Source organism: Marinobacterium rhizophilum DSM 18822, assembly GCF_000378045.1.
Lineage (GTDB): Bacteria > Pseudomonadota > Gammaproteobacteria > Pseudomonadales > Balneatricaceae > Marinobacterium_A > Marinobacterium_A rhizophilum.
Genome location: NZ_KB899108.1, coordinates 57,672 through 111,769 on the forward strand (window position 1 = coordinate 57,672; position 54,098 = coordinate 111,769).

Annotated in this window: 49 protein-coding genes and 1 pseudogene (1 of these 50 only partly in view); 24 read left to right on the plus strand and 26 right to left on the minus strand. The window is 58.0% G+C overall.

Features of this window, described 5'->3' with window-relative positions; all coding sequences use genetic code 11:
• A protein-coding gene (gene maiA, locus F451_RS0118985) for a maleylacetoacetate isomerase (RefSeq protein WP_020682996.1) crosses the window boundary here: on the minus strand, positions 1-37 show its beginning. Its footprint begins 605 nt before the window's first position; only the first 37 of its 642 coding nucleotides appear in the window; its start codon is at positions 35-37; its stop codon lies off the left edge, out of view.
• A gap of 183 nt (positions 38-220) precedes the next feature.
• Here maiA and F451_RS0118990 point away from each other — a divergent pair, with 183 nt between their 5' ends.
• Both F451_RS0118990 and F451_RS28225 read left to right on the plus strand, forming a co-directional pair.
• Complete coding sequence (locus tag F451_RS0118990) at positions 221-1,138, plus strand: LysR family transcriptional regulator (protein WP_020682997.1); 918 nt, start codon at positions 221-223, stop codon at positions 1,136-1,138.
• Positions 1,139-1,225: 87 nt separating this feature from the next.
• Positions 1,226-1,540, plus strand: coding sequence for a hypothetical protein (locus F451_RS28225; protein ID WP_020682998.1), 315 nt, complete (start codon positions 1,226-1,228; stop codon positions 1,538-1,540).
• On the opposite strand, the pseudogene F451_RS28495 reads toward F451_RS28225, so the two are convergent.
• From F451_RS28495 to F451_RS26070, 4 genes and pseudogenes are all read right to left on the minus strand, one after another.
• Positions 1,506-1,729 (minus strand): annotated as a pseudogene (locus tag F451_RS28495) (transposase); the annotation flags it as partial. The gene F451_RS28225 and the pseudogene F451_RS28495 sit on opposite strands and share 35 nt — an antisense overlap.
• A gap of 166 nt (positions 1,730-1,895) precedes the next feature.
• Positions 1,896-3,410 (minus strand): NCS1 family transporter, encoded by a 1,515-nt coding sequence (locus tag F451_RS0119000; RefSeq protein WP_020682999.1) that lies wholly within the window; start codon positions 3,408-3,410, stop codon positions 1,896-1,898.
• Positions 3,411-3,469: 59 nt separating this feature from the next.
• Positions 3,470-5,248 carry a hydantoinase B/oxoprolinase family protein gene (locus F451_RS0119005; protein WP_020683000.1) on the minus strand — a complete coding sequence of 593 codons (1,779 nt, stop codon included), beginning with the start codon at positions 5,246-5,248 and terminating at the stop codon, positions 3,470-3,472.
• Between the two features lie 17 nt (positions 5,249-5,265).
• The gene (locus F451_RS26070; protein WP_020683001.1) at positions 5,266-5,784 is read right to left on the minus strand and encodes a hydantoinase/oxoprolinase family protein; all 519 of its coding nucleotides are present in this window, start codon (positions 5,782-5,784) and stop codon (positions 5,266-5,268) included.
• Here F451_RS26070 and traD point away from each other — a divergent pair.
• The 3 genes from traD to F451_RS0119025 all read left to right on the plus strand — a co-directional run bounded on the left by traD (position 5,767) and on the right by F451_RS0119025 (position 8,314).
• Positions 5,767-6,924, plus strand: coding sequence for a conjugative transfer system coupling protein TraD (traD, locus tag F451_RS26075; protein ID WP_476738558.1), 1,158 nt, complete (start codon positions 5,767-5,769; stop codon positions 6,922-6,924). The two genes, F451_RS26070 and traD, sit on opposite strands and share 18 nt — an antisense overlap.
• Positions 6,921-7,670, plus strand: coding sequence for a TIGR03747 family integrating conjugative element membrane protein (locus F451_RS0119020; protein ID WP_020683003.1), 750 nt, complete (start codon positions 6,921-6,923; stop codon positions 7,668-7,670). The genes traD and F451_RS0119020 overlap by 4 nt, the downstream gene beginning before the upstream one ends.
• Positions 7,671-7,786: 116 nt before the next feature.
• Positions 7,787-8,314 carry an IS5 family transposase gene (locus F451_RS0119025; protein ID WP_338040035.1) on the plus strand — a complete coding sequence of 176 codons (528 nt, stop codon included), beginning with the start codon at positions 7,787-7,789 and terminating at the stop codon, positions 8,312-8,314.
• A 13-nt stretch (positions 8,315-8,327) separates the two neighbouring features.
• Here F451_RS0119025 and F451_RS0119030 read toward each other — a convergent pair whose 3' ends face one another.
• The 3 genes from F451_RS0119030 to F451_RS0119040 all read right to left on the minus strand — a co-directional run bounded on the left by F451_RS0119030 (position 8,328) and on the right by F451_RS0119040 (position 11,535).
• Entirely contained in the window at positions 8,328-9,260 is a 933-nt protein-coding gene (locus F451_RS0119030; protein ID WP_020683005.1) for a sugar ABC transporter substrate-binding protein, read from the minus strand.
• Positions 9,261-9,377: 117 nt separating this feature from the next.
• Positions 9,378-10,319 (minus strand): sugar phosphate isomerase/epimerase family protein, encoded by a 942-nt coding sequence (locus tag F451_RS0119035; RefSeq protein ID WP_020683006.1) that lies wholly within the window; start codon positions 10,317-10,319, stop codon positions 9,378-9,380.
• A gap of 43 nt (positions 10,320-10,362) precedes the next feature.
• Positions 10,363-11,535, minus strand: a complete 1,173-nt coding sequence (locus F451_RS0119040; protein ID WP_020683007.1) for a Gfo/Idh/MocA family protein — start codon at positions 11,533-11,535, stop codon at positions 10,363-10,365.
• Positions 11,536-11,840: 305 nt separating this feature from the next.
• On the opposite strand from F451_RS0119040, the gene F451_RS0119045 reads away from it, so the two are divergent.
• From F451_RS0119045 to F451_RS0119120, 16 genes are all read left to right on the plus strand, one after another.
• Positions 11,841-12,866, plus strand: coding sequence for a LacI family DNA-binding transcriptional regulator (locus tag F451_RS0119045; RefSeq protein ID WP_020683008.1), 1,026 nt, complete (start codon positions 11,841-11,843; stop codon positions 12,864-12,866).
• Between the two features lie 724 nt (positions 12,867-13,590).
• Complete coding sequence (locus F451_RS0119050; RefSeq protein ID WP_020683009.1) at positions 13,591-13,947, plus strand: integrative conjugative element protein, RAQPRD family; 357 nt, start codon at positions 13,591-13,593, stop codon at positions 13,945-13,947.
• Positions 13,944-14,177: a TIGR03758 family integrating conjugative element protein gene (locus F451_RS0119055; protein WP_020683010.1), complete on the plus strand. Its 234-nt coding sequence runs from the start codon at positions 13,944-13,946 to the stop codon at positions 14,175-14,177. Before F451_RS0119050 ends, F451_RS0119055 begins: the two co-directional genes overlap by 4 nt.
• Before the next feature lie 17 nt (positions 14,178-14,194).
• Positions 14,195-14,554, plus strand: coding sequence for a TIGR03745 family integrating conjugative element membrane protein (locus F451_RS0119060; protein WP_020683011.1), 360 nt, complete (start codon positions 14,195-14,197; stop codon positions 14,552-14,554).
• A 12-nt stretch (positions 14,555-14,566) separates the two neighbouring features.
• Positions 14,567-14,965: a TIGR03750 family conjugal transfer protein gene (locus F451_RS0119065; protein WP_020683012.1), complete on the plus strand. Its 399-nt coding sequence runs from the start codon at positions 14,567-14,569 to the stop codon at positions 14,963-14,965.
• Positions 14,962-15,642, plus strand: coding sequence for a PFL_4703 family integrating conjugative element protein (locus tag F451_RS0119070; RefSeq protein WP_020683013.1), 681 nt, complete (start codon positions 14,962-14,964; stop codon positions 15,640-15,642). Before F451_RS0119065 ends, F451_RS0119070 begins: the two co-directional genes overlap by 4 nt.
• Positions 15,639-16,532 carry a TIGR03749 family integrating conjugative element protein gene (locus tag F451_RS0119075; protein WP_026291891.1) on the plus strand — a complete coding sequence of 298 codons (894 nt, stop codon included), beginning with the start codon at positions 15,639-15,641 and terminating at the stop codon, positions 16,530-16,532. The genes F451_RS0119070 and F451_RS0119075 overlap by 4 nt, the downstream gene beginning before the upstream one ends.
• Positions 16,522-17,925, plus strand: a complete 1,404-nt coding sequence (locus F451_RS0119080) for a TIGR03752 family integrating conjugative element protein (RefSeq protein WP_020683015.1) — start codon at positions 16,522-16,524, stop codon at positions 17,923-17,925. Before F451_RS0119075 ends, F451_RS0119080 begins: the two co-directional genes overlap by 11 nt.
• Positions 17,906-18,340: a TIGR03751 family conjugal transfer lipoprotein gene (locus tag F451_RS0119085; protein ID WP_020683016.1), complete on the plus strand. Its 435-nt coding sequence runs from the start codon at positions 17,906-17,908 to the stop codon at positions 18,338-18,340. Before F451_RS0119080 ends, F451_RS0119085 begins: the two co-directional genes overlap by 20 nt.
• Positions 18,340-21,306, plus strand: a complete 2,967-nt coding sequence (locus F451_RS26080) for a conjugative transfer ATPase (protein ID WP_083928491.1) — start codon at positions 18,340-18,342, stop codon at positions 21,304-21,306. The genes F451_RS0119085 and F451_RS26080 overlap by 1 nt, the downstream gene beginning before the upstream one ends.
• A gap of 188 nt (positions 21,307-21,494) precedes the next feature.
• Positions 21,495-21,992 (plus strand): JAB domain-containing protein, encoded by a 498-nt coding sequence (locus F451_RS0119095; RefSeq protein ID WP_020683018.1) that lies wholly within the window; start codon positions 21,495-21,497, stop codon positions 21,990-21,992.
• A gap of 160 nt (positions 21,993-22,152) precedes the next feature.
• Positions 22,153-22,578 (plus strand): TIGR03757 family integrating conjugative element protein, encoded by a 426-nt coding sequence (locus F451_RS0119100; RefSeq protein ID WP_020683019.1) that lies wholly within the window; start codon positions 22,153-22,155, stop codon positions 22,576-22,578.
• The gene (locus tag F451_RS0119105; RefSeq protein ID WP_020683020.1) at positions 22,575-23,510 is read left to right on the plus strand and encodes a TIGR03756 family integrating conjugative element protein; all 936 of its coding nucleotides are present in this window, start codon (positions 22,575-22,577) and stop codon (positions 23,508-23,510) included. The genes F451_RS0119100 and F451_RS0119105 overlap by 4 nt, the downstream gene beginning before the upstream one ends.
• Positions 23,511-23,538: 28 nt before the next feature.
• A complete protein-coding gene (locus F451_RS0119110) occupies positions 23,539-24,933 on the plus strand; it encodes an integrating conjugative element protein (protein ID WP_020683021.1) in 1,395 nt (464 codons plus the stop codon).
• Between the two features lie 144 nt (positions 24,934-25,077).
• On the plus strand, positions 25,078-25,278 hold the full coding sequence (locus tag F451_RS28940) for a hypothetical protein (RefSeq protein ID WP_020683022.1): 201 nt from the start codon (positions 25,078-25,080) through the stop codon (positions 25,276-25,278).
• Between the two features lie 13 nt (positions 25,279-25,291).
• Positions 25,292-26,815, plus strand: a complete 1,524-nt coding sequence (locus tag F451_RS0119120) for a conjugal transfer protein TraG N-terminal domain-containing protein (protein WP_020683023.1) — start codon at positions 25,292-25,294, stop codon at positions 26,813-26,815.
• A 13-nt stretch (positions 26,816-26,828) separates the two neighbouring features.
• Here F451_RS0119120 and F451_RS0119125 read toward each other — a convergent pair whose 3' ends face one another.
• The 3 genes from F451_RS0119125 to F451_RS0119135 are packed head-to-tail and all read right to left on the minus strand — an operon-like array spanning position 26,829 to position 28,005.
• Complete coding sequence (locus tag F451_RS0119125) at positions 26,829-27,200, minus strand: DUF3742 family protein (protein WP_020683024.1); 372 nt, start codon at positions 27,198-27,200, stop codon at positions 26,829-26,831.
• A gap of 29 nt (positions 27,201-27,229) precedes the next feature.
• Complete coding sequence (locus tag F451_RS0119130; RefSeq protein WP_020683025.1) at positions 27,230-27,685, minus strand: type II toxin-antitoxin system YhaV family toxin; 456 nt, start codon at positions 27,683-27,685, stop codon at positions 27,230-27,232.
• The gene (locus F451_RS0119135; protein ID WP_020683026.1) at positions 27,685-28,005 is read right to left on the minus strand and encodes a type II toxin-antitoxin system PrlF family antitoxin; all 321 of its coding nucleotides are present in this window, start codon (positions 28,003-28,005) and stop codon (positions 27,685-27,687) included. Before F451_RS0119135 ends, F451_RS0119130 begins: the two co-directional genes overlap by 1 nt.
• A 343-nt stretch (positions 28,006-28,348) precedes the next feature.
• Here F451_RS0119135 and mobH point away from each other — a divergent pair, with 343 nt between their 5' ends.
• Positions 28,349-30,217, plus strand: a complete 1,869-nt coding sequence (gene mobH, locus F451_RS0119140; RefSeq protein ID WP_026291894.1) for a MobH family relaxase — start codon at positions 28,349-28,351, stop codon at positions 30,215-30,217.
• An 833-nt stretch (positions 30,218-31,050) separates the two neighbouring features.
• Positions 31,051-32,235 (plus strand): Gfo/Idh/MocA family protein, encoded by a 1,185-nt coding sequence (locus F451_RS0119145; RefSeq protein WP_026291895.1) that lies wholly within the window; start codon positions 31,051-31,053, stop codon positions 32,233-32,235.
• A 483-nt stretch (positions 32,236-32,718) separates the two neighbouring features.
• On the opposite strand, the gene F451_RS0119150 is transcribed toward F451_RS0119145, so the two are convergent.
• The 15 genes from F451_RS0119150 to F451_RS0119225 all read right to left on the minus strand — a co-directional run bounded on the left by F451_RS0119150 (position 32,719) and on the right by F451_RS0119225 (position 52,267).
• Positions 32,719-34,041, minus strand: a complete 1,323-nt coding sequence (locus F451_RS0119150; protein ID WP_020683029.1) for an NAD(P)/FAD-dependent oxidoreductase — start codon at positions 34,039-34,041, stop codon at positions 32,719-32,721.
• A 115-nt stretch (positions 34,042-34,156) separates the two neighbouring features.
• Positions 34,157-34,906, minus strand: a complete 750-nt coding sequence (locus tag F451_RS0119155; RefSeq protein WP_020683030.1) for a sulfite exporter TauE/SafE family protein — start codon at positions 34,904-34,906, stop codon at positions 34,157-34,159.
• A 699-nt stretch (positions 34,907-35,605) separates the two neighbouring features.
• Complete coding sequence (locus F451_RS0119165; protein WP_020683031.1) at positions 35,606-36,631, minus strand: substrate-binding domain-containing protein; 1,026 nt, start codon at positions 36,629-36,631, stop codon at positions 35,606-35,608.
• A 445-nt stretch (positions 36,632-37,076) separates the two neighbouring features.
• Complete coding sequence (locus F451_RS0119170; RefSeq protein ID WP_020683032.1) at positions 37,077-38,009, minus strand: substrate-binding domain-containing protein; 933 nt, start codon at positions 38,007-38,009, stop codon at positions 37,077-37,079.
• A gap of 495 nt (positions 38,010-38,504) precedes the next feature.
• Positions 38,505-39,668 (minus strand): Gfo/Idh/MocA family protein, encoded by a 1,164-nt coding sequence (locus tag F451_RS0119175; RefSeq protein ID WP_020683033.1) that lies wholly within the window; start codon positions 39,666-39,668, stop codon positions 38,505-38,507.
• Positions 39,665-40,726, minus strand: a complete 1,062-nt coding sequence (locus F451_RS0119180; RefSeq protein ID WP_020683034.1) for a sugar phosphate isomerase/epimerase family protein — start codon at positions 40,724-40,726, stop codon at positions 39,665-39,667. The genes F451_RS0119175 and F451_RS0119180 overlap by 4 nt, the downstream gene beginning before the upstream one ends.
• A gap of 1 nt (position 40,727) precedes the next feature.
• On the minus strand, positions 40,728-41,540 hold the full coding sequence (locus F451_RS0119185) for an SDR family oxidoreductase (protein ID WP_020683035.1): 813 nt from the start codon (positions 41,538-41,540) through the stop codon (positions 40,728-40,730).
• Positions 41,540-42,436 carry a myo-inosose-2 dehydratase gene (gene iolE, locus F451_RS0119190; protein WP_020683036.1) on the minus strand — a complete coding sequence of 299 codons (897 nt, stop codon included), beginning with the start codon at positions 42,434-42,436 and terminating at the stop codon, positions 41,540-41,542. The genes F451_RS0119185 and iolE overlap by 1 nt, the downstream gene beginning before the upstream one ends.
• 3 nt (positions 42,437-42,439) lie before the next feature.
• On the minus strand, positions 42,440-44,284 hold the full coding sequence (gene iolD, locus F451_RS0119195; RefSeq protein WP_020683037.1) for a 3D-(3,5/4)-trihydroxycyclohexane-1,2-dione acylhydrolase (decyclizing): 1,845 nt from the start codon (positions 44,282-44,284) through the stop codon (positions 42,440-42,442).
• A 687-nt stretch (positions 44,285-44,971) separates the two neighbouring features.
• Complete coding sequence (locus F451_RS0119200) at positions 44,972-45,904, minus strand: MurR/RpiR family transcriptional regulator (protein ID WP_020683038.1); 933 nt, start codon at positions 45,902-45,904, stop codon at positions 44,972-44,974.
• A gap of 611 nt (positions 45,905-46,515) precedes the next feature.
• A complete protein-coding gene (glxR, locus tag F451_RS0119205; RefSeq protein ID WP_020683039.1) occupies positions 46,516-47,400 on the minus strand; it encodes a 2-hydroxy-3-oxopropionate reductase in 885 nt (294 codons plus the stop codon).
• 336 nt (positions 47,401-47,736) lie between these two features.
• On the minus strand, positions 47,737-48,861 hold the full coding sequence (locus tag F451_RS0119210; protein WP_020683040.1) for a Gfo/Idh/MocA family protein: 1,125 nt from the start codon (positions 48,859-48,861) through the stop codon (positions 47,737-47,739).
• A gap of 156 nt (positions 48,862-49,017) precedes the next feature.
• The gene (locus F451_RS0119215) at positions 49,018-50,001 is read right to left on the minus strand and encodes a hydroxyacid dehydrogenase (protein ID WP_020683041.1); all 984 of its coding nucleotides are present in this window, start codon (positions 49,999-50,001) and stop codon (positions 49,018-49,020) included.
• Between the two features lies 1 nt (position 50,002).
• A complete protein-coding gene (locus tag F451_RS0119220; RefSeq protein ID WP_020683042.1) occupies positions 50,003-50,818 on the minus strand; it encodes an HpcH/HpaI aldolase family protein in 816 nt (271 codons plus the stop codon).
• A gap of 12 nt (positions 50,819-50,830) precedes the next feature.
• Positions 50,831-52,267 carry an NAD-dependent succinate-semialdehyde dehydrogenase gene (locus F451_RS0119225; protein WP_020683043.1) on the minus strand — a complete coding sequence of 479 codons (1,437 nt, stop codon included), beginning with the start codon at positions 52,265-52,267 and terminating at the stop codon, positions 50,831-50,833.
• 568 nt (positions 52,268-52,835) lie between these two features.
• Between F451_RS0119225 and F451_RS0119230 the strand changes: the two genes are divergently transcribed.
• Positions 52,836-54,098 (plus strand): CoA-acylating methylmalonate-semialdehyde dehydrogenase (locus F451_RS0119230; protein WP_020683044.1); only part of this gene is annotated, 1,263 nt, incomplete at its 3' end.

Sequence of the window (54,098 nt, forward strand, 5' to 3'; positions counted from 1 at the left end):
AGGACGTCGAGCTGTTAAAGAAACTGTATAGCTGCATCAAACCAACCTCTTGTTTTAGCGGTACCCGGCCTGTCGACGACAGAAGCCTCAGCCAGTCTGTCAACGACCGTTGGTGAGCGATGTCGTTGTGATGACCTTGTGTGGAGTGATTATTGACCAGACGCCCCATAGTGAATAATGATATGTTGCGATACATCCATACTATTTAGGGTATACCTCGATGAACTGGACCCGGCGTCTTCGGCTCAACCACCTGCACCTGCTGATTACCCTGCACGAAACCGGCAGCCTGAGTGACGCCGCCCGGGCGTCGCATAGCACCCAGCCGGGGCTGTCGAAATGGCTCAGGGAACTGGAAGAGGATGTCGGCGGGCCGCTGTTCGAGCGCCATGCGCGCGGGCTCACCGCCACGCCCATGGGCTTGCTGCTGATCGGCCATGCCAGGCGCATGGTGACCGAAATGTCCCGCGCCCAGCACAATCTGGAAGCCCTGCAGGAAGGCAGCTCGCGCACCTTTGCCGTGGGCACGTCGCCGGCCTCGGCCCCCAGCTTCGTACCGGCAGCCATCATGAAATTCCTTGAACGTCATCCCAAGGCACGCATGGAACTGCAGGAAAGCACCATGAACGATCTGCTGGAAAAGCTGCAGCTGGGCAAGCTGGATCTGGTGGTCGGACGGCTGGACAATTACCAGCCGCAGCCAAACCTGCGCAGCGAACGGCTTTATGACGAGCCACTGCGCATCATGGCCCGCCCCGACCATCCGCTGGCCAAGCGCCGCAACCTTGGCTGGGAGGATGTTTATGCCTACGACTGGATCGTATGGCCTCGCGGCACCCCCATTCGCAGCAAACTGGAGGTGGCACTGACCCGCGCAGGCCTCAAGCCGCCGCCCTACCGGGTGGAGTCTTCCTCGCAGGTGGGCAACCTCTGGCTGCTGCAGTACAGCGACATGCTGGCGGTGGGATCGGAACGGGTGGCGCGGCATTTCACCGGCCGCGGCCTGGTGGTGCCGCTGGATATCAAAATCGATACGGTGGAGGGTTTTGTCGGCATGTGCTGGCGCGACGAGGCCAGCGAGGACAGCGCGATCAACGACCTGCTGGAATGCTTTCGAAGCTCCAGGTCGATTGACTGACCCTGCCAGGTTTTTGCCGGAACCCCGGCAAACGGCTGGTCTCGGAACGTACCGATACCTAGGCCCTGCCCAGATGGACTGTTGAATATGCGCGGCTTTGAATTCGAGCAGTCGTTCCCGTTGACGCAAATAGGCACGCAATGCCGCAATGTCCTGATGGGGGCGGAAACTGGCGCGGAGCAAGCCAAAATGATGCAGCCACTGAGCGTCGTTGATATCCGTCTTGCGGCTCGGAGCATTATTCGCGTCGCGAGCGTTGACCAGATAGCCCTCAAAGCCATGGCGCTCCAGAATTTCAAAAGCGGGTATCCAGTATATGCGTTACAGCGCCATCAGTTCCGGATCCACAGCAGTCCCTGGGCCATGTTTTTAGTTCTTGGGTGCGTTGCTGTTCTGGTATAACCGCTTTGGCTTTGGACATAGTGCCGCCCCTCTCACCCTGAAGTTCCTGAACCCAAGAGCGTAGCGCTGTGCCACTCACCCGCAGTGGGCGGCAGGGCAGGCCTCGGCAATGGAATATCCCTGATCCAAAACGAGACAGGCAGCCTCGTGCTTGAACTCAGTTGAAAACAATCGACGTTGTCTTGTCATAGAACACCTCATCTGCGGTGGAGAATGTACCAACTAAATCAGTGTCCGAAATCAGTGTCCCACTACATATTGGTCCGTTTTTTTAAAGGAGCTAGGGAGGGCAACCTTGAATCGCTCCTCCCCTTATTTGCACCTTAAGCTCCAAAAAATTGAGAGTCACCGGACCCTATAGATCTTCCCTGCCCGCATCCTGCGCCAGATTCGACGTTGGAACGCGATGAAATTCATCTGTGGCCCCGTCATAGCTCCAGCTATAGCCCACACTGGTCGCCAGATAGTTGTCGCCATTGAGGGTAACGACCTCTTCCTGCCGATAACGCGGCAATACCCAGAGCTTCATCAGCACGTAATAGAGCACCATGCCAGCGACGAAACCGACCACAAATGCCCAACTGCCGGAGAAAAACGCCAGCCCGCCGGCGGCCAGCCAGGCAACAATGCCGGCCAGGTTAAATCCCTGGCTATAGCGGAACTGACCGTCTACACGGTAGAGGTCCGGTACATTGAGTCGACGACCACGGATCAGGTAATAATCGGCGATCATGATGCCGCCGATGGCCGACAGGAACGCACCGTACGAGAACAGGAAGGCAAACAGGTTATCCAGAATGGCCCACGGCATGGCCAGGGTGCCAACGATACCGGCGATCGCCACTGCCACCGAATACTTGATGTGCGGCGCACCGGCGTTGACGAAGGTCAGCGCCGCCGGAATCAGGTTGGCGGCGTTATTGGTGGACCACTGAGCCAGCAGCACCAACGCCAGCAGTACCACCAGGCTGAAGCCTTCGCTCTGTCCCTGGATAACCGTGACCGGGTTCCAGTCGCCAGCGGCGATAAAAGACGCCGCGCCGATGACGGCGATCCAGGTTTGGGTCAGCGGCAGCGCCAGTAGCTGGGCAGCGAAGATGTTCTTGTTACGGCGCACGAAACTTCGGGCCCCCGACTCGGTTTTGACGAAGCGGGTGATGTTGGGAATGTCGATGGCCAGTGTTGACCAGAAGGCGACGTTGGCCAGGAACAGCGTCAGCGGCTGGATATCTTCCTGACCGACAAAGGTCCAGATGTTGACGCCGTTGGTTTCGGCCAGCACGTCGAGGGTGAAGTACATCCAGGTCGAAATGGCGATGATCGCCGGTGCAGCAATAGACGCCAGTACCTCGACGGCCCGAATGCCGAGCGCAGTGTTGCCAATCTGTACCACGGCAAACACCGCGTACCAGACCGGCCAGCTATCAAAACCGGTGAGGTATTCGACGATACCGTTCAGCGCCAGAGCCCCAAGATAGGTCTGGATACCGAACCAGATCGCCGCGATCACCCCACGGAAAAGCGACGGCAGATGGGTGCCATAGATACCAAAAGGTGCACGCAGGTAGACGGCAAATGACAGGCCGTGCTCGGTGCCAATGTCTGCCGTCAGCGTCATCAACACTGCCAGTACCAGGTTAGCAGCCAGGATGATGGCCACCACCTGCGGCAACGGAAGACCGGCGACGCCACTAGCGCCAAGCTGGAAGGTCGCGATGATTACAGCAATACCGATCCAGATCCAGACAAATCCCAACGCGCTGATCGGGCGTTGTCTGATGTTGACCGGCAGGATGGATTCTTCGAGCAAATGGTTAACGGCGGCTTTCTCTAGACGAGTGTTTACCGCCGATGTCGTATCGGAACTCATGATGTTTATCCCCTGATTTATGTAAGGGAGCGCAGACCGCTCCCGAAGTCAGTACCTTGTCAGGATGCTGGAGTACGACGCCCACGCAGCTCTGCGCGCTGGACTGCCGTTGCATCCCGGTCAATCGTCAGAGCATCGTCGAGCACGACGCCATAGACGTCCCGCGCATGCTCAAGCGTGCAGAAGTCATCCAGCACATCCTCGCGTACTTGTTCGGCTGTGCGTTCCAGCGGATCACCATAGCCACCGCCGCAGGGCGAGTAGTAAGCCATCACGTCGCCGGCCTGAGTGGCATGGCCAGAGAATTTCGACGGCATCAGGGTAAGTTCTTCAGGCGTTGCCTGGTTGTAGATTTCTGTACGCCCGACCACGCCATCGGTCCCACCGAAAATCCCCCAGGGCACGTCGTAATGCCGTTCGCTCTCGTGGGTGATAAAGCCCGGTGTCAGCACCCGTTGCGCCTTAACCACACCAATGCCGCCACGGTGCTTGCCGGCGCCGGGCATGACATCGTCACGCAACTCGTAACGATCGCAGATCATCGGCAGATGCATACCGAGGTCCTCGATCGGGTTATTGCGGGTGTTAGCCATCAGGTTATCGATGCTGTCCGGGCCGTCGGATCGAGGCCGCCCACCGTACGCCCCTTCATTGACCTCGAGGAATACCCAGTAATCGCCGTTCTCCTTGAGGCCGGAATAGGAAGCAAAAGAGATCGACGCTGAGCTGCCTGCGATGATGCGATCCGGCAATACCGGTGCCAGGGCGCGGATAATCAGGTCAATCATGCGGTTGCACTGGGTAAACCGCGCTTCAGCCGCAGCCGGGAAGATAGGGTTGAAGATCGAGCCCTCGGGCGCAATTACCTTGATCGGCTTGAACGAGCCTTCGTTGGACGGTACGGGCGTCTCGGTCGTATAGCTGTCCAGCAGAATTTTGCGAAAGGCAGCATAGGCCGCGACCTTGCAGGAACCTTCAAACGGCACGTTGTAGGCCGTGGGCGTCTGATCAGCCGAACCGGTCAGATCCACCGTCACGGAGTCGCCTTCCACCTTCACGGTCACAACGATCGGTAAACGCGTCTCGCGATTGCGGCCATCGTCGTCGAGGAAGCCCTCTGCGCGGTATTCGCCATCGGGAATCTCGGCAATGCGCTGGCGCAGCATGGTTTCGGAGTAATCGATCAGCTGACCGATAGCAGCGAAGGTGATTTCCCGGCCGTAACGTTCAAGCAGCTCCTTGAAGCGCTTCACGCCGAGCTGGGCCGACGCCACCTGGGCTTCGATATCGCGCAGCAGCTGGTTCGAGGTCCGGCTGTTATGGACAAACATCTGCGCAAGACCTTCATTGCGCTTGCCCTTTTCATACAGCTTCAGGCCGGCCATCAGCATACCCTCGGCATAGACATCGCCAACATCGATGATCAGCCCCGGCGTTGCAGCACCGATATCAATATGATGCGCCGTGTTACCGGAGAAAGCGATCAGCTCCCCCTCGTGGAAGATCGGAATGATCACTGCCAAATCCGGGCTATGGCTGGAGCCGTAGTAGGGATGGTTGTGTACCACCACATCGCCTTCGTGCCACTCTCCCCCCTGCAGGGTCTTTTCGATGCCACGCAGGTACGCCGGAATCGAACCGATATGCATCGGCGTCGACTCGGATTCACAAATTGTCTGGTAATTCAGGTCGAACAGGCCAGCGCCCAAATCCTGCGATTCACGAATGATCGAGGAAAAGGACATTCGGTAAAGCACATGCCCCATCTCTTCGGCGATGGTGTCGAGTGCGCCACTGATTACCTGTAGCGTAATCGGATCCACTTTTTTGTTGCTCATGGCTTTTGCTCTCTCGCTTACTGTTTGGAGATGATGACATTGCCGTGGGGCGTCACTTTCGCGATCCACCCAGGCGGCACCATTGAGGTGGAGTCATGCTGCATCAGCATCGCCGGCCCTTCGATCACCGCGTTGGCACGCAGCTTGGTCCGGTCGTAACGCGGAGTTATAAGGGCCACGCCGTCGTCGAACACCGTTTCGCGCTCGTAGAGCCGCGCCTCGTCGATATCGTCTGACCGCCCAGCTTCCAGCGGCGCCCATACCAGCTTTTGCGACTGAGCGTTGCCAATTACCCGCAGCGTTACCAACTCGACCACAGCATCACGGAAGTCGTAGCCATAATCCTGCTTATGCTGACAATGGAAAGATTCGATGACCTGCTTCACCGCCGCATGATCGATGGGCCCTACCGGGAACTCGGCGCGCAGTTCAAAGCCCTGGCCGTAGTAACGGCATTCAGCAATCCGGGTAATGCACATCTGCTCCGGCGCCACGTCATCAACATCGACGCGCTGTTCATCAAGTATGCCCAGCATTACTTCGCCAGGACCGAGCCTAAGGCGTGGGAAGTCATCGTGCAGATAGAGGCGAGACTCAACGACCGGACGATTCCGCGCAACATGATAGGACGGGAGAAGCGCGTGATTGCACTCGAACAATACCTGGGTCAGGTGCGGAACTACGACCCGGTACTCGATGGCTTGCGCTCGGCGGTGCGTTACGACCGCACCTACTTCGACAAGATCGTCGCCTCCCTGCTGCCGCTACTGGAAAAGCTCACCAGCGGCAAGATCGCCCAGCTGCTGGCACCGAACTACGCGGATCTGACGGACCCAAGGCCGATCTTCGACTGGATGCAGATCATCCGTAAGCGCGCCGTGGTTTACGTTGGCCTGGATGCACTGTCTGATGCCGAAGTGGCCGCGGCTGTCGGTAACTCGATGTTCAGTGACCTGGTGTCGGTCGCCGGGCACATCTACAAGTTCGGTATCGATGATGGCTTGCCTGAAGCCAAGGCCGACGCCAAGGTACCGATCAACGTCCATGCCGACGAGTTCAACGAACTCATGGGGGACGAGTTCATCCCGATGATCAACAAAGGCGGCGGCGCCGGTATCCAGGTCACCGCCTACACCCAGACCCTCAGTGACATCGAGGCGCGCATCGGCAATCGGGCCAAGGCGGGTCAGGTGGTGGGCAACTTCAATAATCTCTTCATGCTGCGGGTACGCGAGACCGCCACCGCCGAATTGCTCACGCGGCAGTTACCCAAGGTCGAGGTTTACACCACAACGGTGGTCAGCGGCGCCACCGACAGTTCGGACATCCATGGTTCGACCGACTTCACCTCCAACACCCAGGACCGCATCAGCATGTCGAGCGTACCGATGATTGAGCCTTCGCATGTGGTCGGCCTTCCCAAGGGCCAGTGCTTCGCGCTGCTAGAGGGTGGCAATCTCTGGAAAATCCGCATGCCGTTGCCGGCCCCCGATCCGGACGAGGCCATGCCCGAGGATCTGCAGCAGCTCGCGGGCTACATGCGCCAGCGCTATACCGAAGCCGGACAGTGGTGGGAGAACCTGGGCGCGCCCGGCTTACAGGATCAACCCTTGCCGGACGACCTGCTCGACGACCCGACCCATGACGACACCGGGCAGGCTGAAGCACCGTCATGAGCGATCCCGCCGCCACCGCCCAGCGTCAGCAAGCCCGCCGTCAGGGCCTGCTTGGCGGTATTATCACCTTGCCATTTCGGATGATGGGCGTACTGGTCGGCTCCTTGCTGATCTCGATCCTGATCGAGTGCGTGGGTATGCACCTGGTCTGGCGCGACCAGGGCTGGCGGCATTCGCAGGCCATGCTGCAGGATGAGCTGGGGCATCTGTCGAGCCACTTCACGCGCAGCGCCCTGGTACAGGAGCCGGGACGCACGGCGCACCAGCTGGTGAAAACCGGCTTTGACTGGATCTTTATCAAGACAGGGCTGTTGCAGCGGATGGGCAACACCGCTGAGCGGGCCCGAACACCCAGCCAGGGAAGCACACGAAATGTCCGCTATTACATCAGCCAGGCCTATGTCTGGGCCGAGCGCTACCTGATCGCCGCCGCGTTCACGACCCTGACCTTTGGGGTGCGGCTGCTTGTGCTGACGCTAACCCTGCCGCTATTCCTGATGGCGGCCTTCGTCGGCTGCGTCGATGGCCTGGTACGGCGCGATGTGCGCAAGTTCGGCGCCGGCAGAGAGTCCGGCTTTGTCTATCACCGTGCCAAGGCGTCGCTGATACCGCTGGTCGTACTGCCCTGGGTGGTCTATTTGATGTTACCGGTGTCGCTGCATCCGCTGCTGATCCTGCTCCCCAGCGCGGCACTGCTGGGGCTGGCGGTGAATCTCACCGCTGGGAGCTTCAAGAAGTATTTGTAACGCCTTTGTTGGGGCGGTTCTGTGGATTGAACGGACGGGTTGGGCGGGATTTACCCGAGCTCTATGGGCATTGGCACCGTTTTTACGTCCGCTACAACCGCTAGTCGCAGCAGGGTATCTGGCTGAAGGTCATGGAGCCGTTGTCAGAGGACGCTGACTTTGAACAGCTGATGGCTGCATTGTGCGAGTCCATCAGCACCGAGCCGCAAAAAAGCGGAGCAAGACGCCGAAGCCATGGGGGGAAGACCCGAGGCGGACTGAGCACCAAAATCAATGCGGCTGTAGATGCCCTGGGCAACCCGGTACGACTGCTGCTAACACCTGGGCCGGCATCGGAATACGGGCAAGCGGAGGCGCTATTGGATGGGTTTACGCCCGACCGGGTACTGGCAGACAAAGGATATGATTCAGATGCCTTAATTGCGGCTTTCCAGCGCACTGGCGCGAACGCGGTAATCCCATCAAGACGGAACCGCCAACACCCGAGGCCGTTGGATCTACATAGCTACAAAGGTCGCAACTTGGTAGAACGTATTTTCCTGAAGTTAAAACAATTTCGCCGGATAGCGACGCGATACGAACGACTGGCGAGAAGCTACCTGTCGATGTTGAGTCTCGTATCGGCCGTTATCTGGCTGGCCTAGATTAGAACGGCCCCTAGTTCAGCTTGATGTAATCCTGCATATTTTGAGGTGTGACCAGCTTGAACGGTACCCAGACTTTCTGATCGACATCCTCGCCCTTGGCCAGCTTGATGGCTGCATCAATGGCGCCGCTGCCCTGACCGGCAGCATCCTGGAAGACGGTGACGTCCAGGTCGCCTTCCTTCATGGCCTGCAGGGCATCCTGGGTGGCATCAATGCCGGCGACCACGATTTTGTCCATGTCGGTGCCGATGGCTTTCATTGCCTGGATGGCGCCGATGGCCATCTCATCGTTGTTGGCGATCACCGCGTCGTATTCGATACCGGCGGACAGCCAGTTGGTCATGATGTTATTCGCCAGGTTACGCTGCCACTTGCCGGATTCCTCGGCGACAACTTCCATGCCCGAGCACTCTGGAGTGGCGATGACGTCATGGATGTCCTTGGTGCGCTGGATGCCGGCCTGATCGGTCAGCGCGCCCATCAGTACCAGCACCTTGCCCTTGCCGTTGAGCAGGCGGCAAACTTCCTTGGTTTGCAGCGTGCCGGAATCGACCTCGTTGGAGGCGATAAAGGCCTGGTTGTCCGGCAGCATGTCGACGTTGATCGGCTGACGGTTGACGTACACCAGCGGAATGCCGGCGGCCGCGGCATCATCGCTCATCGCCACGGTCGCATCGGTGTCCACCGGGTTGATGATGATGGCATCGACGCCGGAGGCAATGAAGTTTTGAATTTGGTTCAGCTGGGTGCCAACCTCGTTCTTGCCGTCTTCGATCTGCAGGGAAACGTCGGCGTCCTTGGCATGCTTTTCCATGCCGGTACGCAGCACCGTCAGGAAGTTGTCATCGAAGGTCGACATTGCGACGCCGATATTCAGGTTGGCGGCAGAAACAGAACCGGAAAGCATGCAGGCGGCCAGGGTTGTGAGCGTAAATTTTTTCATCTTATTGTTTTCCTTATATGAAATATTGTGCCAATGGCACAGGGTTGAATCGCCTTGCTACGTCATTGTAGATATGACCGGTCAGGCATCTGCGCCTGCCGGTCAATCATTCCTGTGTTACTTGCTGATAGTCTGCTTCAACGCATCGATCGAGGACTGGATGCCCGCTTCGGTCGACATGGTGAAGTCTTCCATCTCGAGGCTGACCCAGTCGTTATAGCCCTGCATGCGCACAACGGAGAAGAATTCCTTCCACCACTGCAGGTCGCGGCCGGCGCCGACCGCCACGTAGTTCCAGCTGCGGTTGGCGACGTCGGTAACGTCCTTCAGTTCCAGCAGACCGTTCACATCGGCCAGGCCGCGTTCGATACGGGTGTCCTTGCCGTGCACGTGGTGGATGGCATCGCCCAGTGCGCGCGCGGACGCGATCGGCTCGGCGCCCATCCACATCAGGTGCGACGGGTCGAGGTTCATGCCGACCGTCGGGCCGACCTCGTCACGCAGGCGGAACAGGGTCTCGGGGTTCCAGACGAGCATGGCCGAGAAGTTTTCCAGCGCGTATTTCTCAACGCCGACGTCTTTGGCAAGCTTCACCAGATCGTGCCACAGCGGGAAAGCACGGTCTTCCCACTGGTAGCGGTCACGCTCGGGCATCTCGTTCGGCCAGCTTTTGGTGTAGACCAGCCAGTTGGGCACTAAGTCGCCCGGTGCCGCTTCCGGCAGACCGGACATGGTGACGATCTTCTTGACGCCGATTTCACCGGCCAGGCGGATGGTGTCTTCCATCTCCTTGCGGTGGCGCTTGCCCATGCCGCTCGGGTCGAGCGGGTTGGCCGAGCAGTTCAGCGCGGCGATCTCGAGCCCGCGGGCTTCGATTTCATTCAGCTTTTTCTTCAGCAGAGCCTTGTCGGCCAGCAGTTCGTCGGCGCGAAAGTGTGGACCGCGAGACCAGCCACCGCCGGTCATCTCGATACCTTCGACCCCAAGGGCGACGCACTTGTCGAGCATCTCGGTGAACGCAAGATCAGCCATTACATCGGTGCAGATGGACAGTTTCATTATTATGGTTTCCTGATTCGTAAGGGTGTTAACGGCTGAAATCTTATTGGTAATCGACCCACGCAGAGCCTGCGTCCGCTGAGCGCACACAGTTCTCGAGCCAGCGCACGCCTTCGGTGCCGGCCTCGATGCCGGGGTAATGGTGGGTTTTTAGGAAGGCTTCGTCGCCGCGCAACTTCGCGTCGATAGCCTGGGCAATCCACAGATAGATGTTGGCCCAGCTGTCACCAAGGCCTTCGGTGTGCAGCGCGCCCATGCGGTCAACTGCGAGGCTTTCCTCCTCGAGGTAGGGCATGCCGTGGTGCAAGGTGCGGTTCGGCTCACCCTGTACTTCATAGATCAACTGGTCGGGATGGGCATCGGACCACTCGATGGAGGCTTTTGAACCGACGAAACGATAGCGCTGGGAACCCATGTTGCCGGCGTTCACCGACGATGCCCAGAGACGGCCGCGGGCGCCGTTATCGTAGTGCATGAGCACGGTCGCATGGTCTTCCAGCGGCGTACGGGTCGCAATGAAGGCCTTGCGGTCGCAGAGGAGTTTTTCGATCTTCATGTGCGGCAGCACCACCTCAGACAGGTAGTAGACGTGCGTGCCGATATCGCCCAGAACAAAGGTTGAACCCGCAGTTTTGGGGTTGGTGCGCCATTTCACGGCTTCACCTGCCCCCACATCGTCACCCGAGTTGAAGCCGTGGGTATATTGCATGTCGACGATGCGGATGTCGCCCAGCATGCCTTTCTTGACCATGGCGGCCATCTGGTGAACCAGCGGATGACCGGTGAAACCGTAGGTCACGCCCACGATCAGGCCCTTGTCCGCGGCCAGTGCCGCGACCTCATCGCACTCGGCGACAGTGAAGAACAGCGGCTTTTCGCAGATCACATGCAAACCCGCTTCCAGGCAGGCCTTGGTGATCTCAAAGTGGGTAAAGTTGGGCGTTGCAATCGACACAACATCGACGCCATCTTCGCGAGCGGTTTCGCCGGCAATGAAATCCTGATAAGTCGCGTAGCAGCGGTCCTCGGCTACACCGAGGTTGATGCCAAAATCGCGACCACGCGCTGCGTCAAGATCGAACGCGCCGGCGACCAGCTGGTAGGTGCCGTCGCGCAGGGCGCCGGTGCGGTGCTTGTAGCCCACCTGGCCGGTGCGGCCGCCTCCCACCATGCCCCAGCGCAGCGGGCGTGCAATTTTCTTTTCGCCGTTCAACATCTCTATACCCTCTTATCTTTATATCACTTCTGTTTTTATGTAAGAGCCTTGCTCTGTAAGGGGCAAGACCCTGAATTCATCCTTTGCACCCGGTTGCAACTGTGAGCCTAAAAAATCCGGGGGGCTTGCGCCGCCCCGGGCCGGAATTACACCCGGTTGCAAGTCAGGAGATTAAAAATGCTCGAGTGCAGAGTTCGAACATTTGCAACCGGGTGCAATCATTGGCGAAGAAAAAGGTGCGATTGCACCCGGTTGCAAGTAAACTACGACAGCTATCCAATGGTTGTCAACGGTGCATTTTGAAAATGACAAAAAATAATTCCACGTCGATCGAGCGCAAAGTGACCGCCAGCGATGTTGCGCAGCGGGCGGGCGTCTCCAAATGGACCGTATCCAGAGCTTTTACCGAAGGTGCGTCCATATCGCCGAACGCCCTGGCGCGCGTGCTCAAGGCCGCGGATGAACTGGGCTACAGGCCCAATCTGCTGGCGCGCAGCCTGTCAAAAAAGCGCACCAATATGGTTGGCCTTGTTGTGGACGAACTGGATAACCCGAACATCTTCCTGGTGCTGGACGAGATGACACGTCAGCTGCAGCGCCGGGGCTATATGTCGATGCTGTTGAATATTACCGCTGAGCACAGTTACGGGTCTGCACTGTCACTCGCTGATCAGTTTCAGGTCGACGGGCTGATATTTCTCGGCACCGTGCTGACCGATGAGCTGGTACGGCTGGCCCAGGAAATTCGTCATATTCCACTTATAGTCATGTACCGCAATAGCGATAATCCTGATATTCAGGTCGTGTCGACCGATGGCCATCGGGCAGGGCGGGAGATCGCCAATCTCTTTGTTGAACAGGGATTCCGGCGTATTGGATACATGCTCGGACCCTCCTCCGAGTCGACACAGCTGAAGCGCCTTGATGGATTTCGTGACGGCTTGGGTGAACACGGACTGAGCGTTTGCACGCTACTCCCAGCGGGGCACTACCGGCGTGACTGCGGATTTGCTGCACTGAACCATTACCTCGATTCGACGCCAGAGCAGGACCGGATCGAAGCACTGTTTTGCGAAAACGATATCCTGGCGATTGGTGCCCTTGATGCGCTACGAAAGCGTAGCGAGACCGTCCAGCTGGCCATAGTGGGTTTTGATGATATCGAACTGGCGGCATCGCCCAGTTATGAACTGACAACCTACCGTCAACCGCTTGAAACACTGGTAACAGAGGTGATTCGCAGGCTTACCGGCCAGAATGCTGGCGACATGCGACGCTTCCTGGTACCAGGAAAGCTGATCCTAAGATCCTCTCACCTGCGGCGCGAGTAGGCGTCCAAAGTGGCGCTGATCAAAATAACGCAGCAGCGCCTTCGAGGCTCAGTTTCAGGCCGGTAAGCAGCAAAAGACCATAACAAGCAGGTAAAACCCGGTGTCATGCATGCGCCGGTGCGGTGCAGATACAGACCCACACAGATGCAGATAGAGGCCAGGATCATAAAGCTGGGCGAGATCAAGGATTCGCGCTGTCGAGAAAACCAAGCCGGGCGTAAGGCTTGAGTTTGACGTGATTGACCACGCTGAAGAAGGTGACCGTGCTACCCACAAAGCGGGTTTTGTCCATGTGCTGTGGCAGCAGATACTGAGATTGAAGGTATCACCTCCAAAACGGAATCTTCGTTTTAACCAAATAGCTGGAAGCTGAGTCAACTAGTCTAGATATCCGTCTAGGCCTAGTTGCTCTCTCAAGAAACCTTAAGATTTGGCACCATGATCCCGAGTACCATTCATTTTGTGCTTCAGTGGGAAAAATCGATTATTTGGGCGTTCTGACGAAACAAACGAACACACTAATAATTAGACGTGCAGCCTAACGTTGCAGGGATCGCCACACAATTATTGGAGTGTCAGCGCTATGTTCACTGGTAAACTACATTCCGCCTAGAGCTTGCCTACTCCCACAAATCCGGAACTCCCCGGGTTCTTATTGTTTGCAGCCTAAACGCACTTCCGAGACCAGCATTACGCCATTGCTGATCTGACGAAGGAATGCGCGATGGTGCTTTCATCTCGATCGCGCGCCGTTCACGGCTGCGCACTGCTTTCCCTGGTCGCCCTGATGGGGGCCATGCCGAAGGCCTGCGCGGAAGATGTACCGCTGCAGCGCCAGGCACTGGCCGTCGCGTTGCGCCAGCTTGACGCCCTGGAGCGCCTTGTCGAACAGAGTGCAGCATCCACCCCCTTCACGGCCGGCAATCGTTACCACTTCGACTATCCGCGCCTGCGCGCAGATCTGACACGGGTGCGCGCCGGTATCCAGGACTACCTCGCCCCGTCCCGTGCCCAGCCCAGAGACCCCACCGAGCTGAGTGGTCAGTATCGCGCCGGGGCCTCTGCGGAGGATCCGCCATGACCGCCGCACAGCTCTCCGCCTTCCAGGCCAGCAGCGGCATCACGCCAGCACTGATGGCCACCGTCCTGGTGGGCACGGTATTCGCCGTGCTGCTGCTGTGGGGCGCTTGGGCCATCCGCACGGCCTATGTCGGCTGGGCTGAAAGCCGTATCAACCAGCGTCAGTTCCTCGGTGTCGTAGTGCGCTTTGGCGCCTTGTACCTGGTACTGACGTTTTTCCTGCTCTCGTGACCCGAAGGTGCTCGAACATGAAACCTCACTACATCCTTCCCCGTTTGGTTTATCGCTCAATCATTGCCTTGAACACCGTCGCGCTGTCTGTGCCGTCCTTCGCGCTGGGCCTGCCCACGCTGGAGAACCCGTCCCGGGGTACCGGCAGTGGCATCATGGAGACACTGCGTAATTACGGCTATGACATCGTGCTGCTGGTCGCGCTACTGGTCGTCGCGTCGATGTTCGTCGGGGTGTGCTACCACGCCTATACCAGCTATGCCGAGATACATACCGGCCGTAAAACCTGGGGCCAGTTCGGTTTGACCGTAGCAGTCGGCGCCCTGCTGCTGGTGATCGGTATCTGGCTGCTCACCGAAGCCACCGGCATCCTGTAGGAGACCCGCGCCATGTCCAGTGCGCAGCTTATCCAGGCAGACGGTACCGTGGCGTTTCTTCCGCATCGGCTCAACCGCCATCCGGTGGTGGTGCGAGGCCTGAGCGCGGATGAGCTGTGGATCTGCTGCGGCCTGTCTGCTGCCCTGGGGCTGACCGTCGGGGTGCCCCTGGCCTCGCTGTTGTCGACCGTCGCCTTGGTGCCGACCTGCATCGTCGCGGCAATCGCTCTCGGGGTATATGTCGGTGGCGGTGTCCTGCGCCGTCACAAGCGGGGCCGGCCGGACACCTGGCTGTACCGGTACCTGCAATGGTGGCTGGCGTCGCATTATCCCCTGCTGGCCGGGTGGGTTGGCGGGCACACACTGATCACGCGTTCGGGTGCCTGGTCAGTGCGACGGGAGGCCCGATGAGCCGGTTCAAGAACGAAGTCGCCCACCTGCAATCGCATATCCGTACCCTGCGCATTGGCGTAGCGGCCTTGTTGCTGCTGGCCCTTGTCATGGGGGGCGGTTGGTGGAGTACGCCGCGGGATCTCACCATCCATGTGCCGCCGGACCTGCGCTCAGGCAGCTCCAGGAAGTGGTGGGAGGTGCCCCCCGCGTCCGTCTACGCCTTCACCTTCTATGTGTTCCAGCAGCTCAACCGCTGGCCGTCGAATGGCGAAGCGGACTATGCGCGCAACCTTCATGCCCTGTCGCCCTACTTCACGCCCGCCTGCCGCGCCTTCCTCCAGGCCGACTACGACTACCGCCGCAGTACCGGCGAGCTGCGCCAACGCGTGCGCGGCATCTACGAGATTCCCGGCCGCGGCTACGGCGACAACCCCAGCGCACGCGTGCAGGTGGTGTCGGACCGAGACTGGGTGGTCAGGCTCGATATCAGCGCGGACGAGTATCACGGTTCAGAGCAGGTCAAGCGCGCCCTGGTGCGCTACCCGATCAAGGTCGTGCGTCTGGATGTCGACCCGACGCGCAACCCGTTCGGTTTGGCACTCGACTGCTACGACGGCGCGCCACAACGCATCAATGTGCCGACGGACGAACCACCCGGGAATGCTGGCCTGAACCTGCAAGGAGTAACGCCATGAATCGTCGAGCTTCCACCTGGTGGATGGTCATGCTAGCCCTGGTGGCCGTGCCGGCGCAGGCCGTGGAGATACTGCGCTGGGAGCGCCTGCCGCTCGCGGTGCCGTTGGTGGTGGGCCAGGAGCGCATCGTCTTCATCGACCGCAACGTCCGGGTTGGGTTTCCCGCCCGGGTGGGCGAGCGGCTGCGGGTCCAGAGTGCGGGCGGCGCGGTCTATCTGCGCGCCAGCGAGCCGATCGAGCCGACCCGGTTACAGCTGCAGGATGCCGATACCGGTGCCCTGATCCTGCTCGACATCGCCGCCACACCCGCTCAAGCGGGCGAGCCGCCACTGGAGCCAGTGCGCATCGTCGAGGGCACTACCCTACCCTCACGTTATGGTGAGCCCGTAACCGCGGCTGATAGCTCACCAGGTATCCCACCTGAAACGCCCCGACACGAGACCCCATTACCGGTGGTGCTGACGCGTTTCGCCGCGCAGAACCTCTATGCCCCACTGCGCACGGTGGAACCGCTGGCGGGAATTCAACGCGTCAACCTGCGCCACGACCTGTCGCTCGATACCCTGCTGCCCACCGAGCCGATCCATGCCAAGGCACTGGTTGCCTGGCGTCTGGCCGATCAGTGGGTCACCGCGGTGCGACTGACCAACACCAGCGAGCGCTGGATCGGGCTCGATCCCCGGGCACTGCAGGGTGACTTTATGACGGCCAGCTTCCAGCACCCTGACCTGGGCCCGCGCGGCATGGCGGAGGATACCACCGTGCTGTACCTGGTCACGCGCGGCCATGGCCTCGCGCAATCACTGCTGCCCGCCATCAACCGCATCGATCCGGCGCTTAACCTGCCACGCCCTGCAAATATCCCGGAAGGAGCCAAACATGCGCAGTAACGGCTTGCTCAAGTGGCTGATGATCCCGGTGGCGCTGTTACTACTGTTCATGGGTATCCGGCTGTTTTCCGGGGACGGAGCCCGGACGCCGCCTTCACCCGTTGCCGGCAGCGCACTGACCCCCGAGGAGATGCAGGCGCTCGGTATCGAGGGCGACACTCCGCGCGACACCGTGGCCACGCTGGTCGCACAGGTCAAGCAACTGCGCACCGAGCTGCAGACGGCCTTGAGCGACAACGACGCCCAGCGCGCCGAGAACGCACGTCTGCGCCAGCGCGAGAGCGCAATCGACCAACGCATCAGTACCGCCCTGGCATCCGAGCGCGCCAACCTGCAACAGGAGCAGAATCGTGTCGCCGGCGAGCGACAGCAGACCGAGGGACTACTGCAGGAGCTGCAGCGGCAGCTTGCAGACTTGAGCGACACCGGCGGCCATGCCGAACTGCCGGTGGGCCTGGGACTGCGCGAGGGCGATGGCGACGGCTTTAGCACCGGTCTGCAGTGGATCGAACCCGATGACGCCCTGCCTGCCGATAGCCGTAACAGCGCGAGCGACAGCTTCAGCTTCCCGAGCCGTTTTGGCCCGGCACTGCGCCCGGAAGAAACCACGAGCACCAGCCTCACCATTGGTGATGCCCAAGCGGCAGCTTCCAAGGCCGCAACGCCGGTCTATACGCTGCCGGCCAATGCCACCCTGATGGGCTCGGTGGCGATGACGGCGCTGATCGGTCGCGTCCCCATCGATGGTACCGTGAACGATCCGTACCCGTTCAAGGTCCTGGTCGGTCCAGACAACCTCACCGCCAACGGCATCGATCTTCCCGGTGTGGCCGGTGCCGTGTTCAGCGGTACGGCCTCCGGCGACTGGACCCTGTCGTGCGTGCGTGGCCAGGTGCGCAGTATCACCTTCGTGTTTCATGACGGCACCATCAGTACCCTGCCCGCAGACAGCGAGCGCGGGAACCCGGCCAGCAACCAGGACGGTCTTGGCTGGATCAGCGATCCCTATGGCATCCCCTGCGTCAGCGGTGAGCGCCGCAGCAATGCACAGCAGTACCTTGGTACTCAGTCACTGATCACCGCCGCCGGTGCCGGCGCGGCGTCGCTGATCGACGCCGAGAACGGTCAGCTGTCGTACGTCGGCGCCGACGGCTCGCTCGGTAGCGTCGGTATCAGCAGCAACGAGGCAATGGGCCGCATCCTCGCCGGCGGCGTGCAGGACATGTCGTCCTGGGTCAACAAGCTCTATGGCCAGGCCTTCGCCGCCGTGTACGTGCAGCCTGGCGCCCAGGTCGCCATCCACCTCGAGCAATCGCTCGCCATCGACTATGCCCCCGACGGGCGCAAGGTCGACCATCGCACAGGAGGTAGCTATGCACGGGATCTCGACTAAGCCCCTGGTACTGGCGCTGGTGGTGACGCTGCTCGCCGGCTGCGCCACCCACAAGGACAAGCTGCTACCCCATGGCGATCGCAGCATGCAGGAGCTCTGGCAGCAGCACGCCGGTGACGGCGGCTCGGGCCAGGCCGCCACGCGGCGGCTACTCGACGCCCGCCAGGGCCTGCGCCGGCCGCTGACCGAAACGAATATTAAGGCCGCGCCGGCCATCAATAGCCACTACACCCGCACGGCGCACAACGAGATCACCCGGCAGTTCCACCGCCTGCCAAACCCGGACCTGATCATGTATGTGTTCCCGCACCTGGCCGGAACTGACCCGGTACCGGTGCCGGGCTATAGCACGGTCTTTCCGCTGTATCAGCGCGTGCAGTATGCAATGCCCGGTGAACGTCTGGAGGACTATTGATGGCCTGGACATGGAACTGGAGATGGCCGTGGCTACACTGTGTTGAGGATAGAGACGACAGCGCCCAGGACCCGCCCGATGGCTGGCAGCGTCACGTTCAGGCATTGCAGGACGCGGGTCTTCCGGCGCCCGGCGCGGCGGTGCACGGCAGCCGGCCGGCGACGCTGGCCGACGAGCAGGCGCTGTACGACCGGGCTCCGTCCTTTGTCGAGCTGCTGCCCTGGGTCGAGTACCTGCCCGACACCCAGTGCATGCTGCTCGAGGACGGTCTATCCGTCGCTGCCTTTTTCGAGCTGCAGCCGCTGGGCACCGAAGGCCGGGAAGCCGCCTGGCTGGCACAGGCTCGGGATGCCCTGGAAAACGCTCTGCAGGACAGCTTCGACGAGTTGGACGACAACCCCTGGGTGCTGCAGCTCTACGCCCAGGACGAGGCCAACTTCGATGCGTACCTGGCTCGGTTGCAAAGGTACCTGCAGCCCCGCGCCCAGGGCACCGCCTTCAGCGAATGCTACTTGACGTCCATTGCCCACCACCTGAGGGCTGTGGCCAAGCCCGGCGGGTTGTTCGAGGATACCGCCATCAGCCGCCTGCGTTGGCGCGGCCAGTGCCGGCGGGTGCGCATGGTGGTCTACCGGCGCCTGAACGGCCAGGCCTCGCGGCGCGGGCAATCCCCGGAACAGGCATTGAATATCGTCTGCGACCGTCTGCTGGGCGGTTTGGCCAACGCCGGTATTGAGGCCCAGCGCCTGGACGCGGCACAGATCCATGACTGGCTGCTGCGCTGGTTCAATCCCAGGCCATCGCTGCTGGGGCCCGCCCCCGAGGACCGTGAACGCTTCTACCGCCAGGCGGCCTACCCGAAGGCTGTCGATGCCGACGAGACCGCCCCCGATGAGATCGAGCTGGCCAGCGGCCAGGATTTCAGTCAGCGATTGTTCTTCGGCCAGCCCCGTTCCGACGCCCGGCAAGGGCTGTGGTATTTCGACGGCATGCCCCACCGGGTGCTGGTGTCGGACCGCCTGCGCACGCCGCCCGCCACTGGCCACCTGACCGGTGAGACCCGCAAGGGCGACGCCATTAACACCCTGTTCGATCAGATGCCCGACGACACCCTGATGTGCCTGACCCTGGTGGTCACGCCGCAGGATGTGCTGGAAGCTCACCTGAATAAGCTGGCGAGAAAGGCGGTCGGCGACACCCTGGCGTCGGAGCAGACACTCAGCGACGTGCACGAGGCCCGGTCACTGATCGGCAGTGCGCACAAGCTGTACCGCGGCAGCCTCGCCTTTTACCTGCGTGGCCAGGACGAGGCCGAACTCGAAAGCCGAGGGCTGCAGCTGGCAAATGTCATGCTTAATGCCGGCCTGCAGCCGGTGCGGGAGAACGACGAGGTCGCGCCGCTCAACAGCTATCTGCGTTGGCTCCCCGGCCTCTACAACCCGGGGCAGGACCGCCGCCAGTGGTACACGCAGCTGATGTTCACCCAGCATGCGGCGAACCTCGCGCCAGTCTGGGGGCGCAGCCAGGGCACCGGCCACCCCGGCATCACTTTTTTCAACCGCGGCGGCGGCACTATCACCTTCGACCCGCTGAACCGTCTCGATCGGCAGATGAACGCGCATCTGTTCCTGTTCGGTCCCACCGGTTCTGGCAAGAGCGCCACGCTCAACAATATCCTCAACCAGGTCACGGCGATCTACCGGCCACGCCTGTTCATCGTCGAGGCCGGCAACAGCTTCGGGCTGTTCGGTGAGTTTGCCCAGCGACTGGGAATGACACTGAACCGGGTCAGGCTGGCGCCCGGTGCCGGTGTGAGCCTGGCACCCTTCGCAGACGCCCGCCGCCTGGTCGAGACACCTGGCCATGTACAGACGCTGGATGCCGACGCCCTCGACGACGCCTCTTGCGCAGCCCCTGCAGCGGCGGACATCGACGAGCAGCGCGACGTGCTTGGCGAGCTGGAGATCACCGCGCGACTGATGATCACCGGTGGCGAAGAGCGCGAAGAGGCGCGCATGACCCGCGCCGACCGCAGTCTGATCCGCCAGTGCATTCTCGATGCCGCGCGGCACTGCGTGGCGGCACAACGCACCGTGCTGACCCGCGACCTGCGCGATGCGCTACGCGGGCGCGCCGGTGACACAACCCTGCCGGAGACGCGCCGGGCACGCCTGCTGGAGATGGCCGATGCCATGGACATGTTCTGCCAGGGGGTTGATGGCGAGATGTTTGACCGCCCCGGCACCCCCTGGCCCGAAGCGGACATTACCGTCATTGACCTGGCGACCTTTGCGCGCGAGGGCTACAACGCCCAGCTTTCCATCGCCTATATCAGCCTGATCAATACCGTGAACAACCTGGCAGAACGCGACCAGTTCCTGGGCCGGCCCATCATCAATGTCACCGACGAAGGCCACATCATCACCAAGAACCCGCTGCTCGCCCCCTATGTGGTGAAGATCACCAAGATGTGGCGAAAACTCGGCGCCTGGTACTGGCTGGCGACGCAGAACATCGACGATCTGCCCAAGGCGGCGGAGCCAATGCTGAACATGATCGAATGGTGGATCTGCCTGTCCATGCCACCGGACGAGGTTGAGAAGATCGCCCGCTTTCGCGAGCTGTCACCGGCGCAAAAGGCACTGATGCTGTCCGCGCGCAAGGAGGCCGGCAAGTTCTCCGAAGGCGTGGTGCTGTCGAAGTCGATGGACCTGCTGTTCCGCGCGGTGCCACCGAGCCTTCACCTGGCGCTGGCGCAGACCGAGCCAGAGGAAAAAGCCGAGCGCTACCAGCTGATGCAGCAACAGGGCATCGATGAGCTGGAGGCCGCCTTCAAGGTGGCCGAAAACATCGACCGCGCACGCGGCATCGCCCCCCTGGCCTATGCCGACCTCTTGGCGGCTCCCGCCACTCGCTGCAACAGTTCCGAATTGTCCGCTGACGTTGTCAGCGACATGCCCAGGTAGCCGGCGATCCTCAAGGCTACGGGCGCGGTGTTGCCGCGCTGATCGCAAACACCGTCCGCTTCGCATCCCTTGCGCGGATGACCGCCGGTTGTATGACGGTGGATGCGACATTGATCACAGACCCTGGAGGGCTCGCCCTCCAGGGCCGGCGCCTCCTCATTTGTCCGCAAATCCCCAGGAGGCATCCCATGACAACATCCGTTGCCATCAACGACAGCGCACGCCTGTCCATCCCGCTGGATAGCCAGCATGAAGACTGGATCATCGCCCGCGCCATTGAGATCACCGAGCGACGCGTCTTCCAACGCAGCGACACCTTGCAGAACCCGACGGAGGTGCGGGACTACCTGCGCATGAAACTGGCGAGCGAGCGCAACGAAGTGTTCTCGGTGGTGTTCCTCGATAACCGCCATCGCGTCATCGCCTTCGACGTCCTGTTCAAGGGCACGATCGATGCGTCATCGGTGTATCCGAGGGTCGTGCTGTCCAGGGCGCTGGAGCATAACGCGGCGGCGGTCATCTTCGCTCACAATCATCCCTCAGGCGTAACCGAACCCAGCCTGGCCGACAAGGCCATCACTGAACGGTTGGCGTCACTCTTGACGGCGGTGGATATCCGCGTGCTGGATCACTTCATTATCGGCGAGGGGAAGCCCTTTTCCTTTGCGGAGATGGGGCTGTTATAACCTTGCTCTCTCCTCCCGCGGTAGCGACTGCGTCCCTTCGGGCGCGGCTCGCTGCCACTCCCCCCTCAAAATAGGGATGCACCGCGGTGCCCATTGTTGGTGGAGCAAAGCTCCGTTTTCGATTGCACTGGTAACCTCATCAACCCACCGGGGAACACGCATGCAACAGCTTCATGGCTCGTACAGGCCCAGCCTGGCCATCCTCGCTCTGCTGCTTCTCAGCGGCAGCGCCACTGCGACGGAGGTCTGGGTGATCAGCGATAGCCATAACCCCGTGACCGGTACACATGCCCCCGACCGCGTCATCGAACTGGACGCACCATCGCGTCTTGAGGCACAGCTGTCCGCCCGGCTACCCAAGGACCCACAGCAGGCCAGCCAGCGCATGCAGCAACGACTGGCACAGGGTGGCCAGCAGCTGCACCGGCGCCTGCAGAACGCCTACCAGGGCGTGACCGATGCCTGGAGTCTGGGTATCACCGCGATTCCAGCGGTCGTGGTGGACCGGCGCTATGTCGTCTATGGCGAGGCCGACCTCGACCAGGCACTGGATCGCGTGGCGCAGTATCGCCAGGAACAGCCATGAGGATCCGACAGCGTCTGCGACTCGGGTCCGCCATCGCGCTGCTCGGTACGGCAACACCGGGCGCCGCCCTCACGACCACCACCATTCTGCAATCGGCCTTGTCACCGAACTGCCTTGAATACCGGATCGTGGGCATCTGCTACTGGCTGCACTGCTCGTGGAGCGGCTGTACGGTACGCACCTCGGTCAAGGTGCGCCATTATGTGCCCGATGCCGTGGTATCGAGCTACAGCAACACCGGAGAAACCCCCTGGGTCGACGTGCGGGCGATGAGCCAGCCCAACCCGACGGCACAGGCGGGTGGCGATGGCACCACCCACGAGGACCATGAAAACAACCTCGCCAAATTCAAGAACGCCGACGTCATCGGCCACCCGGGTGCCAAACTGTTCAGCCAGTTCGCCGCCGGCTTCGGTTACCGTTGCGACGGCGCCGCTACGGCGTTCATGCCTTATCTGCTCAGCACCCTCGATACGGTCGCCTGGCGTTACAATCTGCCCGAGGCCGTCTATCCGGAAGCCCTGACACCCGGCATGCGCGAGATCGGCACCCGCAGCGCACTGAACCTCTGGGGCAACGTCTATCCCCGCGGCGGTTTCCTGCACCAGAGCGACGACCACAAGGCCGGTGCCGTCGTCGCCCAGCGCGCGGGCGATATCGTCACGCGGCGCGGCCAGCTGCATGTCTACCAGCCGCTGCTGGCGAATTCACGGGACGGCTACTGGCCGGCCGGGGCGCTGATGGAAAGCGACGCGTCGACTGGCAAATGGCAGGAACTGACACCGCGACTGTCCACCTCCTGCGCGGTGTTCCCCCACAGTGATCCGCGACTCCAGGCCCGGCAGGGCGACTATGCCTGGGCGCTGTGGCGGCCGTACAGCTGCTGCCAGCGCCGGGGCCAGCGCTTTCTCGGCAGCGTGGACTTCGACTGAGGACACAAGGATGTACCCTGCATGCGACATGAACACATCAAGCCGCTTACTGCGCCGCTGCTGGTGTCCGGCATTACTGGCAGGCACCTTTGTGCTGGCTGGCAGCTTGGCAGCGGCGCAGACCACGATCAGCAGCAACGGCTTTCAGACCAGCGGCAGCGTCATCGGCGACGAGGTGATGTACTCCATCGGCGGCGGCAACGCCGTCTCCATGAGCGGTGCCGCCAGCATGCGCTCCCTCGGGGTCGGCGCCGGCTGGAACAGCAATCTGGTCTGCGGCGACCTGTCGATCTCGACCACCATCCAGAACCAGCTCAACGGCCTGACCGACGGCTTCCAGACCCTGATGTCGTCGGTGATCCAGAATGCCACCAGCGCTGTTGCCTCGTTGCCGGCGCTGATCATCCAGCGCGCCGACCCTGGCCTCTACAACCTGCTGACCAATGGTATTCTGCAGGCCCGGCTCGACTTCGACCGCTCCAAGCTGACCTGCCGGGCGATGGCTAACCGCATGGCCGAAATGGCCGGCGGCCAACGAGGCTGGAGCCAGCTGTCCGAAGGCATGGTGCTGCAGCAAGCCGTGGCCAGCACCGATGCGGTCTCCGCCATCGAAGAGGCCGAGACCAGCAAGGGCAATGAGGGCGTGCCCTGGGTCGGCGGTAGCAATGCCGGCGGTACCGGGCAGCCTTCGATAAAGGTGGTGAGCGACGTCACCCGCGCCGGTTACAACCTGGTCAATGGCCGCACAGTATCCGATACCTCATCCATCGATCCGGCCAGCTGCAACAGCCTGGCCTGCCAGACCTGGACTTCGCCACAGGCCGCCGTGGCATGGGCCACCCGTGTACTGGGCGAACAGGAGCAGCGTACCTGCGAGCACTGCACCAAAACCGAGACCACCCCCGGGGTCGGGCTGACACCGCTGATCCAGGACGAATACGACAGTAAACTGCAGGCCCTGCAGCAGCTGATCACTGGGGCGCGCGCCACCACGTTCGACAACCTGCGTGAAGCGGGTAGCGCCTCGCTGCCGATCACGCGCGGTGTTATCGAGGCGCTGCGCGACGAGCCCGATCAGGCCATTCTGGCCCGCCGTCTGGCCTCCGAGGTGGCACTGTCCTCGGTGCTGGAGAAGGCCCTGCTGCTGCAGCGCACACTGCTGACCGGCATGAAGGAGCCCAATGTTGCAGCCAATCAGTTGGCTGTCGACGCTGTCGATCACGAAAGCAACCTGCTCGACCGGGAGATCCTCAACCTCAAGACCGAACTGGAACTGCGCCGGGAACTGGCCAACAACTCGCCCATGGCGATCATCCAGCGCTTTCGTACACGTGCCGCCGGCTCCCGCGGCATCTACGAGGGCGACCCGGTGCCGGATCGCCTTGAGCAGCTGCAGCGCCCCTTGAACGGCGCTTCGCCATGAGTCCCGCCTGGCGGCGCGTTCGCAAAGGGTTCGGCCGGCGTACGGCAAAGGCGCTGTTGTGGGTGTCAGTGCTGATGGTGGCCGCCCTAGCGGCCAACCTTATCGGCATACCGGTTCGGCAGTATCGACGGCTGGGCACGCTGGATGGCGGCAGCATCCTGGTATTTTCTGCTGTGGCGACTCTGCCTCTATGCAGTAACGGCCGTTGGCTGGCGATGGATGCGCCGACGTTTGCTTGCGCGCGAGCCCGATGGGGCTTCACGCCGGCGCCTGGTCCGTGCCGAAATTGCCGGCGTGCTGGCAATCGCCGCGCTGGAGTGCAGCCTGTTGCTGCAGGTCGGTTAACGGAGAACCCGGCATGACGCTCTATACCACCGATTACCTGGAGTACTACCTCACCCTCGTGGGCTGGATCGTCCACAACGGCATCTGGTCCGTACTGGTCGCAAGTGGTGTGTTCGCCCTGCCCTTCGTTGCCATCATCCTCCAGGAATGGCTCAAGGCACGCAGCGAAGGCGCCGATGAAGGCAACAAGGGCGTACTGTCCGCGATGCGCATCGAGAACCGGGTCTGGGTGGCTATCGTGGTGATCCTGTTCGCCGGCATCCCTTTTATCGACGTCGACCTCAACACGATCCGCTTCGACGATTCGCGCTCCCGCCAGTGCCAGGTCCAGGTACCCGCCCCCAGCGATACCGGCTGGAGCCAGTCGTTCACCACCCTCAATCACCAGAGTGCCAAGGTACCGGTCTGGTGGGCCTTCATGCATGCACTGTCCCGTGCGGTCACCGGTGCCTCGGTGGCAGCCATCCCCTGCGGCAGCGACCTGCGACAGCTGCGCATGGAGATCGACGCCACCCGCATCGACGACCCATTGCTGGCCCAGGAGGTGGCGGATTTTACCCATGACTGTTACGGACCGGCGCGCGCCAAACTGTTCATGACCCGGCCACAGCTCGACGAAGCCCAGATGCACGACGTCAGCTGGATCGGGGCGCGCTACTTCATCAATACCGGCAGCTACTACGACAGCTACCACGCGAGCACGCCACGCGATGGCTGGCCTTACGACAGCAGCCGCGATGCCGGCCTGGCCCAGGTGTCGAGCGGCGCCGGCTATCCGACCTGTCGGCAGTGGTGGAGCGATGGCGACATCGGCCTGCGTGCCCGCCTGCTGACTGAGGTCGATCCCGGCCTGTTAACCCGGCTGGCCAACTGGGCCGGCTTCCTCAACCGCACGGCGGTGGATGACGCGGTGATCCGTGCGATCGCCGCCCCCCGCCAGCAGAAACTCAACCGGGGTGCCATCTACACCGATTACGGCGGCCAGATCGACAAGACGCTGTCGAATATCGTCACCCGAGCGGCGGGCGATATCGGCATGACCATTGGGGCCCTGGGTCTATTCCCAGCGATGGACGTGATGCGGCAGGCGCTGCCGATGGTACTGTCGTTTTTAAAGATGGCCCTGGTCATCTGCATCCCGCTGGTGCTGGTCATCGGCACCTACGACCTCAAATCGCTGGTGACGATCAGCATCGTGCAGTTTGCGTTCTTCTTCGTCGATTTCTGGTTCCAGCTCGCCCGCTGGATCGACTCGACCATCCTTGACGCGCTCTATGGCTGGGGGTGGGGATGGAATCGACCGCACGCCAACTTCGATCCGGTGATGGGCTTGAACAACGCCTTCGGCGATATGCTGCTGAACTTCGTGATGGCGACAATGTTCCTGGTTCTGCCAGCGTTCTGGGTTACCGCTTTAGCGTGGGCTGGAGTCAGGGCGGGAAATGCACTTCAAGGACTGGCAAATGGCACGAGGGATGCTGGTCAAGCCGGTGGCAAAGGCTCAAATCTTATGATCAGCGGGGCTAAGAAGAAGTAGGTACCAGTTCGCTTCAATCGTCATCAAAACGAGGATCAGGATCATCATTGAAACACGACGGATGATAGAAGAGGCTCTCACGATGATCTCTTTCTTCAGCCTCGCGACCTAGGAAATCAGCTTCATCCGTCGTCTTATTTTGAAACATCAACACGACAGCGGTAACAGCCACAATCAGCAACGCCAACCAGAACGCGGTATAAAACATCACGCCCAGCATGATGAACTTGGCGATCCACAACAGCGCTGTAGCAGCTACAGCAGGCACACCCTGCGCACTCAGCCAGCCTGATACCTGCCGCTCGCGGTGCAGGCAACCGCGCCATCCCCGGCCGAGCCAGTTGCCAAATCGCTCTGCAGTGCTGATATGGGTTTTCGTGTTCATGGTAGTCACCTACTGTCGTCCTTACAGTGTTAACCAGTGCTCCAATCCTCGTGGCTGGAGGCTTTCAAGGCCTCCCAATCTGTGGGCGGATGGCCGCGACCCAACATCTTCTCGAAGACCGCGTACGGATCGGACTTGCTGCCCGCTGACCGCAGCGTCTGCTCATCATTGACCCAGGCAAAGATGATGACTTTCGCCTTCGAATCATAGCGGAAGAACAGCCGAAAGCGCCTCCCGATCTTGGCCCGGCGCCAATGTCGATGGGCTGACCCCAGAGTATTGCCCTGACGGTACTCGTCCCGAGCAGGATCACTCGGTACCACTTCCATTATCAGCAGGCTTAGCGCCCGGAACAGTTTAACGTTCGCATTGGCCTCAAAGCCTGTTGGATCGTTCTGCTCGGCACGCTTCGCCGCCACATGCAGCTTCTGCAATTGTTCAACCACACAGTCGTGGAATAACAGCGTCCATCCCTGTTGCTGCATCAGATCAACACGTCACCCTGAATCTCCTCATCCAGATCGACGCCACGGCCGGCCTGTGCCAACATCGCCTGCGCCAGTTCCTCCGGCAGTGTTCGTACATGACGGCCGGCCTGGATGTCGCTGGCCAGCAGGTCAAGGAAGGCACCAATGGCTGGATCTTCGTGCTCGGCGCCCGCACGAGTGACCACAACCTGTCCGTTTTCCCCGAGATCGAAGGCAACCTTGCTTCCGGCACCAAGCCCCAGTGCCTGTCGGATCGGCTTGGGCAACGTAATCTGCCCCTTGGACGTCAGTGTAGCCACTTCATGGATACCAGGCATGATTGTGCTCCTGTAGGTATTTTGCACGCCCAAAGGGTAAGAAAAATTCCTTACACTGTCAATTCGACCTCGATCCAGTCCGTCGTGTTGCTGCATATCGGTATCCAAGCTGCCGTGAAAGACCGCATCCTATCCCTGAAACAGCCTGCCTTCTGCTCGTAATACGGCGTGATGCAAAACCCATTGATCATGGCCGAGCGCCCCAGCGTTGCCCTATAGCAAAGGGCTTAGCCAGGCAAAATGGTAAAGGGATCTGAATGGATAATGGAATGGGGGCAAGGGGAAAGGCCCTACCCGAAAAGGCCAAAAGGCTCCCCTGTTGGTCTGACGATTGGAGGGACAGATGCTCTCGATGCTGCAACGTAAAAGGCCTCTTCCGCCTGCCGATCCACCGCTTACCTCGCTCCCTGAATTGCCCAATGGGCTGACCCAGCCGCAATCGGCGGCCTCGTTGCTGGCCACGCCACGCCGCGAGAGGTTGCTGGAACATATCTGGCAGCGTACCGCCCTGTCACACCAGCAGTTCGCCTGGCTCTACCGCGCGCCTCTCGAGCGCTACGCCGAGCTGGTACAGCAGTTCCCCGCCTCTGAAAGTCATCACCATGCCTACCACGGCGGCATGCTCGACCACGGTCTGGAGATCGTCGCCTATGCGCTCAAACTGCGGCAGTCCTACCTGCTGCCCGCGGGCGCGACGCCGGAAGACCAGGCCGCCCAGTCCGAAGCCTGGACAGCCGCCACGGCGTACGCGGCGCTGCTGCACGATATCGGCAAGATTGCCGTCGATCTGCACGTCGAATATGAGGACGGAGCCCGCTGGCATCCCTGGCACGGTCCGCTGCTACACCCGTATCGTTTCCGTTACCGCGATGATCGGGCGTACCGCCTGCACAGTGCAGCCGCCGGGCTGCTCTACCACCAGCTGCTCGATCGGCACATCCTCGACTGGCTCAGTGACTATCCGGCCCTCTGGTCTGCGCTGCTCTATGTCCTGGCCGGCCAATACGAACATGCGGGCGTACTGGGAGACCTGGTCAGCCAGGCCGACCGCGCTTCGGTAGCCCAGGAGCTGGGGGGCGACCCGGCCAAGGCCATGACAGCGCCGAAACACTCGCTCCAGCGCAAACTGCTCGATGGCCTGCGCTACCTGCTCAAGGAAGAGCTGAAACTGAACCAACCCCAGGCCTCGGATGGCTGGCTGACCCAGGACTCCCTCTGGCTGGTCAGCAAGACGGTGTCCGACAAGCTGCGGGCCCACCTACTGTCACAGGGCATAGACGGCATACCGGCGAACAACTCGGCAGTATTTGATGTGCTGCAGGATCACGCCATCTTGCAACCGACGCCTGAGGGCAAAGCGATCTGGAAAGCCACCATCACCAGCGAAACCGGCTGGTCGCATAGCTTCACGCTGTTGCGGCTGGCGCCGTCCCTGATCTGGGAGGCGAACGAACGGCCGGAGCCGTTCACCGGCACCGTAACAGTGGAGACACCGACCGCCGAGACGACCCATACAGGCGATGCCGTTCCCAATATTGACCCCGTTGTTGGTACAGCCGCCACCGCCCCACCCGGTACACCATCTGAACAGGATTCCAAGCCGCAGCTTACGAACGAGACGACGCCAGATTCAACCCAGAATCCAGGTGGTCAACCCAACGTGATTGAGGATCTGCTCTCAATGCTCGATATGCCCGACCTGGGCTCCGCGACCACATCACTTGCGAAGCCAGCTGATTCAACGACTACGGTGCCCAACGCGGACGCGCTGGCACCAATGCCGCCGTCCGCATCACCTTCCTCACCTAAAACTGCAATAGAGCAGCCTTCAGGCGAGCATTTCATTGTCTGGCTGAAACAGGGCATCCAGTCGCGAAAACTGATCATCAACGATGCAAAAGCCCTGGTACATACTGTAGCCGACACCGTGTTTCTGGTCAGCCCGGGCGTGTTCCAACGCTATGCACAGGAACATCCACAGATCGCCGCAAACGCCAAGAAAGATAATCAGCAGGATTGGCAGTGGATACAGAAACGCTTCGAGAAACTGCAACTACACCGCAAGCAGCCCAACGGGCTAAATATCTGGGCCTGTGAAGTGACGGGGCCACGCAAGTCACGCCGTTTGCATGGGTACATGCTGGAGTCGCCAAGTCATCTGTTCGATGAAACTCTGTCGAACAACCCTTACCTAAAAGTTAGCGCACACTGAGCTACTACGGCCTCGGTTTCAGAGATTACATGTTACCGTAGGTGTCTGGCGCCCCTAGGGCACTTCAGATTCGGCCTGCGACCAGGAAGATGCTTCCATTCGAGCAAGCCATTGTTGCCTAACGGTTATCTTGAGCCAGCCACCCATCTTGGTATGCCACCTCATGCAGACTCCAGCATGTCTAGCAATTAAAATTGATAATTTAAATTGACTTGCAATTATTATTGCAATAGATTCTTTAAGTATCGGGTTCATCTACGCAAGCCGGTAGCGCAGAGTCTGGCAGGCTGATGCAGTGCACCGAATCTCGCACTACGGCCTTGTTTCACGAATGGCAAGCACTGCTCTTAAATAAGCGGCGAGCTTTTGCAAGTGAGGCAATCTGCAGGCAGCTACTGAATACAGTGATAAGACTGGAGGAGTGCTGATGCAAACTGTCAACTCGACCCTTGCTCCGCGCACCCTACAGGCCGCAGAAAACCTTTTAGCAGCTGACTTTGCCCAATTTTTCACTGTGCCTGCCTCCCCATATCGAGAACCCTGAAGCACTCCAAACGAGCGAGGCAAAGCTACGTATGCTCCCGAAAGTATGGGGCGCCAATTGCAAAAACCGAACATCCCCGAGCAGCGATTATGAGCGGCTTTTGAACGTTATGCTCGTGCCAGAACAATCAAACCGCTGGCAGTCAGGCATTGGCGAGCGTACTAGACGCAATGATGTGGGCATTACCGGAAGGATGGGTGCCCAACGGACTTCAGGCACGCCCGCCGCCGACTCCAGAAGTGAACTCCTAGATAGTTCTAAAAACAATATTTGAAAGCAGGACAAGACAATGAACACTAATTCCGGAGTGGAAAGTCTCGGTCGCCGTTTACGACTGGGTGTTGTAGGTGGAGGCCCCGGTTCCTTTATCGGATCGGTTCACCGAAGTGCGGCTTTGATGAGCGAAAAATACGAGATAGTGGCCGCCGTACTTTCGTCAAACCCTGAACGCTCAATCTCAGCTGCAGCTGAATTAGGAATTCCGCGGAGCTACCGCTCAGCCCGGGAAATGATCGAGTCTGAAGCCGCTCTGGTAGAAGGTATTGATATAATTTCAATTATGACTCCGAATGACAGCCACTATGAGATTGCCTGCCAGGCTCTGGAAGCGGGCATGCACGTTATTTGCGAAAAGCCCCTCACAACCCACTACCATCAGGCAAAAAGTCTTGAAGCTCGTGCAGAAAAATCCGGTCTACATTTTTGTGTAGCCTATGCATACACCGGGTACCCCATGGTTCGTCAGGCGAAGGCGATGGTTGAAGCGGGTGATCTTGGCGAGATTAGAATGGTCCAGTGCAATTATGTTCAGGGGCATCTGGCGGAAATAAGTGAAACTGAGCGCAGTGGAAAAAACTGGCACATGCTCCCGGACATCGCCGGTGATGATCTTGTCGTCGCCGATATTGGCACCCACTGCTACCACTTATGTTCCTTTGTAACAGGCGCCCTGCCCGAACAACTCAGCGCCGACAGCTGCACGACAGTGCCGGGCCGCAAGGCAACCGACTATGCGAGTATTCAGTTGCGATATTGCAGCGGCGCCCGTGGTTCATTATGGATCACTCAGGCTGCTGCAGGTGCAGAGCACGGGCTTTACCTTCGCGTATTTGGCAGCAAAGGCGGTATTGAGTGGCATCAGGAATATCCCAACGAACTACTATTCCGGAGCCTGGGGCGTCCCGCTCAGTTGTTTACCAAGGGCGGACCTGGTTTGTACGACATTGCAAACCAGGCGACCGCGGTCCCCCTCGGTCACCCCGAGGGGTACCGAGAAGCCTTCGCCACACTCTATAATGATTTTGCCAACGCCGTCATCAATACAATAAAGACAACACAACAACTCCAAGCCTCTCCTTATCCGCATATAAAGGACGGTGTCCAAGGTGTAAGATTTATTGAGGCAGCATTCGAGTCGAATCGAGGCAATGGTATGTGGGTCGATATAGAACCCAAAATTACAGCATGTTACTAACCGGAAAGCTATTAATCCCGCGGGTTAGTATATGAAGCATGGACGCTTTATCATTGGCCGCGGGCTAATACGAACGCCAGAAAAACCTGCATGTCCACGCACCTGCACCCGTTTTAATGGCGTGGCGGACAAATAGGGAGGGAACCTATTTGTCTGCCAGATTAATTGCTTAACACAATGGTTGACAGGGGCAGGTCACACAGACTATGCCAACCATATGCCGCCAACCTTGACCACCCAAATCATATTACCGAGAAAATAACAATCAAACCCGAATCATAGCTACCGTTCTGCTTCATCTCTGTCCTCAGGATTATTAGCCCTGCGAAGAATCCTGTTCCTTTCCTTACACATTTTTACTCACAGCAAAACGACACAGGAGGCCAGACAAACTGTTTTTATACAGTTTAGACTAAATCGTGGCCACAAATAAATTCTCCATTTTCATTTACTGCCTCACCAGACTAATAGAAAGAACACTAATCAGTGCAATTTCATTTTTGGCCTGACAACCTTGGAAAGTCTATTTATCAAAACAATCAGTAAACCCCGTATACCCCCATGTATCGACAACTGGTGCATGCGGTACAACGAAACGTAGCACCATCTTGCCAAGCGGCCTTCGACGAACATGCTGCGGTTGCGCAGATTCCCCATGAGATTACCGACGGCGCCATAACGGCTCAAGCTGACAAGCGATCCATAATCTTTGTATCGATACTCTTTGAACTCATGCCCTTTGAGTTTTCTCAGTATATTCGTGAAAACAGTTGAAGCCATCTGGTGAGCCGCTTGCGCCCTCGGTGGAACGACCTTCCCATCATCCTGAGTAAAGGAACAGCAGTCACCGATGACCCATATATTACTGCAACCACTTGCATTGAGCGTTTTATCGACAACGACCTGATTGCTTCGATTCGTCGTCAAGCCTGCGATTCTGGAAACGAAGTCAGGGGCTTTAACTCCGGCGGCCCAGACGATCAAATCCGCAGCAATAAATTCGCCTTCTCGGGTATGAAGCCCCTCTCTCGTAGCCGAATTCACCGCTACAGACGGGCGTAATCTGACCCCAAGCCCCTCCAGCTCTCGCGCGACGGCTGCCGAAATGCGCTCGGGCAGCGCCGGCAGCATCCTCGGGCCGGCCTCGATAAGCGTAATATCCAGTTGGTCTCGAGACATTCCAGGCATACCGTGACTCTTGAGCAAGTCGGTGACGTGGTAAAGTTCGGCAGCCAGCTCCACACCGGTCGCCCCGGCGCCGACGATGGCTATCCTCAGGCGCCCCTTGCTACCGAGCTGGTGAATTGCCGTGAACTTGTTGATGAGGGTATTTTGAAACCTTTCGGCCTGCCGGTACGAATCCAGAAAGTAACAGTTCTCCTGGACGCCCTGGATGCCAAAGTCGTTCGAGGTGCTACCGATGGCAAGCACCAATGTATCGTACTTTATTGTCCGCTCATTCAATAGCTGGTTGCCGCTGGCATCGAAGGCTGCGCCAAGGTGTAGGATACGCGCGGAAGTGTCGGCAGCAGTCAGCTCACCCAGTTCAAACCTGTATCCATTTCTCGCGGCATGGGCATGGTACACCACGCTTTCCGCCCCTGGGTCCAATGTTCCCGTCGCCAGCTCGTGCAATAGCGGCTTCCATATATGGATACGATTGCGGTCGATCAAAGTCACCGAATATTTTTTTGAGCGTCGAAATTTTTTTCCGAGGTTTGTTACCAGCTCAAGTCCGCCGGCGCCACCGCCTACCACGACAATATGGTGCAATTCAGTCTTGTCATCTTTATTCATTGCGCTCATATAAACTTCCAGTCTTAAAATTATGTAAGTTCGTCAATACCAAAGGTACAGCAGATGAATTCAGACACAGAACACGAATTAGGCCGGGAAGATACAGTTGCCTACTTTAAATCAACTAAAGTGTAACAAACCCATCGTATAACAGTTTTAACCCTGTCAAAACGAGGAATACGTTGAATACCCCATAGAACAGAGATACCGATATCCTTTTATGCAGGTAATAACCAATACCTATGCCGATCGGGGCCAACGGTAATAAGATCAGCGACGTCATCAGATTGTCCATATTCAGCTGGCCCAACCAAAAATACGGGATAAGCTTGGCGTAGTTGATAACGGCAAATAACAGTGCGCTGGTGCCGAGAAACAGGGTTGGCGGCAACCGTTGCGGAACAAGATAGGCACTGGCCGGCGGCCCCCCTGCGTGTATGCCAAAACTGGTAAAACCTGCCAGGAGTGACCAGAACCACCCTTTGAGTCGGCAAGGCGCTGCAGCCGCACGTTTCGAGGTACCGAGCCAGTAGTTCAGGGCAAATATCAGCGCTAGAACTCCAATCAGCAGGCGTACATGGGCTTCAGAGATGTATTTGAAGGTCAACGCCCCCAGCACGACGCCCACCAGCGCGGCAGGCAGCATGATCCGTAGATTTTCGCGGTGCCATTGTCCCCGGAATTTATATACGGCTAGCACATCCATGACGCAGAGGATCGGCAACAGAATAGCCGCGGCCTTGGCGGGACTTACCGCAAGCGCCATAAGCGGTACGCTGACGATACCGATAATGCCGCCAAACCCGCCTTTAGCCACACCAAAAATCAGTACTGCTGGTATGGCGCAAAGGAAGAAAAACAGTTCATTGATCATTATCGTATAGGCCACCTAGTCAATAAAAAATGCCACCGACGTAGCCGATGGCACGAATCCAGCCAGGGCATTGCTGGGGCAGGTGCAGAACCACAACCATTCAAGTTTGGCAGTTGCTTCATTGATCAATGCGGCCTCAGCCAAATACTTCCGCTTGATCAAGCAGCCTAACGGATCCATGTAGGCCTAGGTTAGCAAAGCAAAACAAGCTATGCAACAATAATTGCAAGTATACACATTTAGCAAAAATACGATAAATCCAATTATGGCAATGCAATATTGGCTGGTGATTATTAAATCGTACTGGGTTCCACAGATGCAATTACTGAAGCAAAACACACCAACGGGATCGTTACCGGTTTCGATGCCGTACTGGCCGTTCGAGAAGGCCGCTTGCATGCGACCGTCGACCAAGCCCCGAAACGGTAAGCCGGCGCCATGCAGCTAATGGTCAGACACCTCGAGTCTGGGGTCTCCTTCCCCAGGCGCGGCTGTTGGACAGCACCCACTTGATCACAATTGCAAACGTTACTGACGATCAGTAGGAATTGCAGGTCAATCGTTAACACAGCGAGGCCATATATGGGCTCCACCCAATCCCTCTATTGGCCCGAACTGATTTTATAAGCGTTGCGCAGCCTCCAGTCCTGTTAACGTGGCACAAAAAACGGGCTTAACAGCCACTGTGGCGCCGCGGGTCTATTTCCGCCACGCGGAGTCGGCCTCGGAACCAACACCAAATACGAGCCGGGACAGTGCGTCCATCTGTTCAAGGTTATCCTTGTCGACCAGTACGGGGCCGGTAATGATGTCGGACTGGGGCTTGTAACCCATCTCGTGATACCAGTAGAGCCACTCCATTGGAATATATCCCTGCAACCAGAAACCCTGTTCAGATGCTACCAGCAGATGACCGTTCTTAACGCCAGAAAGGCCGATAGGCCCCACATCGACGGTTAGCAACGTCATTCCCTTGGTGTCCACGTCAGGCTCCAGGCCCAGTTCGTTCGCCACGTGCCAAGACCAGGCTGCGGTAAAATCGGCCAGGTTGAAAATGTAGTTGGTGTCAGTGTTTGACGATAGATAAGCTTTCAGGTTTTGGCTAAAAGTGGCCTGAGTGATACCGGTAACCAGATATTCCACAGAAGCGCCGACTTTCCTGAAAGCGTCCTCAATCCCTCGACAGCGCTCCCGAAGTCCCGCATGGTCAGCCGTATGCAGAGAACAGGCGACCTTCTTGGGTATTGGCACAATTCCAGCTTCCGCTTTTTCGAGCGCATAGAGTCCAATTTTGTAGCCTGTCAGATACTCATCACCTCCGACGTAGGTCAGGTACGGGATACGCTGCCCGGGTGGCCGGCGATCCGGAATATTGAACGCCACCACCGGAATACCCATCGCCAGCGCCTTTCGAATGGGACCCTCAAGGGCGTTGGCATCGAGGATCGGCACTGCGATACCGTCTGGACGAGAGGCAATCGTCTCTTCCAAATTACGTACCAACTCGTCGACGCCGGGCGTCACCCCCCCAACATACTCAGTGAAAACATTCGGATAGCGCTTCTCGAATTCGACCAAAGACAACGTCAGCCAATTCATATTCGGGTCCTGAACCCCTATGTGGGACACCATCACGAACCGGTAGTCCTTTGCCGCAGCGGCTATTGGAACCGACAGCATGAACATGCTGATCAAAAGGGGCACTAACCGTTTGAGAACCATCATTATCTAATCCCCGCTCGCTACCTGGTACACAGCGAGCACAATGATGCTCTCTGAGCCGCTACTTGCGCTGCCTTGTACAGCCGTAGTACCACAGGCACTCCCGTCATAGATTGTTTAAATGCCAGTGCCTCTAACCTCTAGCATAGATGCTCCCGAGAGACAGGCAGTCTCAAATTTAGGTGTTCATTCAGGTACTCATCCCTGAACCAACCATTGCAGCTTTCAATACCGCTCTTCTGAGTCGGTTTGCCGGATTGCCGTAACAAAGATATAAAGCAGAGCAAGGTCAATCTTTCTTCATTCACATAAATGAAAACCGCGAACAGTGTCGCGGTTATTTTGACAGCAGCGTTACTGTCTTCACAAAGATTATGCCGCCAGACGCTGATTTTGGCTCAGAATTACGTGGCCGATCGGGTTCCTCTCAATCGGCCACTCAACGACTTTAGTTCTTCGCTTTGAACTGGTCGATGTTCTCCTTGGTGACCAGCTCAAACGGAACGACGTTTTTAGCCTCAACCGCCTCGTTGCGTGCCAGTTTCAGCACGGTATCAATGGCGCCGACACCCTGGCCTTTGGCAGACTGATAAACTGTCACATCCAGGTCTCCGGCTTCAAGTGCAGCCAAAGCATCCTGGGTCGCATCCACACCGCCGATGACGACATTATCCATCGACACACCAGACGCCTTCAGCGCCTGAATCGCACCGAGTGCCATTTCGTCGTTATTGGCGATAACGCCCTTAGGCTCAATGCCCGCGCTGATCCAGTTGGTCATCAGGTCCATTGCCGGTGTACGCATCCAGTTTGCGGTTTGCTCGTCGACGACTTTGATGTTCTTGCATTCATCAGAAGCCAGTACATCGTGTGTCGCCGCGGTACGGCCACGCTGGCCGGTCGTGCCAAGCTGGCCCATCAGGATTACCGCTTCACCTTTGCCACCCATCTGCTTGCACATTTCGGTGGTCTGCAGAAAACCGGCCTGATACTCGTCCGAACCCACCCAGGCTTGCTTGGCCGGGAAGGTATCCATGTTCGCAGGCAGCATGTTAACGAAAACGAGCGGCACACCCGCCTCATCCGCAACACTCGATATATTGATGCCCGAGTCCGCATCGACCAGCATCACGACAATCCCGTCAACGCCTGCGGCAATGAAGTTCTCAACCTGAGACTGCTGACGCGAAATATCGCCCTGCCCATCTTCAATCTGAAGTTCCACGCCATCAAGTTTTTCGGCATGCGCCGTCATGTTCTGACGCAGCACGGTAAGGAAATTGTCGTCAAAGAGTGACATGGCAACACCGATAGTCTCGGCTTGAGCCACGGTTCCCATCAGAGCGCTGCTCAAAATCACTGTGCTCAGTAGCTTCTTCATATTTATTATCCTCTACTAGTAATTACGGCAGATAGACCACCGTGGTTCGTCGCGGATTATTCCTCGATTAAGGTATTGCGCCGCGAATTCAATATAATGGTCTCCCTAGACCATCAGGTACAGCCCACCGAAGCACAATATTTATGTGCTGGGCGTTTTATAAAAAATCATGTAAAAAATGCCAAAATATCTATTTAACAATCAATCTGAAAATTAAACTGACGTCCCTGTCGATGCAATCACTGCCCGCTAAAACCAAGCGATAACTTTATGTAACGCTTAGTTATAGGTAGCGCACATTGGTCGATAATGATATTAAGACACCAAGCATATTCAATCCGAATTAATAGTCAGGAGCTGCCGATTTCTCGTCTAACTTTCGACTACCACGGCAGGCCTTCTAACCCCCTAACAGATAAAAATCAACCAGGTATCAGTTCCTACCCAAAATCGGCGCAAACTGCCCACCTGCCGAATCCATCCGGTCGACAGCGATCAAACCGCTATCGGAGTAAGCCATGGCTGATCTGTGGCCTCATGGCTATCAACGACGGCATCAACGAAAGCAACCCCCTTGAGACCATCGTAGACCGTGGGCAAATTTTGGCCGATCGCGGATGGTTCCCGCCCAGACCGACGTGCGCGGATTGCTTCGGCAAACCCGGCGTAAAGGTTAGCGAAGGCTTCCAGGTATCCCTCTGGATGACCCGGCGGCGTGCGCGTACGTACTTTGGCGTCCTCGGACAGGTCTTCAGCCCCGCGCTTAATAATCTCCGTGCGGCCATTGAGCGGTGCCAACACCAGCTCGTTAGGCTGCTCCTGAAACCACGAAAGCGAACCCGTTTCACCGAAGACCCGAAGCCGAACGCCATTGGAATTACCCAACGCGACCTGCGAGGACCACAGCAGGCCACGCGCTCCCCCTTGGTAACGCAACATGACATGGGCGTTATCATCCAGTGCACGCCCCTCTACGAAGGTCGCTAGATCAGCGGTCAGCGACTCGAGCTTAAGCCCCGTCACGAAACCGGCGAGGTGATAGGCATGGGTGCCAATATCGCCGATCGAGCCACCGCGACCATTCTTTTTGGGATCCGTGCGCCATGAGGCCTGTGCATTACCCTGTTGTTCGATCGCGGTCGCCATCCATTCCAGCGGATACTCGACCTGTACGCTACGGACTTTCCCAATTTCCCCCGCGGCCACACGAACGCGCGCCTCATGGACCATGGGATAACCGCTATAGGTGTAGGTCACGCCGACAAATCGTCCGCTCTCGCGCGTAAGCTTCTCAAGCGCTACTGCATCTTCAAGCGTTGCCGTGATCGGCTTCTCGCAGATCACGTCAAAACCAGCCTCAAGGAAGGCACGCGCAATCGGATAGTGGGTGAAGTTCGGAGTGCAGATCGCCACTGCGTCGATTCGATCCGCACGCGCGAGCTCAGCGGCGATCATCTCCTTGTAGTCGCCATAGCTGCGGTCTGAGTCGATGCCCTGGGTCAGAGCAAAAGCCCGGCCACGCTCGGCATCCACATCGAAGGCACCCGCTACGAGCTGCCAGGCACCATCAAGACGCGACGATATGCGATGTATGTTGCCTATATAGGCACCCTGACCTCCGCCAACCATGCCAAGACGAAGGGGTCGTTGATAGCTCATTTGTCCTCCAGCCCGAGCATTGCCCGGTTCGCGCTACGATTAGCGCCAGATTTTACGAAGTCGTCAAAAGCACGATCCGAGACCTTGATGATGTGGTTGTCTATGAATCGCGCGCCCTCGGATGCTCCATCTTCGGGGTTTTTAAGGAAGCATTCCCACTCGAGCACTGCCCAGCCGTCGTAGTCGTAAGTGGCAAACTTCGAAAAAATCGCTCCAAAGTCAACCTGCCCGTCACCCAGGGAACGAAAACGCCCTGCACGTTTCGACCAGTGCTGATAGCCTCCATAGACACCCGACTTCCCATCAGGGCGGAACTCGGCATCCTTGACATGGAAGCATTTGATCCGGTCATGGTAGTGGTCGATAAAGGCCAGATAATCGAGTTGCTGCAACACGAAGTGCGACGGATCGTAAAGCATGTTTGCGCGCGGATGCTCTTTCACATGGTCGAGGAACATTTCCCAGGAATGACCGTCATGGAGGTCTTCGCACGGGTGAATCTCGTAGCAGACATCCACACCGTGAGCGTCGAAGTCGTCCAGGATCGGTGTCCAGCGATTGGCGAGTTCACCGAAAGCTTCATCTACCAAACCTTCCGGCCACTGCGGATAAGGATACAGATAGGGCCACAGAAGCGAGCCAGAAAAGGTCACATGCCGATCAATACCAAGGCGTTTAGACGCACGCGCGGCAAAGCGTAACTGCTCCTCCGCCCAAGCGCGGCGCGCCCCAGGATTTCCACGCACGAACTCAGGAGCAAAGCTGTCCATAATCTGGTCATGAGCCGGGTGCACGGCAACAAGCTGTCCTGTTATATGCGACGCAAGTTCAGTGATCTCAAGACCGTGATCGGCTAAAAGACCTTTCATTTCATCACAATAGGTCTCGCTCTGCGCTGCCTGTTTCATGTCAATCAGGCGCGTATCCCAAGTGGGGATCTGCACCCCCTTGAATCCCTTGTCCGCGGCCCATTTAGCCAGCGTCGGCAATGAATTATAAGGCGCGTCATCAGCGGCGAATTGCGCGAGAAAAACACCGGGGCCCTTAATGGTCTTCATTTTAAACCTCCAACGCAGTGGACGGCACGGGCGCGTCGTCATAACCGCCATAGACCGACTGATCAAACGGAATCACAGCGCCCGTCATCATGCCGCTATCGTCAGATGCCATCCACAGAACCGCGCGGGCGACTTCGTCGGGATCGAGGATGCGACCAAAAGGCTTCTTGGCTGCCTCGCGATCAAGAAAATCCGGATCCCCAGTTTCCATGGCGACAAGCTTGCGCTCATGGTCCGAGTTCATCCACCCAATGTCCAACTGGTTGACGTGGATACGGTTGCGCATCAAAGCGAAAGCCGCGTTTCGCGTCAGCGTGGTCAGCGCGCCTTTTGACGTGGCATAGGGCGACAGGAATGGCTGTCCTGCAAGTTCAGACATTGAACCGATGTTTACAATGCGGCCTTCAATCCCTTCCCGGATCATGACCTTGGCCGCGTCCTGAATCAGAAAGAACGGCGCGCGTGTATTCACAGCTATCATCTTGTCGAACAAGTCGGGTGTGGTGTTAAGAATATTGCCCCGATCCGTCAAGCCAGCGGCGTTCACAAGGATATCCACCCGCCCGAAGTGCTTGTCAGTCTGCGCGATCACATTACGGCAATCCTCTACAACACCGAGATCCGCCTGTACGAACTGAACCTCGACACCGGTCTCCTCGCTGATTGAGGAGGCGACAGCCTTACCCTTGTCAGCACCGCGGCCACAGACGACAATGCCCGCGGCACCCGCGTGCGCGAAGAGACGGGCAATCGCCGCGCCAAGCCCCTGAGTGCCGCCTGTCACGACACAGATTTTTCCGTCAATAGCGTTCATTATTGTTGTACCTCATAACCTGCGGCCGTCATGACACGCATGAGTTCTTGATGTCCCTTCTTCGCCATTGCCAACGGCGGGTTGGCAATGGGGTCCTGCTCCGCCTCAACCACGAACCAGCCTTCATACCCATGATGTGCCAACGCCTTAACAAGGCTCTCGAAATCCAGAGCACCATCGCCAGGCACCGTAAACGCCCCCTTCACGACCGCATCCAGGAAGCTCTCAGCAGTGCGGTCTAGCCCCTTTAGCACATCCGCCCGTACATCCTTGCAGTGAACCTGGATAATGCGCTTGTGATGCTTCTCAATAACACGCAGCAGATCGCCCCCCGCAAATTCCATATGGCCTGTATCGAACAGCAGGGGAACACTGGAATGCTTCATGAAGAGGTCGAGTTCAGCCTCCGTCTCGATCACCGCGCCCATATGGTGATGGTAGGCGATTGGCATCCCCTGCACCTCACACCATTCGGCAAAGTCCGACACCTTGCGCGCATAGGCGGCAATCTCTGCCTCGGTGAGTTTCGGTTTAGTGCCTAACGGGGCCGAACCCACCCCCTGAATCGAGCGCGCGGTTTCACCATAGACGATACACGGCGCCTGGGCGGCCTTGAAAAAGGCCAGTTGTTCGGCGATGCGTGTTTTTTCCACCTCAATCTCACCATCGAGCAGGAGACCCGAGAACCAGCCACCGCAAACAGACATTCCGAAATCGCTGAGGATAGGCCCAAGTTCTTTCATATTCATCGGGAACCGACGGCCGGTCTCCATGCCAGTGAAACCAGCTACCGAAGCCTGCCGCAGGCATTCCTCAAGACTGACATCATCCGAGAGTTCCGCCAGGTCATCGTTCCACCAGGCGATAGGGGCAATTCCCAGCTTGGCTTTCAACATGCTTTAAACTCCAATCCGCTGGTTCGAGCGAATGACGTCCTGGGACTCGCGAGCCTTACGAACGCTCTCATGTGCCGACACTTCAGGCACGCCGACATCCCAATCCGCATCCCCTGGCACCCAGGCATGAGCGTCGGAGACGATGGTGAGCACCGTGGTGCGATCATTGTTTTGCGCCCATGTCATTGCCTCTTCCAGTTCTTCGAGGCTTTCGCATTTGCGCGCATAAGCGCCCATGGACTCTGCGTGTTTGACGAAGTCGACATGCAGCGGGTTTTCAGGGTTCTGGATCCGGCAATCCTTAAGCAGGTTATTGAAGCCAGGCACACCCTTGAACTGCTGAAGGCGGTTGATGACCGCATAACCACCATTGTCGCAAACGACGACAATCATTTTGTGGCCCGTTAAAACAGCCGAATAAATATCCGAGTTCATCATCATGTAAGTGCCATCGCCGAGCATGACAATGGGCGTACCACCGGTCGCACCCGGGCCTTCCTGCGCCATGGCGCACCCCCAGCCAGCGGCAATTTCATAGCCCATGCAGCTAAAGCCAAACTCGCAGTCAAAGGTGTTAGGATTCTTGACCCTCCAGCCCTTGGTAATCTCGCCAGGTGTACCACCCGCCGCGCCGATCAGTGTATCGTTCGGGCCGGCCACCTTGTTGAGCACCCCGATCACCTGCGCATAGGAGGGAATCGCCGCATCGGAAGGTGCCTGATGCCCATCCAGGAGCGCATTCCACTCATCAAATAGCCCTTTCGCCTTGGCCATATGGCTGCCCGGTATCGCAAAGTCGCCCAATGCGGCGTCGATTTCGGTAACCGTCTCAAGCGCATCCCCGACAACGGCAATCGCTCGGTGTTTAGTCGCATCCCAGCGGGCTGTGTTAATAGAGATGAACTTCGCGTCCTTGGCGAATGCAGTCCAGGAACCGGTTGTGAAGTCTTGCAGTCGCGTGCCGATGGCCAGGATCACATCGGCTTCAGCCGCGAGCGCATTGGCCGAGGTCGAGCCGACAATCCCAATGGGGCCGGCATGAACCGGATGGTCATGAGTCAAACCACCCTTGCCCGCAATTGTTTCTACCACTGGAATTCCGCGTTTCGCCGCAAAGGCCGCAACCTCATTCTCGGCGACGGAATAGCGCACCCCACCACCCGAAATGATCAGCGGCTTTTTGGCCGTTCTGAGAAGCGCTACGGCCTCTTCCACAGCCTTGCGGTCCGGTCGCGGACGCGGGATAGACCAAACCTTCGGTGCGAAAAACTCCTCAGGGTAATCGAATGCTTTCTCCTGAGTATCCTGTGCAAGGCCAATGAATGCCGGGCCACAATCAGCCGGGTCGAGCATCGTGGCGATGGCTTGCGGCAATGAGGTGATAATCTGTTCGGGGTGTGTGATCCGATCCCAGAAGCGCACCACCGACTTGAAACTATCATTAACAGTCATGGTCGGGTCGTTGAAATGTTCAACCTGCTGCAACACAGGATCAGGCAACCGATTGGCAAAGGTATCGCCTGCAAGGAGCAGTACAGGCAAGCGGTTCGCCATCGCCGTACCCGCCGCCGTCACCATGTTGGTGGCGCCCGGGCCGATCGAACTGGCTGCAATCATCAACTGACGACGACGCTTGGCCTTGGCGAAGCCAACAGCGGCGAGCGCCATCGATTGCTCATTCTGCCCACGCCAGGTCGGCAACTGATCCTGTACAGCCTCAAGTGCTTCTGACAGACAGGTCACATTGCCGTGACCGAAGATGCCGAATACCCCGGCAAACAGGGGTAGCCGCTCGCCTTCGATCTCGACGAACTGGTTGCAAAGATAACGAACGAGCGCCTGAGCCATAGTGCATCTAACGGTAGACATAGCTTCTCCTCTCACATTCTGCTACGCGCTATAGCGATCGTAGGCTTGTTATTGTCGCCATCAACAATATTGCAATAACAAATACTATGCAATATTTATTGCAAAGAATATCTGAAAACTTTTCTGAATGCCTCAGCCGCAAATTTTACGGTCAAGAAAGGGGGGGTGCTGTTAACGCAGGGCTTGTGAAAGCGTGAGGGCGCTTTCGCAACTTTAGGGGCGAACAGGAAGGAAGCTGCACCCAGGCATGGACTACCCTGATGCCTTTTCATAACACGAGGAAAACTCTCCCGTTCGCTGCCAGAATGGTTGCATTCAAGAGGCCCGAACGAATCGCCTTAGTCACCCAAGTCAAGCGCCATGAACCAGCCTGAATTTGAAATCTACAGGATCACAGGGGCATTGACCCGCGGCGACAGCGGAAGCCCGGCGATAGCACGGGAAGCCGATAAAGCGCGGGAGCATCTGTGATGCGCCACATGAAATTCCGGAATGGTGGACAACTACAGGCCCTTCGATAACAGACAGAGACTGAGGAAATCCGCTCGCGCGAACATCAACGCCAGGGAGCTAAGGTGAAAATACCTCAGCATGGATAACATGCTGAGGCACTATCGCTTCACAATTGCCCGCAAAGCGGTGCCGTAGTCTTGGGCCTGCGACAGCCTAGATCTTTGTCGTCCGGCTGCTGCGCGCACGCTTGCGCTCGTTCCCTGTGACCGTTGCAATACGGGGTTCCTCGTCTGGCTGAAGAAGAGAAGCCACCGCAATGGCAATGCTCTGTGAAAGGCACATCGGTGCCGCCAATGAGCGGGAGAAACTGTATTCCTCCTCCGGGATGGTGAAAAGTACCGTTGAATCCTTGGCCAAGGGCGATAACTGACTGTCGGTAATGCCGATGATTGGCGTTTCGGACTTGGTCGCTATGTCTGCAATACTGATGGTCTCTTTGGCATAGTGGCGAAACGCTATGGCAATCAGCACGTCATCCGACCGCATTGTCCGAGCCATTTCCGGTGCAAGACCGCCTGCGGGATCGAGCAGGATGACCCGTCGCTTCAACATCGTAAGCAAATAGCGCAGGAAAATTGCAATGGATTCCGAACGCAGTTGCCCTACGATGTAGATGGTTTGAGCATCTTTCAGGAGTAATGCAGCACGCTGCAGGTTCTCCTCAGTGACGAGACTGAGCAAGTCCTGCAATGTCGCGATATCACGGACCACCAGATCTTGCATGAAGCCGACGATACCGTGTTCTCGACTTTTTTGGATATCAGACTTAAGCGCACTGACACGCTCGTTGAAGCCAGGGGCCGCTGTCGCAAGGCGCGACCTAAATACCGTCTGCATCTGCTTGAAGCCCGAGTATCCAAAGTTCTGTGCAAAACGGACCAGTACTGATGGATGCACTCCACACTTCGTCGCGACCGAGTTCACGGACTCCATGGCAACATTGTTAGGATTCTGGGTGACGTACCGAGCGACCTGCTTGTAGCGTTCCGACAGGTTTTCGTATTGGTTGGCGATCTCGTCGACGACCTGCTCATAGTGGTCCGGCGGGGCTTGCCGATTCGCATCAGAATTCTTGTTTTCAGTCATCGGGAAGAATCCACTACCTATTGTTCCTTGTACTCCATTGATACCGCGAAGCGCCGGCCATTAGCCATGAAACCTAGCCGTCCAGCCCTCGGCAACCAAACACAAGTAGCCGCGGCACCAAAGATGCCGACCATTACTGGCCTTCACTATACCAGAGCGCAACTCCGACAGGCTAACCCGTATACTGCAGCGCAAATACGAAAGCCGGAATATTTTATTTTAAAATTCAGAAACTTATATAAAAACAAACTATCCAGGTTTACCCCCATCAAAATGAGGCCAATTCCGAAGCGGGGAAACCTGACCGCTCTCGCCGTTGTGCCACCGCAATGCGCGATCTAGAACTGGCCACGCCAGTTACACACTATGCGGGTTCAAACGCGACGCAACCGGGCCGACTGCAGGAGGAGACTGTCCTCACTCACGTCCGCCTAACGAACGACGGCGTGAGATTCTTGCGAGCACGCAGACTACGACCCACAAACTTTGCAGCGAGCACGGTAACCAGACCAGGTCCGAGTGTCTCTGCATGGCTGGTAGCACAATAAGCCGGGCGCAGTGTTACTTCAGCCCGGACAACCTATAGGCCGGTGGGTTCACTCACGTTCAGGTCAGTCGTCACGGATCGAATGATTGGACATGTGTTCGAGCCCCTTGATCATTGCTGAGTGATCCCAACCCGCACCACCGAGGGCCACGCAAGTGCTGAAGATCTGTTGCGTGGCGGCGGTATTGGGCAAATTCAGCGCCAACTCCCTGGCGCCGGCTAGCGCCAGGTTCAGGTCCTTCTGGTGCAGGCCAATGCGAAATCCCGGGTCGAAAGTACCCTTGACCATCCGCTCGCCATGGACCTCGAGGATCTTCGACGATGCGAAACCGCCCATCAGAGCCTCGCGCACGCGGGCCGGATCAGCACCGGCCTTCGACGCAAAGAGCAGTGCCTCTGAGACCGCTTCGATGTTCAGCGCAACGATGATCTGGTTAGCGACCTTGGCGGTTTGACCATCGCCGTTACCACCGACCAGGGTGATATTCTTGCCCATGATCTCGAACAGCGGCTGAGCGCGAACGAAGGTGTTTTCGTTGCCGCCGACCATGATCGACAGGGTGCCGGCCTTGGCGCCAACTTCACCACCGGAGACGGGGGCGTCCAGATACTCAGCGCCGCATTCATTAATGCGTTTGGCAAAGGCCTTGGTATCCAACGGTGAGATCGAACTCATGTCAATCACAACCTTGCCCTCTCCGAGGCCCTGGGCGACGCCGTTCTCGCCAAACAGTACCTCTTCAACCTGGGGAGTGTCTGGTACCATCAGAATGATGAACTCCGATGCCCTGGCAACCTCTGCAGGAGTTGAACAGCCGTCGGCGCCCTTTAAGGTCGCCGGGACCGGGCTGCGGTGCGTGGACACGAACAGCTGATGGCCGGCATTAAGCAGGTTCTGCGCCATTGGCAGACCCATGATGCCAGTACCGATAAATCCGATTTTGGCCATTCTATGTTTCCTTCCGTTAGAGAGCGCCGTCAGTGTTACGGCACTTGCTCAGAATGAATTACACGTAATGGATTATATCCAGTCACAACGCGTTGGTCGTAACCCATTTAAATAAGTAGCCAGCCGTGCATACAGTATCGCACCAAAGTTCACGTCCAGTGCCAGGCAGATGCCATTCTCAACGACCGACACGGGCACCGTACTCCAACGCCAAAGTGTCGCAGCTCAGCTGCTCTCGGGTACGCCACCGCGCACCCAAGTTGATGACCGGGAAACCCGGATCATTGCGACTGAGCCGGTTACCCTCTGGCTATGACAAAAAACAGAAGGACCAACTCAGGGCACTGACATCCAGCAACGCTCTTTCGATGACAACACGGCAGTATCGATAACCTTCTGAATTTCCCAGGCTTCCCTGAAATCCGGTCCTGAGGGCGCCTCACCACGGGCGATCGCCTGCAGGAACTCTGCGACTTCAATCGTCTTGAGGTCGTTGAACCCGAGCTGGTGGCCCGGAGCTTTACAAAAGTGGCCATAGGGATCGTGCTGGGGACCGGCCTCTATTCGCTGATATCCGGAAAACCTAGGATCGTTGCCGGCCTTAAAGTAGAGCAGCTCGTTAAAGCGCTCTTGAGTGAAAGATAACGATCCTTTTGATCCGACCAGTTCGAAGCCCAACTGCATTTTACGACCGGTTGCAACCCAACTTGCTTCAATTGAGCCTTTGCACCCCCTGGCAAACTGCACGGTCAGTCTGGCGATGTCATCCAATTCTACCGCGCGCATTGTAGTCGCACCGGGCGCACTTGGACGCTGCCTGATCACCGTTTCCAGATCCGCATTAAGGTCTGTGATTGGTCCCAGCAGAAACCGCGCCATTCCGACAATATGGCTACCGAGGTCTGCGATCACTCCGGCGCCACCAGCGGGATCGAAGCGCCAGCTGTATGGCAATTGCGGATCGGCCATATAGTCCTCGGCATGGATGCCGCGAAAACTGGTGATCTCGCCCAACTCACCCGATTCAATCATCTGACGCGCAAGTTTGAGCAATGGATTTTTGATATAGTTATAGCCTACCTGGGTCGTCACGCCGGCAGCCTCGGCCGCCTTCATCATTACCAGCGCATCGGCTGCGTTTGGCGCGATCGGCTTTTCACAGTGAACATGTTTGCCGGCCGCGATCGCCGCGAGTGCCTGCTCCCGGTGCAGCGTATTAGGCGTGGTAATAGAGACGATCTCCACATCAGGATCGGCTACCAGCGCCGTCCAATCAGTGGTGCTGCGGTTAAAACCATACTGTGCACGCGCACGCTCCAGAGCATCCTCATTTATATCCGCGATCGCGACAAGAACCGGATTGAGGCTTCCTGGATAAATGCCAGCTGCAGCACGATAGGCCAGGGCATGCGACTGGCCCATAAAACCAGTGCCAATAATACCTACACCAATATCACGCATTTTCGAATTCCTAGGTGGATTATTAATATTACCAGTGAGGCTTAGCAAACCCGCAAACAAGTTCGTGCATCCCGCATTCTGCGAGAAACATGTATTTTTAGGTCAACGGTTTATTAATTTCGCTCGCTTACACTGGGAATAACCAGGTCCCAAATCTCAGGATTTCTCTGAGCAGGAGTAACCGATTTCACTGGCATTAACGACCAAAGCCGGATCCAGACTTGCAGAAAAGCAGTTCAGAATATTTTCAACCGCCGAAACCGACATGCGCATCGCCGCTTCCTGGGTGAGGCCTGCAACATGGGGGCTGAGCAGAACGCGTGGACAACTTAAAAGAGGATCGTCAGCAGCCGGGGGCTCATTTACCATTACATCCAGGCCCGCGCCGCCAAGTCTACCCTCCTGCAATGCAGCACAGAGCGCCTGTTCATCAATGATGCCACCGCGGGACGTATTCACGACGATCGCTGTAGACTTCATCAAAGCCAGCTCGTCCTTGCCGATCAAAGCCTTGCCATCGATGAGGGGCATATGCACCGACAGGAAATCCGCTTCGGGCAGCATTTCGGTAATACTGGAAACTGGAATACATCCTTTATCCCGAATGAAATCCTCAGTGTGGTAGGGATCATAGACCATAACCTGCATCCCGAAGGGTAGCGCCAGTTGAGCCACGCACTGACCAATGCGACCAAAGCCCAGCAGCAGTAGCGTGTGCCCTGAAAGTTCCACAGCAGAAAATGCGTTCCGGCAACCCCAGTTACCCTGGCGAATGCTGGCATCATGATGCAGTGCCTGCTTGGCGACGGCCATCATCATCATCAGCGTATGCTCCGCCACTGAACGTGAATTGACATCGCCCACGACAGCCAGAGGAATTCCACGCTCGTTCAGCGCCTTTACGTCCACCGAGTCATATCCGACACCATGCCGGGATACAATCTTCAGGCTTTTCGCCAGGGCGATCTCTTTCGCCGTCATTGGCTGGGTACGAATCAGCAGCCCATCGGCCTTTTCGAGTAACGGCGAATAACTCTCAGTAGTGACTTCCTCTACCAGATCGAATGTAACGCCAGGTGCATTACGCAATCGTTCCAACCCGGCTTCGTGAATTTTTCCGGCGACGAGAATATGCGGCATATTAATACCCTCCTGCAGATGCTACTGATGAAGCACTGGAACCACCTCGTAGCTCGCGCAGTTTATCGACACTGTCTTTAGCCGCACCGGCCAGTAACCGCACATCATTGGACACGGTAACCAAGTCGAAGCCCCACTCCAGCGCTCGCGCAGCATACTCCGGCGATCCATTATGCAGGCAGGCACGCAATCCGGCCCTGTGGGCCCGATCCAGGACATGCTTGATCGCATCAATCATTTCCGGCTCTTCCCGATCAAAACCCGTACGATACTTTTTGCCAGTCAGGCCCAGCGTAAGGTCGGCCGGCCCAATGTAAATACCATCCAGTCCGGGAGTCGCCACGATATCATCGATATTTTTCACGGCCTCCGAGGTTTCAATCATCGCAAAACAGAGCATCTCATCATCCGCATGCTGACCATAATCAGCGCCAGCGGCAAAGTTCACCCGAGTCGGCCCAAAGCTGCGATTGCCTATCGGCGGATAACGCATATAGGACACCAGTCGAGCCGCTTCTTCAGCCGTATTGATCATGGGACAGATAATGCCGTAGGCTCCGGCATCCAGCGCTTTCATCACTGCACCGGGATCCAGCCAAGGCACGCGTACCATCGGCGTCACGCCACTGGCACGCATTGCCTGCAGCATGGCGGTACCAACTTCATAGCCTACAAACCCGTGCTGCATATCGATGGTGATCGAGTCATAACCCTGCTCTGCCATGATTTCCGCGCTGAAGGGACAAGCCATCGAAAGCCAGCCGTTGACAGCCTGCCCACCCTCTGCCCAGATTTTTTTTATTCCATTAGGAATCATAAGACCTACCTCTTAAACCGTTACTTGAGCGAGCTTGACGTTGGTGTAGTCATGAATGCCCTCACTGCCGCCTTCACGCCCCATCCCGCTGTCCTTAATACCGCCAAAAGGCGCTTCGGCAGCCGCCAGTGCAAAGCTGTTAACGCCGACCATGCCCGCTTCAAGACGGGCAACGACTTCACGAATACGGGCGGGATCCCGGGTAAAGGCATATGCCGACAGACCGAACGGCAACGCATTGGCGCGCTCGTACATCTGCTCGATATCGTCAAATGAGGTGATAGCTGCAATCGGACCAAAGTTTTCATCCGCCATCGCCCGGGCATCGTCCGGCACATCAGCCAGCACCGTGGGCTCAAAGAAGAAGCCGCGCTCAAAACTCTCAGGGCGTTTGCCTCCGGTCACCAGGCGCGCGCCACTTTGCAACGCATCGGCCACCACACTTTCGATAGCATCCAGACGCCGCTTGTTGACCAGCGGCCCCATCTGGGTGTTTTCGTCAAGCCCGCTACCCAGTTTCAGCGCCTGTGCTCGCTGAGCGAATCCCTCAACAAAGCGTGCGTAGAGGCTTCGATGAACATAGAAACGGTCTGCGGTGACGCAGACTTGACCCGCATTGGCGTATTTGGTTGCGACACACAGATCCAGGGCTTTCTCCAGATCCGCATCTTCAAAGATCACCACCGGCGCATTGCCACCAAGCTCCATGCTGACGCGCTTCATGGTATCCGCAGAGTCACGTATCATCTGCTGACCGATCTGCGTCGACCCGGTGAGGGAAATTTTACGCACCACCGCCGAGGCCAGCATCGGGTCGTACGTATTTTGCGTAGGACCAATGACGAGATTCACGACACCTTTAGGAATACCGGCCTTGCGCAGACATTCGAACATGACCATTGCCGTGCCGGGTACTTCACTGGACGGACGTACAATAACCGAGCAGCCAGCAGCCAGCGCCGGCGCCACTTTACGGGCAATGAGCACCGCCGGAAAATTCCAGGCCGTAAAGGCACCAACCACACCGACGGGTTCGTGGTGCACTTCGATACGACCACCTGGCACCCGGCTTTCCACAATGCGACCGTACATACGTCGTGCTTCTTCAGCGTACCAACGGAACTGATCTACAGAGAGTTCCCACTCACGCGCTGCCTGTGCCAGTGGCTTGCCTGTTTCCAGGGTGATGCAACGCGCAGCCTCACCGCTTGCGGCCCGCATTTCATCGGCGACCGCATGCAGGACATCCGCTCGAGCCCAACCCGTAAACCCACGCCAGATTTTGAACCCGGCAGCCGCCGCGTCGATAGCGGCCTGGGTATCTTCTACCGAAGCTGCCGGCACTTCACCGATCACTTCTTCGGTGGCAGGATTCAGTACCTTGATGACAGCATCAGAACGCCCTTGGCGCCATTCGCCGTCGATGAAAAGTCCATAATTCTTATACATAGTGTTGAGACTCTCCTGACATGATGTATGTGCAGTCGTATGGACGACTGCCCTTGGATTTCGATCGCCTACAAATATCGTGGGCCTGCCTCCACAGAGAGCGCAAACCCTCCGCAGGCAGTGTGACAATGTCTGCACGATACCTTCATAGCAACATTAATTGCAATAATTTTTTTTAAGCAAAATTGATTTCAAATTCGTATGATCCAAGTCCAGCGTCAACCAAACCCATTGAGTCTCGGTCGTTAAGTACGGCCTCTTCAACCTGCCCATGGCGTTGCTTGCGTATGCTGCGTGCCCTATACATAGAGGCCACGAAAATTCCGCTACATCGGCCATCGCCGAACTCATTACCGGAATGCGACCTCCTGGCCTGAATCAACAATCAACAATAATTTCACTTATACTATTATTGCAATTATAATTGCACCCCTTCCATGCAGTAAACGCCACCAGATCCTGCAGAGACTTCGAACACATTGCGATCAAGCCATGTCCAAATGCCTGCCTGCGAAGTGAAGGTCCGGTACACCCATAAAACCAAGATCAACGCGACTGAGGGTTTCATATGCCACGCATCATTCACCATTTCATCAACGGACAGGAAATCGCCGGGCAAGGAACACGCCGCGCCCAGGTATTCAATCCGGCCAACGGCGAGCAGACCGCCACGGTGACGCTGGCCACCCGTAATGAGGTCAGGGATGTCGTCGCCACGGCAAAGCAGGCCTTCCCCTCCTGGTCGACGACGCCGCCATTGCGCCGTGCCCGCATTCTCAACCGCTTCCTGCGCATCCTGGAAGAGCGGACTGACGAACTGGCCGCCGTGGTGACATCGGAACACGGCAAAGTGCTGTCCGACGCCAAGGGCGAAATCCAGCGCGGCATGGAAGTGGTCGAATTTGCCGTCGGCGCACCCCAGCTGCTCAAGGGCGACGTCACCGAGAATGTCGGTACCCGGGTCGACAGCCACGCATTGCGCCAGCCGCTGGGCATCGTTGCGGGCATCACGCCTTTTAACTTTCCGGTCATGGTGCCGATGTGGATGTTCCCGGTCGCGCTGGCCTGCGGTAACTGCTTCATCCTCAAACCTTCCGAGCGCGACCCCTCCGCCTCCCTGCTGATGGCAAAATGGCTCAAGGAAGCCGGACTGCCTGACGGTGTTTTCAGTGTGATACAGGGTGACAAGGAATCCGTTGATGCGCTCCTGGACGATCCGGACGTCAGCGCCGTCAGCTTCGTGGGCTCAACCCCCATTGCCCGCTACATTTACGAAACAGCGGCGCGCAGTGGCAAGCGCTGCCAGGCACTGGGCGGCGCCAAGAACCACATGATCATCATGCCTGACGCCGATCTCGACCAGGCCGTCGATGCCCTGATGGGCGCGGCCTATGGCTCCGCCGGTGAGCGCTGCATGGCGATCTCCGTCGCCGTTCCCGTGGGTCAAAAGACAGCCGATGCCCTGGTGAAAAAACTCGAGGCCAAGGTACGCGAACTCTACGTCGGCCCGGGCACGGACCCCAAAGCCGAAATGGGTCCGCTGGTGACGCGGGAACACGCAGACCGGGTACGCCGCTATATCGATTCCGGCGTCGAACAGGGTGCCAAGCTGGTCGTCGATGGACGGGATCTCAAGGTCAAGGGGTATGAGAACGGCTACTTCGTCGGCGGTACCCTGTTCGATAACGTGACCACGGACATGACGATCTACAAGGAAGAGATCTTCGGCCCGGTGCTTGCTGTCGCCCGCGCCGACTCCTACGAAACCGCGGCCCGCTGGATCAATGAGCACGAATTCGGCAACGGCACCGCGATCTTCACCCGCGACGGT

Bases quoted from the DNA above. Each gene is read 5' to 3' on its own strand.
- F451_RS0118990 (WP_020682997.1), top strand. From the start codon at position 221: ATGAACTGGACCCGGCGTCTTCGGCTCAACCACCTGCACCTGCTGATT.
- F451_RS28225 (WP_020682998.1), top strand. From the start codon at position 1,226: ATGCGCGGCTTTGAATTCGAGCAGTCGTTCCCGTTGACGCAAATAGGC.
- F451_RS0119000 (WP_020682999.1), bottom strand. From the start codon at position 3,410: ATGAGTTCCGATACGACATCGGCGGTAAACACTCGTCTAGAGAAAGCC.
- F451_RS0119005 (WP_020683000.1), bottom strand. From the start codon at position 5,248: ATGAGCAACAAAAAAGTGGATCCGATTACGCTACAGGTAATCAGTGGC.
- F451_RS26070 (WP_020683001.1), bottom strand. From the start codon at position 5,784: ATGCTGGGCATACTTGATGAACAGCGCGTCGATGTTGATGACGTGGCG.
- F451_RS0119020 (WP_020683003.1), top strand. From the start codon at position 6,921: ATGAGCGATCCCGCCGCCACCGCCCAGCGTCAGCAAGCCCGCCGTCAG.
- F451_RS0119030 (WP_020683005.1), bottom strand. From the start codon at position 9,260: ATGAAAAAATTTACGCTCACAACCCTGGCCGCCTGCATGCTTTCCGGT.
- F451_RS0119035 (WP_020683006.1), bottom strand. From the start codon at position 10,319: ATGAAACTGTCCATCTGCACCGATGTAATGGCTGATCTTGCGTTCACC.
- F451_RS0119040 (WP_020683007.1), bottom strand. From the start codon at position 11,535: ATGTTGAACGGCGAAAAGAAAATTGCACGCCCGCTGCGCTGGGGCATG.
- F451_RS0119045 (WP_020683008.1), top strand. From the start codon at position 11,841: ATGACAAAAAATAATTCCACGTCGATCGAGCGCAAAGTGACCGCCAGC.
- F451_RS0119050 (WP_020683009.1), top strand. From the start codon at position 13,591: ATGGTGCTTTCATCTCGATCGCGCGCCGTTCACGGCTGCGCACTGCTT.
- F451_RS0119055 (WP_020683010.1), top strand. From the start codon at position 13,944: ATGACCGCCGCACAGCTCTCCGCCTTCCAGGCCAGCAGCGGCATCACG.
- F451_RS0119060 (WP_020683011.1), top strand. From the start codon at position 14,195: ATGAAACCTCACTACATCCTTCCCCGTTTGGTTTATCGCTCAATCATT.
- F451_RS0119065 (WP_020683012.1), top strand. From the start codon at position 14,567: ATGTCCAGTGCGCAGCTTATCCAGGCAGACGGTACCGTGGCGTTTCTT.
- F451_RS0119070 (WP_020683013.1), top strand. From the start codon at position 14,962: ATGAGCCGGTTCAAGAACGAAGTCGCCCACCTGCAATCGCATATCCGT.
- F451_RS0119075 (WP_026291891.1), top strand. From the start codon at position 15,639: ATGAATCGTCGAGCTTCCACCTGGTGGATGGTCATGCTAGCCCTGGTG.
- F451_RS0119080 (WP_020683015.1), top strand. From the start codon at position 16,522: ATGCGCAGTAACGGCTTGCTCAAGTGGCTGATGATCCCGGTGGCGCTG.
- F451_RS0119085 (WP_020683016.1), top strand. From the start codon at position 17,906: ATGCACGGGATCTCGACTAAGCCCCTGGTACTGGCGCTGGTGGTGACG.
- F451_RS26080 (WP_083928491.1), top strand. From the start codon at position 18,340: ATGGCCTGGACATGGAACTGGAGATGGCCGTGGCTACACTGTGTTGAG.
- F451_RS0119095 (WP_020683018.1), top strand. From the start codon at position 21,495: ATGACAACATCCGTTGCCATCAACGACAGCGCACGCCTGTCCATCCCG.
- F451_RS0119100 (WP_020683019.1), top strand. From the start codon at position 22,153: ATGCAACAGCTTCATGGCTCGTACAGGCCCAGCCTGGCCATCCTCGCT.
- F451_RS0119105 (WP_020683020.1), top strand. From the start codon at position 22,575: ATGAGGATCCGACAGCGTCTGCGACTCGGGTCCGCCATCGCGCTGCTC.
- F451_RS0119110 (WP_020683021.1), top strand. From the start codon at position 23,539: ATGAACACATCAAGCCGCTTACTGCGCCGCTGCTGGTGTCCGGCATTA.
- F451_RS28940 (WP_020683022.1), top strand. From the start codon at position 25,078: ATGGCGGCAGCATCCTGGTATTTTCTGCTGTGGCGACTCTGCCTCTAT.
- F451_RS0119120 (WP_020683023.1), top strand. From the start codon at position 25,292: ATGACGCTCTATACCACCGATTACCTGGAGTACTACCTCACCCTCGTG.
- F451_RS0119125 (WP_020683024.1), bottom strand. From the start codon at position 27,200: ATGAACACGAAAACCCATATCAGCACTGCAGAGCGATTTGGCAACTGG.
- F451_RS0119130 (WP_020683025.1), bottom strand. From the start codon at position 27,685: ATGCAGCAACAGGGATGGACGCTGTTATTCCACGACTGTGTGGTTGAA.
- F451_RS0119135 (WP_020683026.1), bottom strand. From the start codon at position 28,005: ATGCCTGGTATCCATGAAGTGGCTACACTGACGTCCAAGGGGCAGATT.
- mobH (WP_026291894.1), top strand. From the start codon at position 28,349: ATGCTCTCGATGCTGCAACGTAAAAGGCCTCTTCCGCCTGCCGATCCA.
- F451_RS0119145 (WP_026291895.1), top strand. From the start codon at position 31,051: ATGAACACTAATTCCGGAGTGGAAAGTCTCGGTCGCCGTTTACGACTG.
- F451_RS0119150 (WP_020683029.1), bottom strand. From the start codon at position 34,041: ATGAGCGCAATGAATAAAGATGACAAGACTGAATTGCACCATATTGTC.
- F451_RS0119155 (WP_020683030.1), bottom strand. From the start codon at position 34,906: ATGATCAATGAACTGTTTTTCTTCCTTTGCGCCATACCAGCAGTACTG.
- F451_RS0119165 (WP_020683031.1), bottom strand. From the start codon at position 36,631: ATGATGGTTCTCAAACGGTTAGTGCCCCTTTTGATCAGCATGTTCATG.
- F451_RS0119170 (WP_020683032.1), bottom strand. From the start codon at position 38,009: ATGAAGAAGCTACTGAGCACAGTGATTTTGAGCAGCGCTCTGATGGGA.
- F451_RS0119175 (WP_020683033.1), bottom strand. From the start codon at position 39,668: ATGAGCTATCAACGACCCCTTCGTCTTGGCATGGTTGGCGGAGGTCAG.
- F451_RS0119180 (WP_020683034.1), bottom strand. From the start codon at position 40,726: ATGAAGACCATTAAGGGCCCCGGTGTTTTTCTCGCGCAATTCGCCGCT.
- F451_RS0119185 (WP_020683035.1), bottom strand. From the start codon at position 41,540: ATGAACGCTATTGACGGAAAAATCTGTGTCGTGACAGGCGGCACTCAG.
- iolE (WP_020683036.1), bottom strand. From the start codon at position 42,436: ATGTTGAAAGCCAAGCTGGGAATTGCCCCTATCGCCTGGTGGAACGAT.
- iolD (WP_020683037.1), bottom strand. From the start codon at position 44,284: ATGGCTCAGGCGCTCGTTCGTTATCTTTGCAACCAGTTCGTCGAGATC.
- F451_RS0119200 (WP_020683038.1), bottom strand. From the start codon at position 45,904: ATGACTGAAAACAAGAATTCTGATGCGAATCGGCAAGCCCCGCCGGAC.
- glxR (WP_020683039.1), bottom strand. From the start codon at position 47,400: ATGGCCAAAATCGGATTTATCGGTACTGGCATCATGGGTCTGCCAATG.
- F451_RS0119210 (WP_020683040.1), bottom strand. From the start codon at position 48,861: ATGCGTGATATTGGTGTAGGTATTATTGGCACTGGTTTTATGGGCCAG.
- F451_RS0119215 (WP_020683041.1), bottom strand. From the start codon at position 50,001: ATGCCGCATATTCTCGTCGCCGGAAAAATTCACGAAGCCGGGTTGGAA.
- F451_RS0119220 (WP_020683042.1), bottom strand. From the start codon at position 50,818: ATGATTCCTAATGGAATAAAAAAAATCTGGGCAGAGGGTGGGCAGGCT.
- F451_RS0119225 (WP_020683043.1), bottom strand. From the start codon at position 52,267: ATGTATAAGAATTATGGACTTTTCATCGACGGCGAATGGCGCCAAGGG.